Annotated in this window: 55 protein-coding genes (2 of these 55 only partly in view); 39 read left to right on the top strand and 16 right to left on the bottom strand. The window is 70.1% G+C overall.

Annotation, left to right across the window (positions count from 1 at the left end; translation table 11 throughout):
• Nucleotides 1-756, top strand: the 3' end of a protein-coding gene (locus AB0P41_RS27095; protein WP_356714186.1) for an RNA ligase family protein. It extends 915 nt beyond the left edge of the window; only the last 756 of its 1,671 coding nucleotides appear in the window; its start codon lies off the left edge, out of view; it ends in the stop codon at nt 754-756.
• Nucleotides 756-2,924 (top strand): poly(A) polymerase, encoded by a 2,169-nt coding sequence (locus AB0P41_RS27100; protein ID WP_365934613.1) that lies wholly within the window; start codon nt 756-758, stop codon nt 2,922-2,924. The genes AB0P41_RS27095 and AB0P41_RS27100 overlap by 1 nt, the downstream gene beginning before the upstream one ends.
• A 4-nt stretch (nt 2,925-2,928) precedes the next feature.
• Here AB0P41_RS27100 and AB0P41_RS27105 read toward each other — a convergent pair whose 3' ends face one another.
• Together AB0P41_RS27105 and AB0P41_RS27110 are read right to left on the bottom strand one after the other, a co-directional pair.
• A complete protein-coding gene (locus AB0P41_RS27105) occupies nt 2,929-3,138 on the bottom strand; it encodes a DUF397 domain-containing protein (RefSeq protein WP_365934614.1) in 210 nt (69 codons plus the stop codon).
• Nucleotides 3,135-4,013, bottom strand: a complete 879-nt coding sequence (locus AB0P41_RS27110; protein ID WP_365934616.1) for a helix-turn-helix transcriptional regulator — start codon at nt 4,011-4,013, stop codon at nt 3,135-3,137. Before AB0P41_RS27110 ends, AB0P41_RS27105 begins: the two co-directional genes overlap by 4 nt.
• 163 nt (nt 4,014-4,176) lie before the next feature.
• Here AB0P41_RS27110 and AB0P41_RS27115 point away from each other — a divergent pair, with 163 nt between their 5' ends.
• The 4 genes from AB0P41_RS27115 (at nt 4,177) to AB0P41_RS27130 (ending at nt 6,667) form a co-directional block, all read left to right on the top strand.
• Nucleotides 4,177-4,602, top strand: coding sequence for an ATP-binding protein (locus AB0P41_RS27115; protein WP_365934618.1), 426 nt, complete (start codon nt 4,177-4,179; stop codon nt 4,600-4,602).
• Nucleotides 4,603-4,901: 299 nt separating this feature from the next.
• On the top strand, nt 4,902-5,846 hold the full coding sequence (locus AB0P41_RS27120; protein WP_365934620.1) for a helix-turn-helix domain-containing protein: 945 nt from the start codon (nt 4,902-4,904) through the stop codon (nt 5,844-5,846).
• 94 nt (nt 5,847-5,940) lie between these two features.
• The gene (locus AB0P41_RS27125) at nt 5,941-6,144 is read left to right on the top strand and encodes a hypothetical protein (RefSeq protein WP_365934622.1); all 204 of its coding nucleotides are present in this window, start codon (nt 5,941-5,943) and stop codon (nt 6,142-6,144) included.
• Nucleotides 6,145-6,214: 70 nt separating this feature from the next.
• Nucleotides 6,215-6,667 carry a GNAT family N-acetyltransferase gene (locus tag AB0P41_RS27130; RefSeq protein ID WP_365934624.1) on the top strand — a complete coding sequence of 151 codons (453 nt, stop codon included), beginning with the start codon at nt 6,215-6,217 and terminating at the stop codon, nt 6,665-6,667.
• A gap of 12 nt (nt 6,668-6,679) precedes the next feature.
• Here AB0P41_RS27130 and AB0P41_RS27135 read toward each other — a convergent pair whose 3' ends face one another.
• On the bottom strand, nt 6,680-7,873 hold the full coding sequence (locus tag AB0P41_RS27135; protein ID WP_365934626.1) for a hypothetical protein: 1,194 nt from the start codon (nt 7,871-7,873) through the stop codon (nt 6,680-6,682).
• A gap of 430 nt (nt 7,874-8,303) precedes the next feature.
• On the opposite strand from AB0P41_RS27135, the gene AB0P41_RS27140 reads away from it, so the two are divergent.
• Nucleotides 8,304-9,245, top strand: coding sequence for a nitroreductase/quinone reductase family protein (locus AB0P41_RS27140; RefSeq protein ID WP_365934627.1), 942 nt, complete (start codon nt 8,304-8,306; stop codon nt 9,243-9,245).
• A 183-nt stretch (nt 9,246-9,428) separates the two neighbouring features.
• Entirely contained in the window at nt 9,429-11,567 is a 2,139-nt protein-coding gene (locus AB0P41_RS27145) for a PIG-L family deacetylase (protein WP_365934628.1), read from the top strand.
• A gap of 90 nt (nt 11,568-11,657) precedes the next feature.
• Here AB0P41_RS27145 and nshR read toward each other — a convergent pair whose 3' ends face one another.
• From nshR to AB0P41_RS27160, 3 genes are all read right to left on the bottom strand, one after another.
• A complete protein-coding gene (nshR, locus tag AB0P41_RS27150) occupies nt 11,658-12,461 on the bottom strand; it encodes an NshR/TsnR family 23S rRNA methyltransferase (protein WP_356714174.1) in 804 nt (267 codons plus the stop codon).
• A 74-nt stretch (nt 12,462-12,535) separates the two neighbouring features.
• Nucleotides 12,536-13,735 (bottom strand): cytochrome P450, encoded by a 1,200-nt coding sequence (locus tag AB0P41_RS27155; RefSeq protein WP_356714173.1) that lies wholly within the window; start codon nt 13,733-13,735, stop codon nt 12,536-12,538.
• Nucleotides 13,736-13,933: 198 nt separating this feature from the next.
• The gene (locus tag AB0P41_RS27160; RefSeq protein ID WP_356714172.1) at nt 13,934-14,590 is read right to left on the bottom strand and encodes a class I SAM-dependent methyltransferase; all 657 of its coding nucleotides are present in this window, start codon (nt 14,588-14,590) and stop codon (nt 13,934-13,936) included.
• Between the two features lie 506 nt (nt 14,591-15,096).
• Here AB0P41_RS27160 and AB0P41_RS27165 point away from each other — a divergent pair.
• From AB0P41_RS27165 to AB0P41_RS27230, 14 genes are all read left to right on the top strand, one after another.
• On the top strand, nt 15,097-16,341 hold the full coding sequence (locus AB0P41_RS27165) for a YcaO-like family protein (protein ID WP_356714171.1): 1,245 nt from the start codon (nt 15,097-15,099) through the stop codon (nt 16,339-16,341).
• A gap of 35 nt (nt 16,342-16,376) precedes the next feature.
• On the top strand, nt 16,377-16,967 hold the full coding sequence (locus AB0P41_RS27170) for a cyclodehydratase (protein ID WP_365934631.1): 591 nt from the start codon (nt 16,377-16,379) through the stop codon (nt 16,965-16,967).
• 41 nt (nt 16,968-17,008) lie between these two features.
• Nucleotides 17,009-18,622 (top strand): tpaE, encoded by a 1,614-nt coding sequence (locus tag AB0P41_RS27175; RefSeq protein WP_365934632.1) that lies wholly within the window; start codon nt 17,009-17,011, stop codon nt 18,620-18,622.
• A 3-nt stretch (nt 18,623-18,625) separates the two neighbouring features.
• A complete protein-coding gene (locus AB0P41_RS27180; RefSeq protein ID WP_365934633.1) occupies nt 18,626-19,330 on the top strand; it encodes a tpaF in 705 nt (234 codons plus the stop codon).
• Between the two features lie 28 nt (nt 19,331-19,358).
• Nucleotides 19,359-21,092: a hypothetical protein gene (locus tag AB0P41_RS27185; RefSeq protein ID WP_365934635.1), complete on the top strand. Its 1,734-nt coding sequence runs from the start codon at nt 19,359-19,361 to the stop codon at nt 21,090-21,092.
• The gene (locus AB0P41_RS27190) at nt 21,089-23,008 is read left to right on the top strand and encodes a YcaO-like family protein (protein ID WP_365934636.1); all 1,920 of its coding nucleotides are present in this window, start codon (nt 21,089-21,091) and stop codon (nt 23,006-23,008) included. The genes AB0P41_RS27185 and AB0P41_RS27190 overlap by 4 nt, the downstream gene beginning before the upstream one ends.
• 28 nt (nt 23,009-23,036) lie before the next feature.
• On the top strand, nt 23,037-25,697 hold the full coding sequence (locus tag AB0P41_RS27195) for a lantibiotic dehydratase (RefSeq protein WP_365934638.1): 2,661 nt from the start codon (nt 23,037-23,039) through the stop codon (nt 25,695-25,697).
• Entirely contained in the window at nt 25,678-26,655 is a 978-nt protein-coding gene (locus AB0P41_RS27200; protein ID WP_365934639.1) for a thiopeptide-type bacteriocin biosynthesis protein, read from the top strand. Before AB0P41_RS27195 ends, AB0P41_RS27200 begins: the two co-directional genes overlap by 20 nt.
• A 93-nt stretch (nt 26,656-26,748) precedes the next feature.
• Nucleotides 26,749-26,904, top strand: coding sequence for a thiocillin/thiostrepton family thiazolyl peptide (locus AB0P41_RS27205; RefSeq protein WP_078651955.1), 156 nt, complete (start codon nt 26,749-26,751; stop codon nt 26,902-26,904).
• A 101-nt stretch (nt 26,905-27,005) separates the two neighbouring features.
• Nucleotides 27,006-27,158 (top strand): thiocillin/thiostrepton family thiazolyl peptide, encoded by a 153-nt coding sequence (locus tag AB0P41_RS27210; RefSeq protein ID WP_078651956.1) that lies wholly within the window; start codon nt 27,006-27,008, stop codon nt 27,156-27,158.
• A gap of 119 nt (nt 27,159-27,277) precedes the next feature.
• On the top strand, nt 27,278-28,411 hold the full coding sequence (locus tag AB0P41_RS27215) for a hypothetical protein (RefSeq protein ID WP_365934641.1): 1,134 nt from the start codon (nt 27,278-27,280) through the stop codon (nt 28,409-28,411).
• A gap of 18 nt (nt 28,412-28,429) precedes the next feature.
• Nucleotides 28,430-30,385, top strand: coding sequence for a RiPP maturation radical SAM C-methyltransferase (locus AB0P41_RS27220; protein ID WP_356714161.1), 1,956 nt, complete (start codon nt 28,430-28,432; stop codon nt 30,383-30,385).
• Between the two features lie 14 nt (nt 30,386-30,399).
• Nucleotides 30,400-31,077 (top strand): DUF5825 family protein, encoded by a 678-nt coding sequence (locus AB0P41_RS27225; protein WP_365934642.1) that lies wholly within the window; start codon nt 30,400-30,402, stop codon nt 31,075-31,077.
• A gap of 2 nt (nt 31,078-31,079) precedes the next feature.
• Complete coding sequence (locus AB0P41_RS27230; RefSeq protein ID WP_365934643.1) at nt 31,080-31,466, top strand: hypothetical protein; 387 nt, start codon at nt 31,080-31,082, stop codon at nt 31,464-31,466.
• A 215-nt stretch (nt 31,467-31,681) separates the two neighbouring features.
• Here the strand turns inward: AB0P41_RS27230 and tuf are convergent, their stop codons facing one another.
• The 6 genes from tuf to AB0P41_RS27260 form a co-directional block, all read right to left on the bottom strand.
• On the bottom strand, nt 31,682-32,875 hold the full coding sequence (gene tuf, locus AB0P41_RS27235) for an elongation factor Tu (RefSeq protein ID WP_356714158.1): 1,194 nt from the start codon (nt 32,873-32,875) through the stop codon (nt 31,682-31,684).
• Nucleotides 32,876-33,023: 148 nt separating this feature from the next.
• Complete coding sequence (gene fusA / locus AB0P41_RS27240; RefSeq protein WP_356714157.1) at nt 33,024-35,153, bottom strand: elongation factor G; 2,130 nt, start codon at nt 35,151-35,153, stop codon at nt 33,024-33,026.
• Nucleotides 35,154-35,191: 38 nt separating this feature from the next.
• On the bottom strand, nt 35,192-35,662 hold the full coding sequence (gene rpsG / locus AB0P41_RS27245; protein WP_018101248.1) for a 30S ribosomal protein S7: 471 nt from the start codon (nt 35,660-35,662) through the stop codon (nt 35,192-35,194).
• 2 nt (nt 35,663-35,664) lie between these two features.
• Nucleotides 35,665-36,036, bottom strand: a complete 372-nt coding sequence (gene rpsL, locus AB0P41_RS27250; RefSeq protein WP_003948652.1) for a 30S ribosomal protein S12 — start codon at nt 36,034-36,036, stop codon at nt 35,665-35,667.
• A gap of 281 nt (nt 36,037-36,317) precedes the next feature.
• On the bottom strand, nt 36,318-37,001 hold the full coding sequence (locus AB0P41_RS27255) for a hypothetical protein (RefSeq protein ID WP_365934645.1): 684 nt from the start codon (nt 36,999-37,001) through the stop codon (nt 36,318-36,320).
• Nucleotides 37,002-37,221: 220 nt separating this feature from the next.
• The gene (locus tag AB0P41_RS27260; protein WP_356714155.1) at nt 37,222-37,662 is read right to left on the bottom strand and encodes a helix-turn-helix transcriptional regulator; all 441 of its coding nucleotides are present in this window, start codon (nt 37,660-37,662) and stop codon (nt 37,222-37,224) included.
• Between the two features lie 198 nt (nt 37,663-37,860).
• Here AB0P41_RS27260 and AB0P41_RS27265 point away from each other — a divergent pair, with 198 nt between their 5' ends.
• The gene (locus AB0P41_RS27265) at nt 37,861-38,610 is read left to right on the top strand and encodes a hypothetical protein (RefSeq protein ID WP_356714154.1); all 750 of its coding nucleotides are present in this window, start codon (nt 37,861-37,863) and stop codon (nt 38,608-38,610) included.
• Nucleotides 38,607-38,801, top strand: a complete 195-nt coding sequence (locus AB0P41_RS27270; RefSeq protein WP_356714153.1) for a hypothetical protein — start codon at nt 38,607-38,609, stop codon at nt 38,799-38,801. Before AB0P41_RS27265 ends, AB0P41_RS27270 begins: the two co-directional genes overlap by 4 nt.
• A gap of 80 nt (nt 38,802-38,881) precedes the next feature.
• Here the strand turns inward: AB0P41_RS27270 and AB0P41_RS27275 are convergent, their stop codons facing one another.
• Nucleotides 38,882-39,142, bottom strand: coding sequence for a hypothetical protein (locus AB0P41_RS27275; RefSeq protein ID WP_356707695.1), 261 nt, complete (start codon nt 39,140-39,142; stop codon nt 38,882-38,884).
• Nucleotides 39,143-39,439: 297 nt separating this feature from the next.
• Between AB0P41_RS27275 and AB0P41_RS27280 the strand changes: the two genes are divergently transcribed.
• From AB0P41_RS27280 to AB0P41_RS27295, 4 genes are all read left to right on the top strand, one after another.
• A complete protein-coding gene (locus AB0P41_RS27280) occupies nt 39,440-39,850 on the top strand; it encodes a hypothetical protein (protein WP_356707696.1) in 411 nt (136 codons plus the stop codon).
• Between the two features lie 139 nt (nt 39,851-39,989).
• Nucleotides 39,990-40,592: a phage tail protein gene (locus tag AB0P41_RS27285; protein WP_365934648.1), complete on the top strand. Its 603-nt coding sequence runs from the start codon at nt 39,990-39,992 to the stop codon at nt 40,590-40,592.
• A gap of 79 nt (nt 40,593-40,671) precedes the next feature.
• Nucleotides 40,672-40,962: a hypothetical protein gene (locus AB0P41_RS27290; RefSeq protein ID WP_356707698.1), complete on the top strand. Its 291-nt coding sequence runs from the start codon at nt 40,672-40,674 to the stop codon at nt 40,960-40,962.
• Between the two features lie 65 nt (nt 40,963-41,027).
• The gene (locus AB0P41_RS27295) at nt 41,028-41,366 is read left to right on the top strand and encodes a hypothetical protein (protein ID WP_365934650.1); all 339 of its coding nucleotides are present in this window, start codon (nt 41,028-41,030) and stop codon (nt 41,364-41,366) included.
• Between the two features lie 265 nt (nt 41,367-41,631).
• On the opposite strand, the gene AB0P41_RS27300 is transcribed toward AB0P41_RS27295, so the two are convergent.
• Nucleotides 41,632-42,282: a VWA domain-containing protein gene (locus AB0P41_RS27300; RefSeq protein WP_356707700.1), complete on the bottom strand. Its 651-nt coding sequence runs from the start codon at nt 42,280-42,282 to the stop codon at nt 41,632-41,634.
• 40 nt (nt 42,283-42,322) lie between these two features.
• Here AB0P41_RS27300 and AB0P41_RS27305 point away from each other — a divergent pair, with 40 nt between their 5' ends.
• The 11 genes from AB0P41_RS27305 (at nt 42,323) to AB0P41_RS27355 (ending at nt 52,557) form a co-directional block, all read left to right on the top strand.
• Nucleotides 42,323-42,946 carry a hypothetical protein gene (locus AB0P41_RS27305; protein WP_365934653.1) on the top strand — a complete coding sequence of 208 codons (624 nt, stop codon included), beginning with the start codon at nt 42,323-42,325 and terminating at the stop codon, nt 42,944-42,946.
• Nucleotides 42,947-42,994: 48 nt separating this feature from the next.
• Complete coding sequence (locus AB0P41_RS27310; protein ID WP_365934655.1) at nt 42,995-44,194, top strand: phage tail protein; 1,200 nt, start codon at nt 42,995-42,997, stop codon at nt 44,192-44,194.
• Nucleotides 44,191-45,474: a tape-measure protein gene (locus AB0P41_RS27315; protein WP_365934656.1), complete on the top strand. Its 1,284-nt coding sequence runs from the start codon at nt 44,191-44,193 to the stop codon at nt 45,472-45,474. The genes AB0P41_RS27310 and AB0P41_RS27315 overlap by 4 nt, the downstream gene beginning before the upstream one ends.
• A 42-nt stretch (nt 45,475-45,516) precedes the next feature.
• Nucleotides 45,517-46,461, top strand: a complete 945-nt coding sequence (locus tag AB0P41_RS27320) for a phage tail protein (RefSeq protein WP_365934657.1) — start codon at nt 45,517-45,519, stop codon at nt 46,459-46,461.
• A 46-nt stretch (nt 46,462-46,507) separates the two neighbouring features.
• Nucleotides 46,508-47,707 (top strand): hypothetical protein, encoded by a 1,200-nt coding sequence (locus AB0P41_RS27325; protein ID WP_365934659.1) that lies wholly within the window; start codon nt 46,508-46,510, stop codon nt 47,705-47,707.
• Nucleotides 47,708-47,715: 8 nt separating this feature from the next.
• Entirely contained in the window at nt 47,716-48,822 is a 1,107-nt protein-coding gene (locus AB0P41_RS27330) for a hypothetical protein (RefSeq protein ID WP_356707706.1), read from the top strand.
• A 3-nt stretch (nt 48,823-48,825) separates the two neighbouring features.
• A complete protein-coding gene (locus AB0P41_RS27335) occupies nt 48,826-49,542 on the top strand; it encodes a hypothetical protein (protein WP_356707707.1) in 717 nt (238 codons plus the stop codon).
• Nucleotides 49,543-49,596: 54 nt separating this feature from the next.
• Nucleotides 49,597-51,054, top strand: coding sequence for a phage tail protein (locus tag AB0P41_RS27340; protein ID WP_365934661.1), 1,458 nt, complete (start codon nt 49,597-49,599; stop codon nt 51,052-51,054).
• 73 nt (nt 51,055-51,127) lie between these two features.
• Nucleotides 51,128-52,045 carry a peptidoglycan-binding protein gene (locus AB0P41_RS27345; protein ID WP_365934663.1) on the top strand — a complete coding sequence of 306 codons (918 nt, stop codon included), beginning with the start codon at nt 51,128-51,130 and terminating at the stop codon, nt 52,043-52,045.
• A 13-nt stretch (nt 52,046-52,058) separates the two neighbouring features.
• Complete coding sequence (locus AB0P41_RS27350; protein WP_356707710.1) at nt 52,059-52,310, top strand: hypothetical protein; 252 nt, start codon at nt 52,059-52,061, stop codon at nt 52,308-52,310.
• Nucleotides 52,297-52,557 carry a hypothetical protein gene (locus tag AB0P41_RS27355; RefSeq protein WP_356707711.1) on the top strand — a complete coding sequence of 87 codons (261 nt, stop codon included), beginning with the start codon at nt 52,297-52,299 and terminating at the stop codon, nt 52,555-52,557. The genes AB0P41_RS27350 and AB0P41_RS27355 overlap by 14 nt, the downstream gene beginning before the upstream one ends.
• Before the next feature lie 72 nt (nt 52,558-52,629).
• On the opposite strand, the gene AB0P41_RS27360 is transcribed toward AB0P41_RS27355, so the two are convergent.
• Nucleotides 52,630-56,529: a DNA-directed RNA polymerase subunit beta' gene (locus tag AB0P41_RS27360; RefSeq protein ID WP_014154600.1), complete on the bottom strand. Its 3,900-nt coding sequence runs from the start codon at nt 56,527-56,529 to the stop codon at nt 52,630-52,632.
• A gap of 129 nt (nt 56,530-56,658) precedes the next feature.
• Nucleotides 56,659-57,487, bottom strand: partial view of a DNA-directed RNA polymerase subunit beta gene (gene rpoB, locus AB0P41_RS27365; RefSeq protein ID WP_356707712.1) — the 3' end only. The gene runs 2,657 nt beyond the window's last position; only the last 829 of its 3,486 coding nucleotides appear in the window; the start codon falls outside the window, past its right edge; the stop codon is at nt 56,659-56,661.

Genomic DNA, 57,487 nt, shown 5'->3' on the forward strand with positions numbered 1-57,487 from the left:
GACGACGACCGCCACGGCGGCCTGGCGCGGATGTCGCTCGCCGCCGACCTGACGGTGCTGCACGCGCTGGCCGGTGTGCTGGCCGACGGCCCCGAGACCCGCGAGCAGGTGGAGTGGTCGGCCCTGCACGCCCAGGACGTGGCCGAACCGGACGGGCTTCCCGCCGCCTTCGCCGACCTGGAGCCCGACGCCGCCGGCCGCTGTCTGGCGCAGGCCCGCGAGGCGTACGCCCTGGGCCGCGTCACCACCGCGCAGGAGGCGGTCGCCGCGACCTGGCGGTGGCGGTCCGGGGACTTCCCGCGCCTGGTCCACCTGGTCGGGCCTTCGGGCAGCGGGAAGAGCACCTTCGGCCGCGGGCTGCCGGGCACCGCCACGTACATCTCGCTCGACGACCTGCGCGAGTCCCGCGGCTCGCGCGCCGACCAGGGCGCCAACGCGGACGTCCTGCGCGAGGGGCTGCGCCGCCTGGACGCCGCGCTCGTCCCGGGCGCCACCGTCGTCTGGGACGCCACCTCGCTCAACCCGCACCAGCGCTCCCTCGTGCACGCGGTCGCCCACCGCAGGGACGCCCTGCTCACCCACGCCGTGGCATGGGTCGACCCGGCCGAGCTCTCCGCGCGCAACGGCCGGCGCGGCCATCCGGTGCCGCCGGACGTGCTGGCCTCCCAGGTGCGCCGCTTCGTACCCCCTTACCCCGGCCAGGCCCACCGCACCTGGTACATCGGGACGAGCGGAACCGTGGAGGACCGGACCTGATGCGTACGAGCGAGGAGATCTACCACCGGATCCGCTGGGACGCCCGCTTCGACATGGCGCGCTTCTCCGTGGGCGTCGCCCAGCGCGGCCGTGACCCGAAGCGGGTGCCGCTGGAGCGGTTCACGCCCGGCGGCGACATCCCCTGGCACCGGGTGCTGTTCTTCGAGGCGGACGGCGAGGTGGTGTGGGACCGCTCCACGGGCCTCGACCGGATCGACGCGTCGGAGGCGGGCCGCGTCCGGGCCTCGCGCCGCCTGCCGTCCCCGTACTTCACCTCACGTGTCCCGCACGCGTTCTCCCCGGCGACGGGCACCTGGGAGCCGGTCTCCCCCGGACCGCCGGACCCGTCCGCCTCCCTGACCGTGCTCACCTGGAACACGCTGTGGGACCGGTACGACAGCGACCGCATCGACACGGCCCGGCGCCGCCCCCTCCTGCTCGACGCCCTGGGCGCGGCGAACGCGGACGTGATCGCGCTCCAGGAGGTGGAGCCCGCGCTGCTGCGGCTGCTGCTGGACTGCGCGTGGGTACGGGACGGATACGTCGTCGCCACCGGACGGGACCACCGCGACGTCGCGGACAACGGTCTGCTGCTGCTCAGCCGGCTGCCCGTGAGTGAGGCGGGGCTGCACGTCCTCGGGCCGCACAAGGCGGTGACCGCGGCCGTCGTCGAGACGACCGACGGCCCCGTCACCGTGGCCGTGACCCACCTCAGCAGCGACCACTCCCCCGAGGGCGCCACCCGCCGCGACACCGAACTGGCCGACTTGGCAACGGGGTTGGCGGCCATCGAGGGCGAACTCCTCCTCGTCGGTGACTTCAACGACGGCGGCGACCGACCGCAGACCCGCCTAACGATGACGGACGCCTGGAGCCAGGTGCACGGCCCCGCCGACCTGACTCCCACCTTCGACCCGTCGGTGAACCCCCTTGCCGCCGTCTCCTCCCTGTCCGGCCGCGTCTCCCGGCTGGACAGGGTCCTGCTGCGTACGGAACGGCTGCGCGCCCGGTCGGCGGCCCTGACCGGCGAGACACCCGGCCCGGAGGGGCTGTACATCTCCGACCACTACGGAGTACGGGTGGAGCTGGGCCCACCCCTTCCGGTGGCCGAAGAGAGTGAAGGGGTCACGGAGCGGGTCGCCGCCGCCCTCCCCGGCGCCCGGGTCCACGTCGTCGGCTCCCGGCGCATGGGCTGTGCACTGCCCGGGGCGGACCTGGACCTGGTGGCGGCACTGCCCGGCGCCCCCGATCCGGCGGATGTACGGCGCCGCCTGGCCGCCGCGCTCCCCGAGGCCCGGGACCTGCGCGAGGTGTCCGGCGCCCGGGTGCCCGGCCTGCGCTGGCACCTGGACGGCCTCCGGGTCGACCTGGTCACCGTGGCGACCGGCGAGCTCTCCCCCGCCGAGGCGGTCGACCGCCGCGCGGAGCTGGGCGAGGCGGCGGCGATCGCGCTCAGCGCGGTGAGCGACGCCGACGCGGTGCTCGGGGCGGCCGAACCGCACCGGGACGCCTTCGCCTCCCTCGCCCGGGACGTCAAGGCATGGGCGGCGGCGAGGGGCCTGGACTCCGCACCCTGCGGCGGCCTGCCGGGCCTCACCTGGGCCGTACTCGCGGCCCGTACCGCACACGAGGCGGGCGACCTGCCGCCGCTCGCGCTGCTCCGGCACTTCTTCGCGACCTGGGCGGTGTGGGACTGGGACGAGGCGGTTGGCGGGGTGGCGGCAACCGCGTCCCCGGTCACCGTGCTGACCCCGACCGCCCCCGTAAGTTCCTGCACCACGCAGGTCTCCGCCGCAGGCCGCGATCTCCTGGCCGCCGAGCTGTACCGCGCCTGGGAGATCGCGGAGTCCGTCGACGACCCGCGCCCCCTGCTGTGCGCGCCGCCGAGCCTCCCCGAACTGCACCCGTCCTGGGCCCTCGCCTCCGTACCCACGGACGGTCCGGACGAAGGACGCCTGCGCGGCCGCCTCCTCGCCCTGTCCGGCGCCCTCGCCGAGGCGGGAGCTGCCGACTGCCGCATCTGGCCGCGCCCTCTCACGGCCGGTGGCCGCACGGGCTACGCGATCGGGCTCGGCACGACCCCGCCACCGGCCCACCGGCTGGCGGAGATCGGGGCGGGGGTGCTGCGGGGGATCCGGGACGCGTCACTGACCCCGGTACGTATATAAGGAGTCAGCGGCCGACGGCGTACGGGACGAAGTGCGCCCACGCCTCGGGTGCGAAGGCGAGGCGGTCCCCCTGCACGTCCTTGGAGTCACGCACGTGCACCGAGTCAGGCGCAGCCGCAACCTCTACACACTCGTTGCTGTTGCTGCTGTCGCTGTAGCTGCTCTTGAACCACTTCAGCCGGGAAGCGTCTCCAGCAGAGGTCTCGCTGATCATGTCTCTCCCAGCACTTGCTCGATGAAGGCCAGCGACTCCCTGGGCGTGAGAGCCTGAGCCCGGATGATGCCACAGCGCAGCTCAACGATCCGGAGATGCTTCGGGTCGGAGACCGGGCGACTGCCGAAGTCGCCCTCGGAGCGTCCCACCGCCGAGCCGTCCCTGAACTTCAGCACCTGCATCTCCCCGCCCATTCCGGCGTGGTCGTCGCGTGCGGTCGGCATCACCTGAATCTCGACGTTCCGCAACTGCCCCACCTCCAAGAGCCGTTCAAGCTGGCGCCGCAGCACCATTCTGCCCCCGAGGTGCCGCCGCAGTGTCACCTCTTCCTGGACAAAGCTGAGCTCCGGTCCGGGCGAGCGGTCACAGATGGACTGCCGGGCCACACGGGCAGCCACCAGCCTCTCCACCTCATCCGACGAGAAGGCGGGCCGACGCATCCCGAACAGGGCCCGTGCATACTCCTCCGTCTGCAACAGGCCATGGAGGTTGTGACTCCCGTAAGCCGAGAGCTCCACCGCCTGCGCCTCCATCTTCGCCAGCTCCCGGATCTTCTTCGGGTACCGGACCGCCGCCAGATCCTGCTTCATCGCAGCGACCTTGCCGCCCGCGCCGCACACCTCGTCCACCCTGTCCAGGAACTCCGGCCGAGGGATCCGCCGCCCGCCCTCCACCTTGCGGACCAGGTCCTCCCCGTACCCGATCGCCGCACCGAGCTCGCCGGCCCGCATCCCGGCCGCCTCCCGCCACGCCTTGACCTGGCGTCCCACGGCGGCGACCACCGCAACGCCCGACTCGTCATCGGGATCGACGTCCCAGCCGGGCTCGTCCGCCCCGCCGCCACCCTGCTCCGTACCGGCCCCGTCCACACTCATCCGTGCCCCACTTCCGACGCGCGTGCCGTTCTTCCTCAACCGCCCCTGTTCCCCGCACGTCACTCCGGACAGCCGGGACAGCGCTGGACAAGCCCGGGACAATCACCGTACGCAAGGGCTCAGTCACTGGGCACGGTACGCAGACCCGGCCACGCTGAGTGACGTGAACCAACAAACCGCCACCCCGCAACGGCCCACTGTCGAACGCACGTTCACCGTGCTTCTCTCCCCCACCCGCCGAGGGGCCCGGCTGGCCCGCCTCCTCGCCGTGGCCCATCTCGACCTCTGGGGGCTTCCCTCCGACTCGGCCGCGCACATCGTCGCGGAGCTCGCCACCAATGCCACGAGCCACGGGCGGGTGACCGGCCGGGACTTCCAACTGCGCCTCGCCGTGCACGCGGACAGCCGGCTGCGGATCGAGGTCATCGACACCCGGGGTGACCGCCTGCCCGTCGCGACGGCGCCCGACCACCACACGGAGGGCGGGCGCGGCCTGCTCATCGTCGAGGCACTCGCCGACCGCTGGGGCGTCATCGCGGGTCCGGTCCCGCGCAAAACGGTCTGGGCGGAGCTCGACCTCGCACCGTGACCGACTCCACCGGGTCGCGGGCACCCACGACCCGGTCGGCCGCGCCCCGGTGACCCGCGACGCGGCCACCCACGACGTCTAAAGGCTTTTAAAGAACTCGGGAAAGAAACCCGACCAAACCCCACCCCGCCCCCGTCCTGACCTGCATCACTCGCACGGGTGACATATCGCAACAGGGCTGGATTTGGGGCAGGTTGGCTGGCATATGCTCGCCGCGACAACCACAGACACGAGACGGCCCCAACCGGGACTGCGAATCCCGGCCGGGGCCTGACCACGAGGAAGAAGCAACCTTCCCGATGGATACCCCGCAGGTTATCGCGCCCCCTTGCGCCCAGCCCGGCTCCCCCGGCACCCGGCCCGACGTCACGCCGACTTCCGGCGTCCTCCACGTCACCGTCCGCCACATCTCCGGCTTCACGGTCATCGGCAACCACCTCGCCCAGCACCGCGGCCTCTCCCTCACCGCGATCGGGCTCGCCGCCCATATCCAGTCGCTGCCCGCCGGGGCCAAGGTCAGCATCAAGGCCCTGAGCGCCCGCTTCCCGGAGAGCGAAGCCCGCATCGCCGCCGCCCTCCGCGAGCTGGAAGCCACCGGCTACCTCCACCGCAGCCGCGTACGCCTCCCCGACGGCCGCATGGTCACGCGCACGGTCTCGTACAACCAGCCCGGCGCCACCGTCCCCGCGTCACGCCGCATCGAGCGACCAGCCACCACCCTCGCCGCCCCGCCACCGCCCCCGGCGCCCGTCGAGACACCACCTCCGCCGCCTGCCGCCCCCGTCTACGTACCGGCCCCCACGGCCCCGAGGAAGCAGCCCCCGCCGCTCCCCCACCCCCACGCTCCCACCGAGGAACTCCACCGAGCCGCCACAGCACTCCTCGCTGACCTCCGGCGTAGCTCGCCCCAACTCACCCTCCCCGAGGCGGACATCGAGGCACTCGCCCCCGGTGTCGCGACCTGGCTCGAACGCGACGCCCACCCCGACACCATCCGCCACGCCCTCACGAGCGACCTCCCGACGCCCGTGAAACACCCGGCGAAGTTCGTCCGAAGCCGCATCACCACGCTCCTGCCGCCCCCACTCCCCGGCACCGCAGACCTCACCCCGCCCCGCCGCAAGGTGATCGTGATCCCGCTCCAGAACTGCGACACCTGCGACCGCGCCTTCCGCGCCACCCACCCCGGCCACTGCCGGGACTGCCGAACCGAACAGCCGGACGTCATGCACAGAGCCGCATGACACACACTCGCCCTCAGCCGGCCTGGGTAACCGCCCGGCCGCACAGCAATGGAGGAACCTGGTGGTCGTGGATACCTCTTTCTACAAGTCTTTCATGTCCGAAGAAATCCGAGACGAAGGCCGAGCCCAAGGCCGAGCCGAAGGCCTCCTGCTGATCCTCGAAGCACGCGGCATCGCCCTCACCGACGACCTCCGGCAGAAGGTCACCACCTGCACCGACCCCGAGCTCCTCCACCGGTGGCTGCACCGCGCCGCCACTGCCACCACCACCGAAGAAGTCTTCGCCGAGGAACACTGACCGGTCAGGCCCGGACGGCAGCGGGGAGCCCTGCTCCCCCGCCGTCCGAAGTCTCTGGGAGACTCCCGCCATGTCCGTACGTACCACTCAGGCATGGTCCCTGCGCCCGGCCACACCCGATGACGTCGAGGCCATAGCCGAGATCCGGGCCCTGGTGATGCGCCCCGACCTGGAACGTCTCGGCCGCTACGACGCGCACCGGGTCCGGCAGCGGCTGCGTGACGCGTACGCCCCCGGGCACACCTCCGTCGTGGAGGTCGGCGGGGCCGTCGCGGGGTGTGTCGCCCTGCGGCCCTCCGAGGACGGCTGGTGCCTGGAGCACTTCTACCTCGCCCCGGAGCTCCAGGGCAGGGGCATCGGCACCGCTGTCCTGGCCGACGTCCTGGCCCGTACGGACGCCGAGGGCACGGCGGTCCGCCTGAACGTCCTCCGGGGCAGCGCGGCCCGCAGGCTCTACGAGCGCCACGGATTCGTCCTGGAGCACGAGGACGCGGTGGACGTGTTCATGGTGCGGGCCCCGTAGGACCCGGCGAAGTCACGTACGCGTGACCGTCCCGCAGGACCCGTTCGGCTGCCACTCGCTGCGGTCGTACGGGTCCACGTCGTCCCCGCGCGGAGGGCTCGCGCTGTCGCTCGGGAAAGTCGGGTGCAGGAAGCCGTCGTTCACCTCGCAGGAGGTGTTGCCGAAGTTCTGCTCGGAACTGACGACGGAGAGCTTGCCGCGCGTCGCCACGAACCGCTCCGGATCGTGCAGCGCCGTCGTCAGTTTCCGCCGCACGATCGTGCGCGCCACCTCGTCGCCGCCCGGCTTCACCAGCGGATACACGAACGTGTAGTCGGCGTGCACCTCGACGGAGCCGGCGGGACCCGCCTCGAAGGTCATCCGCCCACGGGTCTTCACGACGTCACCCACGAGACGTGCCTCGGCCGGGTCGAACCGGCTGAACAGCATCAGCGGGTCCTGGTCCTCGCCGGGCTCCGTCAGCGACCGCTCCAGGCGTTCCCGCTCGCCCTTCTGCAGCGGGTCGAGCAAATTGAGCGCCTCGTCGGGCTTCTCCCCCCGCAGGGTGGCGGGATCCAGGTTGGCGGCGACGAGCAACTGCCGCGTCGCGCGCAGGGCTTGCTCGACCTCGCTCCGGCTCATCCCTCCGGCCGCCTTCGCCTCCGGGATCTCGATGCCCTTCGCCCCGTCCGCCCACCGGACGGCGGGCGAGCCCCGGAACGGCTGTGCCCGGGTCGGCCGGTCACCCACGGGCCCGTCGGCGGGCGCGGCGGTCGGCGGCGCGGTCTCGGCGGGCAGCGAGCCGGCGCTCGCCGGGTCGCCCCCGCCGGGCAGGTGGTCGGTCAGCAGGCTCGGCCGCATCGCGACCACGAGGGCCGCCACGACCACGGCCATGCCCAGGACCCCGAGGAGGCGGCGCCGCTTCCGCGCGCGCCCGTCGCGCTCCTGCCAGGCCGGGCCCGTACGCCAGCCCTCCGGCTGCCACGGCTCGGCCGGCTTGCTCTTCCCGCCCCAGGACCGTCCGCCGCCCCGCGCACGGGCGGTGTCCTCGTCCAGTGCGCGCAGCCGCTCGGTGACCATACGCGCACGGGCCGAAGGCTCCTTCGGCGCTCCGGCGGCCCCGGTCTCCGACTGCCGGACGAATTCGGCCCACTGCTCGTCGGTGGGGGATTCCGAGTCCCCGGCCCGATCCGGGCTGTCTTCCGACGGCTTACCGTTCCCGCTCACTGCGCTGCTCACTCCCCCGCGATGCTGTCCTCGCCAGTTCATTACCTGACGCCCCGGCAGGCAAGGGGATGCGGCGTTCTGTGACGCTCATGTGATCGTCATGCGACGGCAGCCCCGGACCACCGTCCTGGTTGACAGACGAACGGCGGATACATGTAATGAGCGCGGTGTCGCGTGGCGCCGGCCACAGAGCAGTGGGCCGGCCGGCGATCGGGCGAACACCCTTCTCTCAGGGGATCCGCCATGAGTTCGTACTCCGCGCCCTGTACATGACGTAGCGCCGCCGCACGTCGTCTCCCTTCCGCGCTTCCGGCATCGCCCCGTGACGCCCCCGGAGACCGTGCCGCCCTCCGTCCCGCGCACGTCATCCCTGGCCCGTACCCGCAGTCACCGCGGTGCGCGCCCGTACACACCGGAGACACACAGCCGTATGCCCACATCATTCAATGAATCGGTCATCGAGGAGTTCCGCGCCAACGAAGGAAAGGTGGGCGGCCCGTTCGAAGGCGGGAACCTGCTCCTGCTGACGACCACCGGCGCCAGGTCCGGGACCGAGCGGACCACCCCCCTCGGTTACGTCCGCCATGGCGGCACCCTTCTCGTCGTCGGGTCCGATCTCGGCGGCCCGCGCCACCCCGCCTGGTACCACAACCTGCTGGCCCACCCCGTGGTGCGCGTGGAGGTCGGCACGCGCACCTTCGAGGCCCTGGCGGTGCCCGCCGAGGGGCTCAGGCGTGAGCAGCTGTTCGCGCACGCCGTGCGGGAGGTCCCCGGGTACGGCGACTACCAGGCCCGGACCACCCGGGTCCTGCCGGTCGTGGTGCTGGAGCGGGCCGAGCCCGACGGGTGGGACGCTCCGCGCGAGATCGTCACCCTCGCCGACAAGCTGATGGAGGTCCACACCTGGCTGCGCGGCCAGCTGCGTCAGGTGAAGGCGGAGGCCGACGCCCACTTCGTCGCACGCGCGGCTCACCAGGGGCCCGGTGAGCCGCCCGCGCCCGGTCTCGGACTGCAGATCCGGCAGCGCTGCCTGGCGTTCTGCCAGGCCCTGGAGTTCCACCACACCAGCGAGGACGACCACTTGTTCCCAGGGATCGCCCGCCATCACCCCCATCTGACCGGCACCTTCGACCGGCTGCGCGACGAACACCGCACCGTCGCGCGCATCCAGGGCGAGCTGGTGACCCTGCTGGCCGGTATCGCCATCGCCGATCCGCAGCGCTTCCGCACCGAGCTGGACGCGATGTCCACGGAGCTGAACGCGCACCTCGACCACGAGGAGGAGTCGGTCCTGCCCCTGCTGGCCGAGGTCCCCTGGCCGCCGGCGCCTCCCGAGCGCCAGGCGGAGGACGAGGGGAAGACCACCGGCTGACACGTCCACGGGGCCGGTTGCCCGTCCCGTACGCCGATGCGGCACGCGGTCCAGGCAACCGGTCCGGCCCCGTCTTCGTCTGTCCGTGCGGGACGGCGCGACCCGTCGTCCCCCGTCGGACGACGGGACGCAGCACGAGGCAGTCGGCCACCCGCTGCGGGGGAAGCGGATGGAGCACACGGCATGACGGATCGATCCCACGCGCGCCCGCACGCCCCGGGGCCGGCGGCCACCGGCGCGCCCGGTCCGGGCTCCGCGCCGGCTGGTCCGCGGCGCCGCGCGGTCGTCACCGCCCTCGCCGCCGGCACCGGCACCGCGGTCCTCGGCGCCTGCACCGTCCCGGCGCCCCGGCGCGCGGACCCCGCGCCCGATCCGGCGCCCGGCCGGCCCATCAGCACCGCGCGGCGTTCGCTGCTCATGCAGATACTCGCCCACCCGGACGACGACCTGTACTTCATGAACCCGGACACCCGGCACGCCCTGGACGCCGGGACGCCCCTGGTCTGCGTGTACCTCACGGCGGGCGAGGCCGACGGCGTCAACAAGATCCCCGGCCGGGCACGCCCGGCGCCGGACAAGGCCGCGTACTCCTCGGCGCGCCACCAGGGTCTTCGGCAGGCGTACGCGACGCTGCTCGGGCTGGACGCGTTCGCGCCCTGGGAGATCTCCGTCGCCGAGCTCGACGGCGGGCACAGGGCCGAGGTGAACGTGCTGGCCGCCGACGGCCGCCGGGTCGAGCTGATCTTCCTCAACACGGCCATGCACACCGGCCGGCACCGGCTCGGGCTGCCCAGTCTCTGGGAGGACCGCCGGCTGGTGCTGCGTACGGTCGTCGCCGAAGGTTCACCGCTGCGGCGCGCCGGCTCGTACACGTACGACGGGCTGATCGACGTCCTCGCCGGGCTGCTGGAGCGCTACGAGCCCACTGTCGTCCACACCCTGGACCCGGATCCCGACATCCAGCACAGCACCGAGGCGGTCCGGCGGGCGGACAGTGAGCAGCGCGGGTACTCCGACCACGCCGACCACACCGCGGCGGCCTGCTTCGCCTGGGCGGCGATGATCCGCCGGGTGGCACGGGCCACCGAGGACGGCGGTCTGATACCGGGGTTCGTGACGGCCGCCTACCGCGGTTACTACAACCGGCACTGGCCGAAGAACCTGCCGCCGCGGGTGCTGGCGGCGAAGGCCGCCCCCCTCGTCCCGTACGGGGGGTCGCCCGACTGGGACTGCGGCAATCCGTCCGGCTGCGGTGACTACAACGTCGGCGGCGACCGCCCGCTCACCAACCGCAAGGGCTGGGTCCGCTCCACCCACCACCGCTACCCGGGTACACGCACGGCCCTCGCCGCCGAGCCGGACGGCCGGCTCGCGGCCTACGCCGTGCTGGGGCTGCGAGTGGTGCGGTGGCAGGAGACAGATCCGGGCAGCGGCGTCTGGGGTCTCCCGCAGGACCTCGGCGGCGGGCCGCTCGCCCCCGTCCTGGGCTCGGCCACCACGGGGGACGGGCGCCTGCTGCTGTTCGGGCTCCGCTTCGCCGCGCTCGCCGGGCACGGCGCCGACAACGAGCGCGAGATCGTGGTGCTTGAGCAGAGCGCCCCGGGCCGGGGTTTCCGCCCCTGGCGCGGCCTCGGCACTCCTTCTCCCGGACGTGACGAGGGGCGTCGCATCGGCGTACCGGTGGCCGTCGCCGCCCCGGACGGGCGGGTCCATCTCTTCGTACGCAACGCGGAGAAGGGTCTCAGTACCCGGGTGCGGGACGGGTCGGGCCGGTGGAGCGCGTGGCGGGACATGGGTGGCGGAGAGGTGCAGGACTGCCTGAGCACAGCCGTGGACAGGGGCGGGCGGGTCCACGTCTTCGGCGCCGGCCACCACGCGGTGCACCACTGGTCCCAGGACTCACCGGGCGCGGGGCTCTCCGCGCGCCCGCAGCTCACGGCGGCTCCCGTCCCGGCGCACGCGCCCGCCGCTCTGCCGGCGTCCGACGGGTCGGTCACGCTCCACTACCGGGCGGCGGCAGCAGGCGGTCTGACGACCGTTCAGGCAGGGACGGCCATGCGAGTGGAAGCCGGGACAGCCGTGCCCGCAGGACGGTTCGGCGGGTACGGGCCGGTGCACGCCTCCCCGTCGCCGCGGGGGCCCGTGCTGCTCGGCCGCACCACCGAGGGCCTCGTCCAACTACGCGTGGGCGACGGGCTCTTCGTAAGGAACGGCGGCCCGGTCGCCCTGGACGGTACGTCGCTCCATGTGGGCCAGGACGGCCGGCCCTCGGTCGCCGGTCTGGGTCCGGACGCGGCGCCCTGGATATGGCGGCCCCGGTAGAGCCGGCGGTGACCCGTCTGCGTACGCCAAGGGCCCCGGCTCCCCTTCCGCGAGGGGGCCGGGGCCCTTGGCACTGTTCTGCGGCCGGGACTACCGGGCGAGATTGCGGCGGGCTCGCGCGTGCAGGGCGATTCCCGCCGAGACCGAGACGTTGAGCGACTCCGCCGCGGGGTTCATGGGAATGGAGACCGACGTGGCGGCCATGGTCGAGAACTCGCCCGACGGGCCGGCCCTCTCACTGCCGAACATCAGGACGAGGCGCTCGTCCATGCCGTCCAGATCACCGACCGAGAGCTTCCCGTCGGCCTCGAAGACCACGGGGCGCATGCCGTTGTCCTGGAGGTGCCGGAGCGCCTCGTCCCGGGACGCGAGGACGATGGGCAGGGAGAACACATAGCCCCGGCTCGCCCTGATCAGACGGCGGTCCGCGATGGTACCGAGATCGCTGTCCACGAGAACGATGCCCGAAGCGCCGAGGGCGAACGAGGTTCGCACGATGGCTCCGATATTGCCGACGATCTTCACTCCGTCGAGGAGGATGAGGTCACCGGTCGTTTCGGACAGGTCCGCGAGGCGGGACGGCTTCGGGACCCGGGCCAGGCCGAAGACCTTCGGCTTCTTCTCCGTCTTGAAGACCTGGTTGGCCACGGGGGCCGCGAGCAGCCGGACCGGGATCTCGCGCTGTGCGCACAGGTCGAGCAGCTCGTCCGGCAGGGTCACGGTGTCGAGGCCGTAGATCTCGATGAACCCGACGCCGGCCCGGATGCTCTGCAGCAGGGGCTCGATGTCCTCGATCAGCACCGTCTTGACGACGGCCCGCGAGTGCTTCGTGACATCGATGATGCGCTGCACAGCGGGATCGGAGCGTTCCGTGATGAGGTCAGGACTGGGCATCAAGCGAACTTAGCACGCACAGCGGCACCCTCTTTTCGGTGCGGGACGGGCCGCCCGCACCGGTCATCTCGGTGTCAGAACACCAGCGGCAGCTCCTTGGGGCCGGTCATGCTGAGGCTCGGCAGGAACCGGGGCGGCCGGTCCGGGTCGCTGCGCAGGTTCGGGAAGCGGTCCAGCAGGATGTTCAGCGCCACCCTGCCCTCCAGCCGTGCGAGCGGCGCGCCGATGCAGAAGTGCGCCCCCCGGCCGAATGCCATGTGCGGGTTCGGGTCGCGCAGCGGGTCGAAGGTGTCGGGGTCGGTGAACACCTTCGGATCGCGGTTCGCCACGCCGAGGAAGGTCACCACCAGGGAATCAGCCGGAATGCGCTCGCCACCGAGTTCCACATCGGCCGTCGTGGCGCGCGCCGTCCCCGCGAACGGGCTGTAGTACCGCAGCGACTCCTCGATCGCGGCGGGCACCAGGCCGCGGTCCGCGCGCACCCTGGCGAGCCACTCCGGGTGGCTGTCCAGGCACAGGACCGAGTTGCCCAGCAGCATCGTGGTGGTGATGTGCCCGGCGATCAGCAGCACGTTGGAGAAGTTGACGACTTCGTTGTCGGTGAGGCGTTCACCGTCCACCTCGGCCTGCACCAGCTTGGTGATGAGGTCGTCGCGGGGGTTCTCCCTGCGGTCGAGGACGTGTTCGCGCAGATAGGCGGAGAGCTTCCCGACCTGCTGCATGGCCTCCTGGAGCCGCCGGCTCTGCTCTTCGGTCCGTTCGACGAAGGAGAACTCCTGGGTGCTCTCCATCAGCGCGGTTCCCCAGTCCCGGAACTTGTCCCGGTCGGAGGCCGGCACTCCGAGCAGCTCGGCGATGACGATGACCGGAAGCGGATATGCCAGGTCGTTGACCAATTCCATGCGGCCGCCGTCGGCCACGGCGTCGAGCAGTTCGTGGGTCAGGGCGGCGATACGTGGTTCCATATCGGCCACCACCTTCGGGGTGAAGGCGTGGCTGATCAGCCCCCGGAGCTTCTTGTGCCCCATCGCGTCCATCTGGATGAGGTTGCCCTCGCTGAACTCGTCAGCGCCCTCCCGCATTTCCGGGGGCACGAGGCGCTGGGTGTTCGAGGAGAACGTCACGGGATCGGCCAGCACGTGCTGCACCTCCCGATAGCCGAAAATGCACCAGAGTCCGGCTTGCGGGTCAAAGCGCACCGGGGCTTCCGGCGCCTGGCCGCGCAGCCAGAACTGTGCCTCGTGAATGCCCCAGGTGTCTGCCACGGATGTCATGTCTGGTCATCCTTCGCTAGAACGTAAGTACGGAACCGCATTCGAAAACACGGACACGTGCAAAGTCGGTCTTCCCGCCCGGTCCCGGCCATGCGTTATCGACGCACGGCACGTCGTATTCGATGTGCAGCACGGCATTGCGTTTTGACGGCCCGAAAAGCGGGCACTGCCCGGCAGGCGGAAGCAGTGCTGCCGGCGTTATGCCAGGGGCTTGCGCGCGGCGACCCGCTCGACGACGCCCAGCTTGCGCCGGTCCCGGTGCTCGATGAGGAATCCGGCCTGCTTGACCAGGGGGAACGGCCTGCGGGTCTGGTGGTCCCCGCACTGGCGCAGCATGGCCTTCTCCAGCGTGCGCTGCCACCAGCGGACCAGCCGGATGTGGCTGCCCACATGGTCGAGGAGCACCAGCCGCCCGCCGGGCCGCAGTACGCGGTACATCTCGCCGATCACCACGCGGTAGTCGGGCACGCTGCACAGCCCGAGTGTGCAGACGACCGTGTCGAACGTGTCGTCCTCGAAGGGCATGGCGTGGGCGTCGCCCTCCCGCAGCGTGACCTCCCGGCCCAGTTCAGCGGCCCGGCTCCGGGCCAGTTCCAGCATCTCCGGGCTCAGATCGATGCCGGTCACCGAGATCCCGTCCGGGTAGAACTCCATGTTCCGGCCACTGCCGATGGCGACTTCGAGGACATCGCCCTTGGCCTGGCCGCACACCCACGCCCGCCCGTCGTCCAGCAGCATGCGTTCCAGCCGGACCATGTCACTGTCGTAGCGGGGCGCGTATTCCTTCCACAGGCGGCGAAGCCGCTCGTTCTCCCTGGCCACGTCGATCACGTCGTACTCCCCCTGCCAATTCACCCCACGCCCGATCTGGCCGAAAGTTGTCCATCGTGGCCAGTTCCCATGCATCGACATGCGACGTGAAGTGCACGCGGATCAGTCGGATTCGCTTCGTGCCAGCAGACTCTGCCAGAAAGAACCGTGATCGGCCAGGTTCCGTCCTGCCGTCTCCGAGATGCTCTCGCGACGGCCTCTCGGCATGCCCGGTCGTTGCGGCAGACCCCTGACAAACGATCAAACCAATGGTCACAGCCGCTTTTCCCAGCCACTCGCCCGTCACCCCCCACCGCTGAGCACACCTCGCCTGAGCTGCGCCCATCACCCCGAGTCACCGAATTGCTCGGCCAAGGGCCACCCTTGACAGCCAAGATTCCTTCGGTGACGCTTTACGACGGCGGCCGACGACGGGCCCGGGGATTCCCACTACTTGGGGAGAATCTGTGGACACCGAGAAGACTGAATTACAACGGATAGCGTCTCTGGTATCCCCATACGGCCTGGTATCCCGTACCACGGCTTTGCCCGTGGCCGACGGCGACCCCGACTTCGCCGTCCGTGTTTCCCGCATCGGCGACCTTTCGAAAGTCCTGCAGGGAATGCGGAGCTGGAGCGGCAGCGGCGACACCGGGAATCTCGACGGCGCCGGCAGCGCGCTGACCGGCGAGCGGGCCCGGCTCATCTCGATCGCCGAGGCCCTGGAGCGGTACTCGATCTGCTCCTGGCACGACAGCGACCTGCTCACCGCCGCCGAGGACGAACTCGACGAGGACTTCGTGTCGCCGACGCGGTGGCCCGTGTGCTCCGCGCACGAGTTCGCCCAGGACGACTGCGGCCTGGTCCCGTACGACCCGGCCGTCCCGATCAGATGGGTACGGGCCTGGTCTCTCACCCGGCGCCGCTCCACCCTCGTACCGGCCATCGCGGTGTACCTGCACATGACACCGCAGTCACCGTCGGAACGCTTCACCCGCGGCATCACCACGGGAGCGGCCGTCCACTCCGACATCCGCAGCGCGGTGCTCGGCGGGCTGCTGGAGGTCGTGGAGCGGGACGCACTGACCCTCGCCTGGCTCCAGCGCCTGCGGCTGCCGCAGATCGTGGTCGACCCCGAGCTGCTGGAGCCGTCCGCACGCGCCTGCCACACGGCCGGAACCCGGCGTCACCTCGACGTACGGCTCTTCGACGCGACGACGGACTTCGGCATCCCCGTGGTGTACGCCGTACAGCTGTCGCCTCACGAGGACCAGCTCGCACAGATCGTCGGCGCGACGTGCGACATCGATCCGCAGCGCGCCGTGGGCAAGCTCTACCGCGAGCTGGCCTCCGTACGGGTGGCGCTGCGCGCCGGCCTGGCCACCGGTCCGGCGCGGCGGCCCGAGGACGGGACCGTCAGCGTCGTCGGCTCGGCGGCGTACAACGCGTCGGCGGAGCGACGGCACGTCTTCCGGCACCTGCTGGAGGGCGAGCGTGACCTCCGGCGGCTCGACGAACTGCCCGATCTGTCCGCCGGGACCGACCCGCTGGCGACCGCCGTGTCCCAGCTGGCCGCGCGCGGCGCCGAAACGCTCGTCGTCGACATCACCACGGACGAGGCACGGCAAGTGGGGATGCACGCCGTCAAGGTGCTGGTGCCCGAAGCCATGCCGCTGTCGTTCATCCACAGCGAGCGCTACCTCGGCACTCCCCGGCTCTACACCGCGCCGACGGCGATGGGACACGAGAGCCGCGTCGAGCAGTCACTGAATCCGGAACCGCAGCCGGCCGCATAGCCGGCGTACAGGAGGAGCAGGTGTCCCAACCGTTCGTGGATTGTCTGTACCTGGTACGGGACACCTTCGGCGAGCAGTACGCGCAGACCTACCGGCCCACGTCCTGGAGCCGGGTGAGCGGCAGTGAACTCCCCGACGAGGAGCGGCTGTCGGGCGCCGCGATGATCGTGGCCGTGCACTCCGGGAAGGACGAGGAACTGCGTGACGGACTCGACCGGTTCGGGTTCGAGCGGGGCATCCCGACCGTGGGCGTCGAGCTGCTCCCGACCAGGATCGTGTGCGGCCCTGCCGTGATCCCCGGCGCCACGGCCTGCTACTCCTGCCATCTGCGCCGCGCCGAACAGCACCAGGACACCGCGCGGACCGGTGACCTGGGCGCGGCGACCCGGGGCCTGCCCGAGGGTTTCGGCCGGATGCATCTGGCCATCGCGCACGGCCTGCTGAACCTCGCCACGGACGAACTGCGCACGGGGCCGGCCGGACTCGGCGCGACGGTCAGGACGTTCGACCTGGTCGGGGGGACGGTCTCGACCGCGGTGACGGTGGCCGTGGACCGCTGTCCGAGGTGCAGCGCCAGATGGGGCGGCCGGCGTGAGGGCGCCGACGCACTGACGCGCCTCGTCTGAACCGTTCGTCACGTCATCGCCACGGGGGAAGGAACATATCGATGGGTGTGGAGCTGAAGGCGGAGGCCCTGGGGCGGGCCGCCGGCCGGGACAAGCAGATCGCGGTCCCGCAACTGCCCGTACTGCGCAAGGGCGTTCGGCTGCGCCGGGCCGGAGAGTCCCTGATGCTCGACGGGGCCGACAAGCGGCAGGCCTTCACCGGCAGGTTCGCGCGCGAGGACCTCGGCCGGCTGGTCGCCGTCTGCGACGGCGCCACCACGCTGCCCGGCATCGCCACCGCGGTGAATCTGCCCGAGGGGATCGTCCTCAAGTCCCTCGCCCTGCTCTGGGCGTCCGGCGCCCTGGAGGAGGGCACCGGAACCGGCCCGGCCGCGGAGATCACGCCCGAGCTGGCCTGCCTCCTGTCGCGGCTCGGCAACTCCACCGGGGTGAACCCGTCCTGGACCGACGCCGCGGCACGACTGGGCCGTACCACCGTGCACCTGGCGGGCGACGGCGCCCTGGCGAAGACCACGGCGGACTGTCTGGACGGCGTGTGCGAGGTGGTCGGCGACCTCGACGACCTGCCGGCCGACGACAACTCCCTCGTCGTCTTCTTCGAGACCCGCGACTCCCGCCCCGGTCTCCCCGCACTGCGGCACCGATGTTGGGTGGAACGACGGCCCCTGCTGCGCGTACGCGCCGACAGCACATCGATGACCCTGGGCCCGTACGTGGACCCCGCGTTCACCCCGTGCCTGGAGTGCGGCGTCGCGGACGAAGGGGACGCGCCGCCGGACGTTCCGCCCGACCAGGCGCACGACCTCGTCGCGGGCACGGTCGCCCACCACGTGCTCGCCCTCGCCTCCCGTTCGGTCCGGACCTACCTGCCGCTCGACGCCGGCATCGTCGATCTGACCACCCTGGCGACCCGCTACCGCCCCAGCACCACCCGCCCCGGGTGCCCCACCTGCTCGTTCAGCAAGGGCCCCACGGCGACCACACCGCCCGCCGCCGCGGTCTACGAGGCGTCGATCGCCCTTCCGGTCCGCGAGTTCCTCGACACCAACGGGCACCTGGCCCACTTCCATTCGAAGAACATGAACCTCCAGTGGCAGTTCCGCGACTGGCCCAGCTGTCCGCGGGTGCCGCTGCCCGCGGCGGACGTGTCACGGCTGGCGGGGACGCGGTCGCAGGCGGCGGACCCGGCGGAGTGCGGGCCGGCCGACCTCGCCCTGATGCTCGCGGTGGCCTTCGGTATCCGCCAGCGGTCCGACGGCTGGGTGCAGCGGTGGACGGCGGCCGGCGGCAACATCGGTTCGGCCACGGCCTATGTGGTGAGCCGCGACGAGTCCGTACTGCCCGTGGGCGGGTACGCGTACCGCGAGGGGGACCACGACCTCGCCCGGCTGACCGGCGAGGCGCTGCCGGGCGAGAAGCCGCTCCTGCTGGTCGTCACCGCCAACCTGCCGAAGATGGGCTCCAAGTACGGCACGTTCGGGCTCCGTATCTCCTTCTGCGACGGCGGCGTCGCCCTGTCCGCCGCCCGGAAGGTCGCCGACCGGCTGAATCTGCCCCGCTCACTCGTCACGGACTGGGACGACCGGGCCCTGAGCGAATACCTGGGCCTCTCCCCCGCCGAAGAACCGATCACGGCCGTCATGGAGGTGGGCTGAACCGTGCGCACCGACCCCTCCATGATGGAGCCACTGCTGGAGACCTTCGCCGACCGGACCCGGTCCGGCGACGGCCTGGCGGCGGAGCGCTCGCTGCTGCCGTTCGCGGACGCCGTGCCCGTCGATCTCGATGCCGAGGCGCAGGCGACGGACTCCGGCCACACCTTGGACCTGCACGAAACCCTCCAGGCGCGCCGGTCGACCCTTCAGTACGGCAAGGCACCCGTGCGTACGGACCTGATCCTGCGGTGGGTGCGCGAGGCACTGGTGCGCGACGCCGAGGACTGGGGGCTCGACGACGCCTGCGGCCCGCTGGAGGCGTTCGTCTTCGCGCTGCGCAGCGAGGGCCGCCCGGCCGGGGTCTACCGCGTCACCGCGCGGGAGGCATCGTTCGTCGCCCCGGCCTCGGCCGTCGGCGACCCGCAACGCCTAGGCATCCAGCGGGAGTTCGCCGACGGGGCCGGCATCGTCACCATCTGCGCCGATCTCGACACCGCGGACTCGTGGACGGGGGCGCACGGCTTCCGCCTGTGCGCGGTGCGCGCCTCGATGGCCCTCTACGACTTCCACCTGCGCTGCCAGTCCGACCGGCTCGCCGGCACCGTCTTCGGCGGCTTCATCGGCGCGGCCGTCCGGAACCTGATCCAGAGCGACGGCGTGACGAGACACCCGCTGCTGTCCGCGACCTACGCCCACCCCGCGTCCTGACCGCAGAGTCCCGAAAGTGAGTGAATCGATGTCCTCTGGGGGTCCCACATCGGCGGGGCGTGTCCCTCTCACCCGGCCCGATGTCTCGACGCTGCGGACGAAGCAGGGCGCGTGGGTCGGCGTCGGCACGTCCTCGTTCACCGTGAAGGGAGCATCCGCCTTCCAGGTCGTCTCGACGCTGTTGAGCGGATCGGACGGCAGCCGCACCGAACGTGAGTTGCTGGAGGAGTTCCCGGACGGGTCACGCCCCGCGGCCTCGCGCGTCCTGCACGCGCTGGTGGCGCGCCGGTGCGTGACCGTGCTCGACGCACCGCTGTCGCAGCAGGCCGGCGACAGGGGGCCGGCGTCACAGTGGCTGATCCCGTACCTCTCGCAGCTGACGGACGAACCGGTGCGCGCGCTGGACCGCCTCCTGGCCACCTCCCTGCACCTCCACGGCCGCCCCGCGTGGCTCGAACGGCTGCGCCGCCTGCTGGAGGCGGCGCCGCTGTCCGGCCTGGAGACCGCGTTCCACCCGGCCACGGCGCGGGAGACGCGGGAGGCGGCACCCTGGTGGGAGAACGCCGGACTGGTCGTCGTCGACGCGGACGGTCTCCCGTACGAACACACCCTGCGGCTGCAGGACTCGCTGCTCGAACGCGGTGTGCCGCACGGCATCGTGGGCGAGGTGCACGGACGCCGTTGGCTCCTGTGGTCCGACGCGAGCACGACCGGCTGCTGGGAGTGCCTGTGCCGGTACGGCCGTACGCCCGCGCCCTCAGCCGAGGCCACCGGCCCCGCGTCCCCCGCGGTGGACGACGCCGCCGCGGCGGCGCTGATCCACGCGGTCTACCTGCGTGGTGCCGGGCTCGGCGGGCATCACGAAGCAGCGGCGGCCGTGTCGATGCCCCTGGCCACGGACGCGCCGACGGTGCAGACGCATCCGGCGTGGCCGGCGGCGGGGTGCCGCTGCCACCGCGCGGTGGCGCCGCCGGCCGCCGGTGGCGACGGGGACGACCCGGGCGAGGTGCTGGTCCGCAGGAACATCGTCAGCCCCGAGGACGACAGCCGGCTGGACGACGTGCACGAGCGGATCATCAGCACCCTGCGCGGCTGGACCGACGAATTCCTCGGCCCCTTCAGGTACCTGGACGGTGGCGACCTCTCGCAGGTCCCCTTCGGGCGGGCCACGTCCACGTCCCTCGTCGGGCTCGCCGACGCGTGCCGGGTCCACGAGCTGACCACCGCCACCCTGTCGCCCCGCGAGGCGATCTACCAGGCGGCGCTGAACACGCTGGAGGGGTACGCCCGCCCCGGGGCAGGCGCCGGGTGGTCGACGAACGAGGCGCTCTACCGCGCTCTGCTGAAGCGTTCGCTGGCACAGCCGGCGGACGCGGTCACGTGGGCGCCCCTGACCGACGACGACCTCGGGCACGGCGAGTGCGCCGGATTCGGCCGGTACATCCTGCGAGCCGTCGGCCGCGACCGTGGCGGGGAGGTGTGGGAGTGGTCCGGCACCCGGCTGCCGGACGGCGTCCACCGGGTCACCGGCCGTGCCGACGGCCGCCCGGAGGTGCGGGGCGCGGGCGCCTGCTACGCGGAAGCGGTCTCCATGGCCCTGCTCGGCCTGGTCAACGACGACGACGCCGTGGTCCCGCTCAACCCGCACTTCCGCACCTGGCCGGAGGTGTGGCAGCACATCGACCGGCCCGCGTACGCCGAGGTGACGGCGCACACGGTTCCTTTCGCGCAAGGCAAGGCCCGACTGGTGGAGGTCCTATGAGTGCCCGACCGCAGACCGCCCCGCCGGCCACCGGGCGGCCCGCGCCACCGGCGGCCGGGTGGAGCGGCCCCCAGGCGGCCGACCTCGTCTCCGCCCTGTCCGCCGTCCCCGGCACCCCGCAGCCGGCGGAGGTGCTCCTCGGGCCGCTGACGAACCCCGCCCGGGTACACACGGCCGCAGACGGGTCGGGGCGCGGTCTTGCCGTACTGCTGTGGTGCGGCAGCGTCCACGTCCTGGTCCACGACCTGGCGCACAAGGGCGACGGCGGATGCCCGCAGTGCCTGGCGTGGTTCCTCAGCAGGAGCGTGGACTCCGCCGTGCTGCCGTACGAGGAGATGTCCGGGGCCGGGGCCCCGGCCGCCGCGCACGGCGACGTGTTCTGGCAGCAGCTCGGCCCGGCACTGCGCGCGAGTGTCACCCGGCTCGCGGCACTGCTCCTGCGGGCGCCCTCCCCCGGCGGCGCGCTCGCCACGATCGACCGGGCGAGCGGCGCGGTGCGGCAAGGACACGTACCCCCGAGGACGGGCTGCCCGGTGCGCACCCCCACGGCGACGACCACGATCGCCTTCGGTGCCGTGCCCGAGCTGCTGGAGAAGTCCGAAGGGGCGCTGCGGGCCCGGCGTCCGCTGCCGACGACCCTCACGGCCGACTACCTGGGACCGCACTCGATGTTCCGGGAACCGCTCTTCGACCTGGACGGCCCGCTGCCGCAGGCGCAGGTGGGCCTGCCGCTGGGCAACGGCATGCTGGAGCCCGGGATCGGGCGCAGCCTGAGCTTCGACAGGAGCCGGACGACCGCGGTGCTCGAAGGTCTGGAGCGGCACGCCGGGTTCTGTCACCAGCGGGTCGAGGGCACCGTGGAGGCCACGCTCGCGGAGCTGGGGGAGCAGGGCATCGACCCGCGCACCCTGGGCCAGCACTCCGCCGAGCAGTACGCGCGTGAGGGCTTCCTCTGGGCCCCCCTGGGCCCGGACGAGACGGTGGAGTGGGTTCCTCTCACGCCGCTCGGCGACGGGCCCGCCCGGTACCTGCCCGAGGTCGCGCTGTCATGGGTGCGCCGCATCGGCGCCCGCCAGCCGTTCTTCTACGACACGTCGAACGGTTTCGCGCTGGGCCAGAGCCACGAGGAAGCGACGCTGCACGGGCTGTTCGAGATCGTGGAACGGGACGCGTTCCTGCTCACCTGGTACCGCAAGCTGCTGCTGCCCGAACTCGTGCTGGGGCCGGGCGACAGCCACCTCAGGGAACTGATGGACCGCGTCGAGGTGGTGACGGGGTTCCGGGTGCGTCTCTTCTGGGCGACGCAGGACATCGACATCCCGGTGGTGCTGGCGCTCGCCCAGCGCGACGCGGAGACGGGCCCCTGCACCCTCGTGTCGACCGCGACCAGCCTGTACCCGCGGGCGGCGGCCGAGTCGGCGATCTTCGAAGTGTCCGCACGAGTGGCGTCCCTGCGGCACGTGTTCGACAAGGACCCGGTGCACAGGGAACGGCTCGCGGAGGACTTCGACGCGCTGGTCGAGATGGACGATCACAGCCTGCTGGGTGCGCTGCCCTCGTCCCGCGAGTGGTACGCGTTCCTGGACACGCCCGACAGGCCCGAACTGTCCCTGTCGGAACTGGCGGCCTCCGCCCCGGCGTTCGGCACCCTCGACAAGGATCTCGACCATGTGCGGGCGCGGATCGAGGCCACCGGCACGTACGCGTACGCGGCCGACGTCACCACGCCCGAGCTGCGCTGGCGCGGACTGGTCTGCACCCGCAGTTTCGTGCCCGGCTGCGTGCCCATGACGTTCGGGCACGGCACCCGTCGGCTCGAAGGGCTGCCACGGCTCCACGACGGGTCGCTGCCCCATGCCTCCCTGCTGCCCGACGACATGACTCCGGCGGGTGTTCCGCCCCACCCCTTTGCCTAGCCCGCTGGTGAGACGAGGAGTACCTTTCGTGCGATCGGATGAGTCCGTACTGAACCCCACCGCGCGGGTCAGTCCCTATGTCGTGTTCCGGCGAAGCCGGCTGCCCGTGGCCGCGCTGGAGGACCTGCGGTTCGACGGGCCCTGGGCCCGCATCGAGGAGAGCCGCCTGCTCGCGGAGGACTGTGCGCGGCGTGCGGGCGAGCTGGCCGACCGGCTGTCCGTGCTCGTGCCGCAGGTGGCCCCGGCCGCGCGTGCCGAGCTGGTGCGGCTGCGCCGTGACGTCTTCAACCAGCGCGCGGAGCCGGCGGCCCGGCGGGTCGGGCTCGTGGAGCCGCACCTCGACGCGGACACGCTCGCCGCGGTACAGGAGTGGCTCGACCTCGTAGGGCGGGCACGACGGAGCGAGGAAGAGGCGCAGGCCCTGTTCGAGGACAGGATGCGCGTCGCGCGGGCCGGTTTCGCCCGCATCCTCGACCACGACTCGATGGCCCGGAGCATCCAGCTCTCCGGCGACCAGCTGTACGACAGTCTGCGCCGGTACACCTCCGGCGAAATGGGCCAGGTCAAGCCGAGCCGGGCCCGGGTCTTCGAATCGTCGCTGGTCAACTTCGCCTACCGTGCCGCGCTGAAGCCGTCGCCGTTCGGCCGGTTCACCGAGGTGGGAGCCTTCCCGCCCGACCTGCCACAGGTCGTGGGCGCCGTGCCGGAGTCCCGTACGCACTCGACCACCACGCTGAACCGGGTGCTGGTGAACTGGCTGGCCGCCGGACTGCGGCGGGTCGACGGCGGCATCGATCTGTGCAAGGTGCTGCTGAACTCGTCACTGCGGGTGGACGAGAACAGGATCGAGTTCATCGGGCTCATCCCCGATTCCTCCGAGCACGGCCTCTCCGAGGCGGTCGTACGGCTCAAGCGCGACAAGGTCGTCGACTGCCTGCTGCACGTCCTGTCCTCGGGCACGGCGACGGTGCCGGAGGTCCTCGCGGCGCTGACCACGCTGACCGGCAGCGACGCGACCAGCCGGAAGGCCCTGCGGGCCATGATGCGGATCGAGCTGCTCTACGTCAGTCCGGGCTTCGACGAGCAGGCGCCGGACTACTCCGAGCGGTTCGCCGAGGTGCTGCGCGCCAGGACGACCCCGCCGGTGGCCGTCCTGAGCGGTCATCTCGACACCCTCAGGGAGCTGGAGACTCAGCTGTCCGACGCCCCCGCGCAGAAGCGGGGACTGCTGCTGAACGCCGCCGGGCAGGCCCTCACCGAGGTCGCCGAGGTCTGCGAGATGGACCCGCCGCCCGCGGACATCTCCCGGGCGCCTGCGTACGAGGACCTGTGGACGCCGGACCGGCCGGCCACCTGGAGCCAGACAGCCGTGACGGAGAGCGTCCCGGCGCTGGAGAGCCTGTGGCGGCTGTCGTCGCTGCTCGACTACGGACACACGAAGCGGCTGGGGGTGTACCACTTCGCGTCCACCGTGTTCGGCGAGCGCGAGACGGTGCCCTTCATCACCTTCTGCGAGCAGCTGGTGAAGCTGTCGGAGACCGAGCAGGACGCCGTGTTCTGGGGCCACGCCTCCCCTGCGGCGGGGAACTTCGTGGCGCAGCGCACCCGCGCCCTGATCGACCTGGGCAAGCAGTGCGTTCCCGAGGACGGCGTGGTCCGGCTGTCGCCGGAGGCGGTCACCGCCGCGTGTTCGGGCGTGGAGGACTGCGTCGACCCGGACTCGATCACCTTCCGCGTGCAGTTCGCCGGGGGCGGCCCGTCACCCGAGGTCGTAGTGAACGGCGTCCTGACCGGATTCGGGGTGTACTTCTCGCGCTTCGCGTCGTTCGTCGAGGGCTCCCCCGCCGAGGGTTGGACCCTGCGGAACGCCGTACGGGAGCACCTGCGCAAGGCGTTCCCGGGGCAGGTGGACCTCAACATGGTCGCCGGGCTCAACTTCAACCTGCACCCGCCCCTCACCGACCGGGTGCTGAACTACCCCGGCACCTGGCCCACCGCGCCGGAGCTGAAGGCCTACAGCCTCGACACGCTCGCGATCCGGATCGACCACGAGAACCGCGGTCTGCTCCTGTGGGACCCCGAGCGCGACGAGCGCGTCCACCTGGCGCCGATGAACTTCCTGCTCCCCGTCGTGGTTCCGGTCCTCTACAACCTGATGGAGGTGCTGAGCCCGACGATCCGGTACAACTACGCGCCGATGGACGACATCGGCCGGGCGATGGGGCACCGCGGGTACCCGGACTCGTCGCCGCGGCTGATGGTCGGCGACGTGGTCGCCAGCCGGCGCACCTGGACGGTGCCCGCCCGCGACATCCCCGAACTGACCGAGCTGAGCAAGGACTCGTACCCGGCGCTGCTGCGCTTCGACGAGTGGCGCCGGGCGAGGGGGCTGCCGCGGCACGTGTTCGTACTGACGCAGCGTCTGGACGAGTACAACCTGCTGTCCGGGCTGGTCGAGGAGATCCCGCGCGACTGGGCGGACTTCAGTCACCTGCACCGGGCGAGTGTCCACAAGCCCATGTACGTCGACTTCCGCAACCCGTACCTGGTGCGCAGCTTCGCCAAGTCCGCGTTGACGCGGGACGACGTCTACGTGTCCATCCGGGAGTGCATTCCGGCCCCCGACGAGTACGGCGGTCCCGGACCGGCGGCAGCAGAGGAGTTTTTCGTTGAGCTCTACAGGGACTGAACGCACCCACGCCGGCGCGTGGTCACCGCTCCACCTCTACCTGCCGATGTCGTTGCAGCCCGGCTTCCTGCGGGACGTGATCCGCCCGGTCGTCCACGAGGCCGGGGTGCGGGACCGCTTCTGGTACCTGCGGTACTGGCAGGGCGGCCCGCACATCAGGTTCCGGCTCCACGACGTGCCGGAGCAGGTGGTGGAGTCGGTACGCGGCAGGCTGACGGCGGCGATGCCGGCTCTCGACGCGGAGCAGCGCGCCGAGTACGCGCAGCAGTCCTCGCACCAGCCCGGCCTGGCCGCACTCGAAGGGGCGGAACCCGAAGAGGTAAGGGCGGCGGGCACCGTCGAATCGGCCGTCTACTCACCCGAGTCCGCGAAGTACGGCGGCGTCACGGGACTGCGCATCGCCGAGGAGCTCTTCCGCTCTACGTCGGACGCGGCCCTCGACATCCTCGCCGGCCTGTCGGATCGCCAGCTCGCGTCCTCGCCGACGGGACATGCCCTGCGCGTCATGGCCATGTCCCTCAAGGGGTCCGGGCTGGACATGGCGCAGAGCCAGGACTTCCTCGGTCGGTACGAAGACGACTGGCGCAGTTGGGTACCGCCCGGGTACGACGAGAACTGGCCAAAAATCTACGACAGGACCCGTTCGAAAGTGGCGGAGCTGTGCCGGGCGGTCTGGATCGACGGCTCCACCGACGTTTTTCACGACATCTACGCCCAGGCTTTGAGATCCACCAGGAAAGCGCAGACAAGATCAACGGACGGGGACGTCGCGGAGCTCGTCCTGGAAGGGACTCCGTATGCCCACTGCTTGGCCAACTACATACACACCACGAACAATCGCCTCGGGATCCTGCCGGTCGCGGAGGCATTTCTGGCGTATGTCATCCGCCGCGCACTATCCGAACTGAAGATCGATATCCCCGTCGGAACCGAGCGGAGTGCGGGACTCCACTCGTGACGTTTTTCGGCCTGATTGCTTTTCCCTCTACAAATCCCGTTGTCCCTCGGTACGATGTTCAGGTATCAGAAACCGCATAAGGAGGTGTTCCAAGTGGACGCAGTGGAATCGCTCGACCTGAACGCGCTGGAGATCTCGGACCTCATCGAGGACTCGAACTACAGCGACGAAACGCTGTCGCAGGCAATGGCAGCTTCGACCACGACCACGGGTTGTACGACCAGCTCGTGCTCGTCGTCGTCGTCCTGACCGGACAACGAAATGCGTCACGGTCGGCGGGTTTCATTCTCTGAATGCATACCCGCCGGCCGCGGCACCCGGGAACTGGAAACACAAGGGAAGTGTCTCCGATGAATTCTTCAGAAGAGCTCGACCTGAACGCTCTGGAAATCTCGGATCTCATCGACGAGCTGGGCCGCGACAACGAAACCCTGTCGCAGGTCATGGCGGCATCGTGCGTGGGTACCGCCTGCGCATGTAGCTCGACGTCTTCGTCGTCCTGACCCGGACCACGAGACCACTGCCGGCGGGGGGCTCGCGCAGTACGCCCCCCGTCGGCAGTGACACACCCCGGCGGCTCCTGCCCCCGCGGACAGGTGCGTCGTGACCCATGGAGGTACGCATGCATGTCTTCGTGACGATCCCCCTCGACAGAGGTGACGCGGCTCTGTCACGGAACATCCGCGGTCTCCTCACCGACCTCTTCGGGCCGCAGCAACCACCCTGGCCCGGCGACCACTACTTCGTGCGCACCTGGGACCGGACGGACGGCGTCGACTGTCTGCAGGTCAGCCTCCAGTCCGACACGGCCGGCGCCGACGTGGCACGTGACCGTGTCCGAGGCGCCACGGACGCCCGCGGCTTGCGGCCGACCGTGACGGAAATCCCCTTCGAGGCGATCCCTTCACCGCTGTGGAACTCCGGTATCGGCGGAAGCGGGTTCGACGCCGCCGCCAAGGCCCTGTACCGCGCCGTGACGCCCGTTCTCATCCGGAGCGTCTCCTCGATGGGTGACGACACCGCCAGGGCGTACACGCTGGCCCTGGACCTGATGGTGGCGAACGCGGCAGCCACCGTGCGGGAGTCCGAACAGCGGCAGGTGTCCTCCCGCGGCTTCGGCGAACTGCTCAGCCTGCGGATGCTGAGCTACCGCTCGCACTACGAGGGCGCGAAGAACGCGATGGCCAAGGACCCCGACGCCTTCGAGCGCCGCTGCGCCGCGTACTACGACAGGCTCGGCCCGCACGCCAGGGAATTCATCCGCGGCTGCGCCGCGTCACCGGAGGCCGTGCCCGGCGGCGAACCGGCACGGTCCTGGGCGGAAATCGTGGGTGCTCGCTTCGCCCCGCTGCGCGAGGAGTGCCGAGCGGGCCGCATCACCCATTCCGGCCCCACTCTCGACGATTTCAACGAGAACCACGACGATCGGATGTCGCCCAGCAGCTTCCACGCACAGAAGCTGTCCGCGGAGATGTCGGACCTGCTGCATCGGAGCCCCGACTTCCTGGCGTACCGAATTCAGGCGAGCCTGCTGTACAGCTGCCTCCACACGATGGGATTCGGTCTGGCCGAGCGGTACCTGTTCTGCTATGTCCTCGCACGCGCCAACGAGGAAGTCGCAGGAAGAACAACCGAAGAGCTGGCGCAAGGACTAGACGCCGTCGCCCAGGAGATGGCAGCCCGCCAGGATGCCACCACCAGCCGCCTTCATCAGGCGCACCATGAATCCGTTGAAGCATTCGTCAAGCAGAATTAGAAATTGCGGGGGCGAACCATGCGCATTACTCTCGTCAATGTTCCGTGGAGCCCGATCGGGTTTCCTTCGGTGGCTCTCGGACTACTCAAGAGCCTCACTCTCAAGGAATTTCCCGATGCCGAGGTAGATGTTATCTACGGGAATCTCGACTTCGTGGACTGGGTCACCTCCCGTCTTCCCGAGTTCAATTACGAGGACTACCGGTACTACGACCTCGAAAGCTGCTACATCGGAACCGGCGACTGGGTGTTCTCCTCGGCCCTCTATCACGACCCGAAGTGGAAGGTCCCGGAGTTCCTGGAGCAATTCGGCCCCCGGTCGGAGGCCGACCGCGGACAGGAGCTGGCGCACGGCACCAGCGAGGAACGCCGGATGCAGACCACGCTCTGGCTGCACGAGCACGTCGAGGAGTTCACCGACGAGCTGGCCCGCCGGATCGTCGCCGGCAAGCCCGAAGTCGTCGGCTTCACGACCACGTTCCAGACGCTCACCGCGTCGATGGCGGTGGCCCGGCGCGTCAAGGAACTCGCACCGGAGACGCTGACCGTGTTCGGCGGCGCCAACTGCGAGGGCTCGATGGGCGAGGCGCTTCACCGCAACTTCGACTTCGTCGACTACGTGGTCCGCGGCGAGGGAGAGCTGGCCTGGCCCGGCCTGCTGCGCGCGCTGAACGGGGACGAGGCGTCCTTCAAGGCCGTGCCCGGGCTGTGCTGGCGGGACGGGAGCGACACCTCGGTGCACAACCCCGTGAGCAAGAAGCCGCTGCCGCCGGCCGCGATGGTGATGCCCCACTACGACGAGTACGTCGCCCAGTTCGGGAAGTCGCACGCCCGGTTCTGGCTGGAACCCCGGCTTGTCCTGGAGAGCTCCCGCGGCTGTTGGTGGGGCGAGAAGCACCACTGCACCTTCTGCGGTCTCAACGGCGCCAGCATGATGTTCCGCAGCAAGCGGCCCGAGCAGTTCTTCAACGACCTCGTGACGCTCACCGAACGGCACAAGATCCTCGACGTGATGATCGTCGACAACATCCTGGACATGTCCTACCTGGACTCGCTCCTCCCCCGGCTCGCCGAGGCGGACCTCGACCTGCGCCTGATGTACGAGATGAAGGCGAACATGAAGTACGAGCAGCTGGAGATCATCGCGAAAGGGGGGGTGGTCTGCGTCCAGCCCGGCATCGAGAGCCTCAACAGCAAGGTGCTGAAGCTCATGGACAAGGGCGTCTCCGGCTGCCTGAACGTACGCGTGCTCCGGGATGCCGAGTCGCTGGGCCTGACCGTCGCGTGGGCGTACCTCTACGGCTTCCCCGGCGAGACCGACGAGGACTACTCGAAGATCATCGAGCAGTTCCCGGTGCTGCACCACCTGGAGCCCGCCGGCGGCGACGACCGGCTCGCCGTCCAGCGCTTCGCCCCGTACTTCGAGAACCCCTCGCTCGGCTTCGACGAGCGGTGGGCGGCTCCGCAGTACGGGCTCACCTACGACCTGCCCGAGAAGGAACTCTTCGACATCGCCTACATCTTCAAGGCGACGCACAAGGGCATCGGGAACGAGATGGCGTGGACGCTGCGCTCCAGCATGAACGAGTGGCGGGACGCGCACTGGCGCAGCCAGCTGTCGTTCTTCGAGACCGACGAGGGCATCACGCTGACCAACACCCGGCCGGGCTTCGACTGGGACGTGGTCCAGCTCACCACCGAGGTCGAGATCGCGCTCTTCCAGATGCTCGACCAGCCGAGGAAGCTCGAATACCTCCAGCGCGAGTGCACGAAGCGGTTCGGGACGTCCGACATCAGCTCCGTGATCGACCGGTGGATGGAACTGGGGCTGCTCTTCACGGACGACGGCCGACTGATCCACGTCGTCACCAGGGACCGCAACCAGCGGTTCATGCAGATCCGGGTGGGCCAGTCACTGGCGGCGCGACCGGAGACCGACCGTCCCGCAGTGTCCGCCCAGTCCGCAGCAGTGTGAGAGGCGAAGCTGCCATGACGACGATGAACGAGATCACGACCCTCCCCGGCGACGGGGCCGAGGTCCGGTTCAGCATGTGGCGCCACGGAGACGCGGCGGTACGCATCCTGCCGGGGATGCACCTCGGCGACGCCGTGCTCGGTGCGGACATTGCGGACGAGGCCCGCCGCATCTACCGGTCGGGCGTGCGGTTCGTGTCGATCGAGCCCACCGTCGACCTCGGGGGACGCGTGGGGACCGAGCATGTCATCCCGATGCTCTCCTTCATCCGCGATCTCACCAGTTACGGCGTGGAAGTGGACTGGCGGGCGCAGCTCACGACGCCCGACGGCCCCGAGTGGTGGGTGTACAGCCACCTCTTCCCCCCGTCGGCCGTGGAGGGGCCACGAGGCTCCGAGGCGCTGGCCATCTGGCGGGCCAGATACCACATCGGCCGGTGCTTCTACCGCCGCGGCCCCGGATTCCTGCAGATCCGCGACCGCCGCCACGCCGGTCTGCGCCGGCTCACCGTCTCCGACGAGGCCTACGTCTCCGCGGTCGAGGCGCTGGATGCCGGCGCCGGGAGCGACTCCGTGCCGGCCACGGCGATGCAGGTGTTCGAGAAGCACCACCTGGTCGTCCGGATCGGCGACGGCGTCTGGTGGGCGCCCTACCGCCTGCGGCGCTGGGCATCGCCCTCCTGGGAGGTGTGAGCGTGTACGTCAGCATCGTCCTGTGGAACCTGAAGAACTCCGAGGCCACGGTGGAGGACCTCCGCGAGTACCTGCGTGACTACGCGGTGGACGCGTTCTCCACGCTCAAGGGGATGCGGATGAAGACCTGGTTCGCGGACGCCGAGAGGGGTTACTGGGGGGCCGTGTACCTCTGGGACGGCGTCAACATGCAGGACCCGCTCTCGGTCAGCAAGGCGATCGAGATCATCGGCTACCCGCCGACGTCCACCAGCGTCTTCGCGGTCGAGGCCATCGCGGAGGGCGTCAGCGTGATCGAGTCGTTCGCCGGTGTCGGCCGCGCCTTCGAAGAGGCACCTGCCGGGGCCCCGGACGTGCCCGCCGCCGATCCTGCCGGGGAACCGGCGTGAACACCGCGGCACGTCGTACGGCCGGGGCACCGTAACGCCTCACGCACCGAAGGCCCGTAGGACCCGGTCTCAGCCGAAACCGGTTCGTACGGGCCTTCCGTGTGTCCGCAGGCACGGCAGAGGGCCCGTACGACGTGATGTCGTACGGGCCCCTGCTTCGTGCGATGCGCTCAGTTCAGCGCGACCGGGACGACCCGATCCTCAAGCAGCCGGAACTACTTGGTGATCTTGGTGACCTGGCCGGCGCCCACCGTACGACCACCCTCACGGATGGCGAACTTCAGGCCCTCTTCCATGGCGACCGGCTGGATCAGCGCGACGTCCATGAGGGTGTTGTCACCCGGCATGACCATCTCGGTGCCCTCGGGAAGGGTCACAACGCCCGTCACGTCCGTGGTACGGAAGTAGAACTGCGGGCGGTAGTTGTTGAAGAAGGGGGTGTGACGGCCACCCTCGTCCTTCGACAGGATGTAGGCCTGGGCCTGGAACTCGGTGTGCGGCGTGACCGAACCCGGCTTGATGATGACCTGGCCGCGCTCGACGTCCTCGCGCTTGATGCCACGAAGCAGCAGACCGACGTTCTCACCGGCCTGGCCCTCGTCGAGCAGCTTGCGGAACATCTCGATGCCGGTGACCGTGGTGGTGGTCTTCTCCTGCTTGATGCCCACGATGTCAACGGTCTCGTTGACCTTGAGGACACCACGCTCGATGCGGCCGGTGACGACCGTACCGCGACCGGTGATCGTGAAGACGTCCTCGATGGGCATGAGGAACGGCTTCTCGACGTCACGCTCGGGCTGCGGGATGGACTCGTCGACGGCCTTCATCAGGTCGAGAACGGTCTTGCCCCACTCGGCGTCGCCCTCGAGGGCCTTGAGCGCCGAGACCTTGATGACCGGAAGGTCGTCGCCCGGGAACTCGTACTCGGAGAGGAGCTCACGGACCTCGAGCTCGACGAGCTCCAGGATCTCCTCGTCGTCCACCATGTCGGCCTTGTTCAGCGCGACGACGATGTACGGCACGCCTACCTGGCGGGCGAGGAGCACGTGCTCCTTCGTCTGCGGCATCGGGCCGTCGGTGGCCGCGACCACGAGGATGGCGCCGTCCATCTGCGCCGCACCCGTGATCATGTTCTTGATGTAGTCGGCGTGACCCGGGCAGTCGACGTGCGCGTAGTGACGCGACTCCGTCTGGTACTCGACGTGCGCGATCGAGATCGTGATACCGCGCTGACGCTCCTCAGGAGCCTTGTCGATCTGGTCGAAGGCCGAGGCCTCGTTCAGGTCCGGGTACGCGTCGTGCAGCACCTTGGTAATGGCGGCCGTGAGGGTCGTCTTACCGTGGTCGATGTGACCGATGGTGCCGATGTTGACGTGCGGCTTAGTCCGCTCGAACTTTGCCTTCGCCACTGGGGTCCTCCTGAGTGGTTCTGTACGCCTTGCTTCATCGGCGCCAGGTGATCTTTGCTGGAATGCCGGTGCCGGGGGGCATGCGCCGCACTGCGACACATGCCCTACCGGGCTCCGGTGACAAGCCTAAAGCGTGAGCTCGGAAGAGTTACTCGCCCTTGGCCTTCGCGATGATCTCCTCGGCGACGTTCCGCGGAACCTCGGCGTAGGAGTCGAACTGCATCGAGTAGCTTGCGCGACCCGAGGTCTTGCTGCGGAGGTCTCCGACGTAGCCGAACATCTCCGAGAGGGGCACGAGGCCCTTCACGACGCGAGCGCCGTGGCGCTCCTCCATGGCCTGGATCTGGCCACGGCGGGAGTTGATGTCGCCGACCACTTCACCCATGTAGTCCTCGGGTGTGGTGACCTCGACGGCCATCATCGGCTCGAGGAGCACGGGGGACGCCTTGCGGGCACCCTCCTTGAACGCCTGCGAACCGGCGATCTTGAAGGCGAGCTCCGAGGAGTCGACCTCGTGGTAACCACCGTCGAGAAGGGTGACGCGGACGCCCACCATCTCGTAACCGGCCAGGATGCCGAACTGCATGGCTTCCTGGGCACCCGCGTCCACCGAGGGAATGTACTCACGGGGGATGCGGCCACCGGTGACCTTGTTGACGAACTCGTACGACGCGTCGCCGCCCTCGATGGGCTCGATGGCGATCTGCACCTTCGCGAACTGGCCGGTACCACCAGTCTGCTTCTTGTGCGTGAAGTCGATGCGCTCGACGGCCTTGCGGATCGTCTCGCGGTACGCGACCTGCGGCTTGCCGACGTTCGCCTCGACGCGGAACTCGCGCTTCATGCGGTCGACGAGCACCTCGAGGTGAAGCTCGCCCATACCACCGATGATGGTCTGGCCGGTCTCCTCGTCGGAGTGCACCTGGAAGGAGGGGTCCTCCTCCGAGAGGCGCTGGATGGCGACACCCAGCTTCTCCTGGTCACCCTTGGACTTGGGCTCGATGGCGACCTGGATGACCGGCGCCGGGAAGTCCATGGACTCCAGGATCACCGGGTTCTTGTCGTCACACAGCGTCTCACCGGTGGTGGTCTGCTTCAGGCCCATGACGGCGACGATGTCACCGGCGCCCACCGAGGGGATCTCCTCACGCTTGTTCGCGTGCATGCGGTAGATCTTCCCGATGCGCTCCTTCTTGCCCTTGACCGAGTTCAGCACCGCGGTGCCGGCCTCGAGGCGACCGGAGTAGATCCGGACGAAGGTGAGCTTGCCGAGGTGCGGGTCGCTCGCGATCTTGAACGCCAGGCCGGAGAACGGCTCGTCGTCCGAGGGCTTCCGCTGGATGACCTTCTCCGGGTCCTTCACGTCGTGGCCTTCGATGGCCTCGACGTCCAGGGGGGAAGGCAGGTAGCGGACGACCGCGTCGAGCAGGGGCTGGACGCCCTTGTTCTTGAACGCGGTGCCACAGAAGACGGGGGTCACGGTGACGGAGTCGGCCGAGCCCTTCGACGCGAGGGTGATCCGACGGATCGCCTCGTGCAGCTGCTCCTCGGTGGGCTCTTCGCCCTCGAGGTACAGCTCCATCATCTGGTCGTCGTTCTCCGAGACGGCCTCGAGGAGCTTGCCGCGCCATTCCTCGGCGGCCTCCTTGAGGTTGTCCGGGATCTCGACGGTGTCGTACATCTCGCCCTTGACGGCCTCTTCGGGGTACACGAAGGCCTTCATCGACACGAGGTCGACGACGCCGCGGAAGTCTGCCTCCGCGCCGATGGGGAGCTGCATGACGATCGGGACCGCGCCGAGGCGCTGGACGATCATGTCGACGCAACGCAGGAAGTCGGCGCCCGTACGGTCGAGCTTGTTGACGAAGCAGATACGCGGCACGCCGTAGCGGTCCGCCTGACGCCAGACGGTCTCGGACTGGGGCTCGACGCCGGCCACACCGTCGAACACGGTGACGGCGCCGTCGAGGACGCGGAGCGAACGCTCCACCTCGACGGTGAAGTCGACGTGACCCGGGGTGTCGATGATGTTGATGGTGTGGTCAACATCATTGAGCGGCCAGTGACAGGTCGTCGCGGCGGACGTGATCGTGATGCCGCGCTCCTGCTCCTGCTCCATCCAGTCCATCGTGGCTGCGCCGTCGTGGACTTCACCGATCTTGTACGAAACGCCGGTGTAGAAGAGGATCCGCTCAGTGGTGGTCGTCTTGCCCGCGTCGATGTGGGCCATGATCCCGATGTTGCGGACCTTGGCCAGGTCAAGCGAAGTGGTGGCCATAAGGCTCAATCTTCTCTCGGTCTCGATGGGGTGAGCGACTACCAGCGGTAGTGCGCGAAGGCCTTGTTGGACTCGGCCATCTTGTGGGTGTCCTCGCGCTTCTTGACGGCAGCGCCAAGACCGTTGGAGGCGTCGAGCAGCTCGTTCATGAGGCGCTCGGTCATGGTCTTCTCGCGACGGGCGCGGGAGTAACCCACGACCCAGCGCAGAGCGAGGGTGGCGGCACGACCGGGCTTGACCTCGATCGGCACCTGGTAGGTGGCGCCACCGACACGGCGGGACTTGACCTCGAGCGAGGGCTTGACGTTCTCAAGCGCGCGCTTCAGCGTGATGACCGGGTCAGCGCCGGTCTTCTCGCGGAGGCCTTCCATGGCGCCGTACACGATCCGCTCGGCGGTGGAACGCTTGCCGTCGAGGAGGATCTTGTTGATCAGCGAGGTGACAAGAGGAGAGCTGTAGACCGGGTCGATGATGACCGGGCGCTTCGGGGCGGGGCCCTTACGAGGCATTCTTACTTCTCCTTCTTGGCGCCGTAGCGGCTGCGGGCCTGCTTGCGGTTCTTGACACCCTGGGTGTCGAGCGAGCCGCGGATGATCTTGTAACGAACACCCGGCAGGTCCTTCACACGGCCACCACGCACGAGCACGATGGAGTGCTCCTGCAGGTTGTGTCCCTCACCCGGAATGTAGGCCGTGACCTCGATGCCGGAGGTCAGACGCACACGCGCGACCTTACGGAGCGCCGAGTTCGGCTTCTTCGGGGTGGTCGTGAAGACACGCGTGCAGACGCCACGACGCTGGGGCGAACCCTCGAGCGCGGGCGTCTTGTTCTTCTCGACCTTGTCCTGCCGGCCCTTCCGGACCAGCTGCTGGATCGTAGGCACTACTTCTCCGGTTTCTGTGTGCCGTTCGGTGAAACTAACCTGGAACAGTCACCGACCCACGCGGTCGGGTGTGTCGAACACTGCACGCCCCTGCTGGAAGGCAGACGGAACACAGATTGCGGTGGCCACTTACGGACTCGCCATGCGGTTGAGGACACGCACCCGAGCCCAGGCACACCCCAGGCACAAGGCTTGAGCGTACCTACCTCACGGAGCTGGGTCAAAACAAATGCCCCGAGGCCGGCCGCTTCCTCCCGGGGCCCGGCGCGGTCCGCCCCGCGTCACAGGGACTCGCCGTCCGGAGCGACGGGCGCCGTGCCTCCCGCCGGCCGGCGGGACGGGGGACGCAGCCGCGGGATCGTGGGCACGCGGGACGTACGGCTCTTGGGGACCAGGGCGGGGGCGGGTGCCTGGGGGCGGTCCGCTCGTTCCCCGCCGGTCACGGGACCGGGCAGGGCGGCCCGCTCGTCCACGCCGCCGCCCTCCCGGTTCCGGTCGTCCGGGCGGCGGGCGGCCGCGTCGCGGCCCTGCTGGCGCAGAGGAATCACGGCCGCCTGCCCGGGCACGCCTCTCACCAGCCGTAAAGCCCGCCCGCCGGCGGCCCTCGCCTCCTGGAGCGCGGTTTCGTAGTGCGCGGCGGCGTCGCGCCAGCCGCTGGAGTAAGCGCGCAGTTCCCGCCGCTCCATCTCCTCCCGCAGCAGCACCATGACCTCGTCCGGTGCGTGGCTCTCCAGCTGCCGGCCGAGTTCCGCGAGGAGTCCGGAGAGCGTGTCCGGCGGCGTGTCGGCGGCGGTGTCCGGCGCGGCGTCGATGCGGGTGTCCGGTGCGTCGGCGGTGCCGTCCGACGGTGGCGCGGCGTCCGCGGTGGCGTCGGCAGCGGCCTCCGCCATGGGGGACTCTCCGGCCGCGTCGGCCTCGTCGGTGACTTCCACCGGGATCCGGGATCGCCCGTCACGTCCCACCACGCGCGCCCCCCATCCCGTCCAGCCCGAATCGCACACGGGCGGAGACATGTGTCATCACCGTGCGCATGCCTGCTGGAGCGGGGGGACAGGCCGCCCCAGCTTACGGGCCGGTTCCGGCGGCGGCTTCTACGGGGACGCCTCATGATCCACAGGAGGGACCGGGGGGCGTGGAGTGGTGGCGCCGGGCGACGGAAGCCCGGCCGGGGGCGCGCGGGACAGGTCAGTCGGAGGCGAGCGGTGCCCGTGCCCCGGAGGCCCTGACGGCTTCCGCGGGCAGGAACTGGCCGGCGATCCTGATGAACATCTCCCGCTGGTCCGCCGCAACCCCGAGACCGTCCGCGGCCTCCTCCAGCGTGAGCCGCCGCGCGCCCGCCGGGGCCTGGGCGACCGACGGCAGCGGCAGGTCCTCCTCGGTGAGGCGGCCGGACTGGATGAGCATGTCCCGCACCGGGACCTGGAGCACCTGGGCCAGCCGGCGCGTGGTCTCCAGGTCGGGCATGCTCTGGCGCTGGAGCAGCCGCGTGATGGCCGCCCGGTGGACTCCGGCCTCGTCGGCGAGGCGGGATTTTCCGCCACCGCGCGGGCTGTCGATGTCGAAGCCGCGCCGGCGGATCAGCTCTTCGATCCAGGTCGCGAAGCGGTCGAGTTCGCCTGTGGTCATGAGCGGTCGCCTCCCTCCGAAGCGAACCTCAGCGTATCGCGCTTGCGCGCACGGAATTACCCCTTCCCTCCGTCTCCTTTGTGAAGTTTCTGTTGACATAAACGCAGGCTCTTTCGGCCAATCACGCTTGCGGGCGGGCACGCAACATGCGACCGTGCGACCACGCAACAACTTGTGTCCGGGGAGAAGGGACCACCCATGACCACACGCGCCGACGACGAGAAGACCGAGAAGACCGCCCGTGACGCCATGCTCTGGATCGAACTGCTGCTGAAGCAGTTCCCGGAGCTGCTCGGCGAACTGGCGCCGAGCCGCCGCTCCCCCTCCGCGCCGACGGCGGACAGCGCACGGCCGTCCGCCCCACGCGGCCCGTCCCGCGCCGAACGCGAGGAGGCCCTGCGCGCCGAACAGCTGCACGGCCTCACGCCGTCCGGCCCCACCACCGCCCCGCTGCGGCTGCACGTCTCCGACGCCATCCGCGACATCACCGACGGCGTGGTGGAGCTGGACGAGGCCGTGCACGACCGGCTCCGCCTGCCGCGCCCCCGCCGCGCCCAGGTGGCCGAGCGGCTGCTCCGCGTCGCCTCACTGCTCGGCCGGGCCGCCGGGGACCCCCTGCTCACGGCCCACGTCCGCGACGAGGTCCGCCGGATGGCGAGGCGCTGCACGCGCGTCCTGGGTGCGGCGGAGCCGGTCGTTCGGGTCAACGGCCGCTGCCCCTGGTGCGACTCGGTCTCCCTGCGCGCCTTCCCCGCCAGGCGGGCGGTGCTCTGCGTCAACCCGGCCTGCCGCTGCGCGGACCGGGAGTGCGACTGCCGTACGGACCCGGCCCACCGGCACGCGTGGAGCGAAGGCGACTGGGCGCGGCTGGCGGCGGAGTCCGGCGGGGACCTCACCGAGCTGAACGGCTCGACGGCGGACACCGCCGAGCGGGAGGTACGCCGATGACAGCCGCGACCCTGATCACGGGAGCACTGGCCGCCGACGAAGCGGGGGTGACCCCGGCGACGATCCGCAAGTGGGTCCAGCTGGGCCGCCTCTCCCCCGCGGGGAAGCAGGGCCGGGCGCAGCTGTTCCGGCTGGAGGACGTCTTCGCGGCGGAGCGTGCCGCCCGGCGGAAGCCGCGTACGGCCGGCTGAGAAAGCACCGGCGACAGGGGGAGGGGCAGGCCCGTGCGGGCCTGCCCCTCCCCCTGTCGCCGTGTCCGGACCTCGCGCGGCTACATGCGGAACACCTGGGCGCCCTCGTCCTTGCCCCCGGTGGTCAGCGCCACCGCCTCACCCCAGCCACTGCGGAACCCCCGCGTCTCCGCCTCCACGGCGATCCTCGCTCCGACCTTGCTCACGACGGCGGTGAGCGTCCGGGCGACGTCAGCGGTGTACGTACCCGACTCCCCCGACTCCGCGGCCACTTCGACCACGGCGGCCATGACATCGGCCAGCCTCTCCTGGGCACTGATCACCATCGCGCTCCCGTCCACACCTGTTCCACTTCCTTGTTCCGCACGCCCAGTAACGGCGCTCCGTGCTTCAGAACCGCCACCTCTCGAATGCATGTTCGATAGCCGCAGACTAACGCACCTGGCCTGTCATATGCGGGAGTTGCACGCCGCCTTGCGTTGCTGATCCGCACTAGGTGGTTGCGCGCACGCACGTTATGCGTCACAGTTGGTGCAGCGGCGGAGCTGCGCCCACCTTCCCTCCAGGGCGCGGCTCCGCCGTTCCCGTACCCGTACGCCCATCGGCCGGACGGCCGCGAACAGGAGTGATGCCCCGCCATGAGTTCACCCCCGAGCACCTTCCCCGACGTGGAGGCCATCGTCGTGGAGCTCCTCTCCGACCGCCCGGATCTCGCGGAAGCGGTCGTGGACGAGACTCCCCCGGCGGGCTTCGACGGCACCCAGCCGGCGGTGATCGTCAGCCGGCGCGGCGGCGCCTGGATCGACGACCTGCACCTCGACCAGCCGCTCATCGAACTGGAGGCCTACGGGCCGGACAAGGTGACGGCGCACCGCCTCGCGAACGCCGCACGCGCCGAGCTGCTCTCGGCGGTCGGGCGGACGTACGGCACGAACGTCGTGATCACCGACGTGGTCGAGGCCGACGGCCCGCGCTGGCTGCCGGAGTACCTGTACCCGGCCGCCAACCGCTACCTCACCGTGCTCCGGGTCTCCCTGCGCATCGGCTGACCCGGCGCCCCCGGACGCCCCGCGGCGTCCCACCCGGCGCGATTCCGCGCCCCACAGACGAGGCCCCGCCGCCGGCGGGGCCTTCGCCGTACCCACGGCAGGCACCACCACCCAGGAAATCCATCCCAAGGAGTCATCCATGGCAGGCAACAACTCGTCCGAGATCCGCGTCGCCGGTACCGGCCGCATCCTCGTCGCGAATCTCAACGCCCCTCTCCCGGAAGCGTTCTCCGACAATCCGTCGGCCGACTGGGGCCCGGAGTGGACCGATCTCGGCTACACCTCCACGGACGGGGTGACCTTCTCCAAGAAGGACAAGCTGGACCCGGTCGAGACGTGGCAGTCGATCAGCCCGGCCCGGTTCGTCTACGCGGACCGCGACCTGACGCTGAAGTTCTCGATGCTGCAGTTCAACGAGGACACGCTGCCCTTCTTCCTGGGCGGCTCCGGGAGTGACATCCGCCGGGGCTCGGCCGGTTCGGACATCGTCCAGTTCGACGTGCCGGACGGCCCGACCTTCGACGAGCGCGCCCTCGGCCTGGAGTTCACCGACGGCACGGCGGTCACCTACCGCTTCGTCATCCCGCGCGGCCAGGTGACGGCCACCGACGACATCAAGCTGGCCCGCAAGGCCGCCGCGATGCTCGGCGTCACCTTCACCGCGCTCTCCCCGGGCGACGGCCAGGCACTCGCGACCTTCGTCATGAAGGACGCCGCGTACGCGGTGCCGACCGAGGCCTGATCCCCCGCCGGGCGGGGCCGGTCCGCCCGGCCCCGTCCGGCACCCCGCTCACACCACCACACAAGGAGACTCCCCAGCCATGGCTTCATTCGACGTCAACGCGGCCCGCGCCCAGCGCATGGAGGCGCTCGGCCGCTCCTGGTCCTTCGACCTGGACGACGACACCTTCGAACTGCCGACGGAACTCGGCCGCACCACCGCCAGGTCACTCCGCTCCCTCGACGACAACGACGTCGACGGCCTGCTGAAACTCCTGCTGGGCGAGGAGCAGTTCGCGCGCTTCGAGCAGCACGACGTCACCATGCAGGACATCGCCGCGATCCTGGAGGCGTACGGCAAGGAGACCGGGCTCGGCCTGGGGGAAGGCTGAGCCTCGACGCGTTCGCCGAAGAACACGCCGAGGCGCTCGAAGCCGACCTGCTGCGGCACTACGGCGTGGACCTGCTGGACTGGTACCGCGGCCGGCTGACCTCGCGCCGGCTCGCGGTGCTGGTCAAGCACATGCCACGCGACAGCGCCGTAGCGCAGGAGCTCCACGGTGACGGTGCCGAATGGACGGTGACGGACTACCTCCTGGCCGCCGCCGTGGACCATCTCGCCGCCGCCAACTGGATGTTCGCCTCCGTCAACACGGACGAGGACTCCGATCCGCCGGAGCCGCCGGTGCCCGTGCCGAGGCCGGGGGACGACGACGGGCCCGCGGAACCGCCCGTGGAGGACTCCCCGCCGCCCGGAGGGCCCTCACGCGCGGAGCTCATGCGCTTCTTCGTCTGAGGTTCCCGCGGCGGGGTGCGCCCGGGAGGCTGGGCCTCGACGCGATCACCGAGGGACACGCCGAGGCTCTCGAAGCCGGCCTGCCGCGGCACCACGGTGTGGGCCGCTCGGCCGGCACCGGGGCCGTGGCCCATCCCGCCGGCGCCAACCGGAGGTTCGCCCCCGCCGGCACCGACGAGGAGTCCAACGCGCCGGAAGCCCGGGTACCGAAGCCCGGCGCGGCCTCGGTCCTGCCGGAAGCCCTCAGAGATCCGCGCGACAGCGGTCAGACACCCTGGGCCGCGCGCCAGCGTGAGAACGCCCTGCTGACCCTCCGTACGCTCCAGGTCGTGTTGAAGTGGAAGGACACATGGGGAAGGAACTCCCCCTTGTGCACTTTCTCTTCACGCCACAGTGAATCAACGACCGATTCATCCCCGAAGAACTGCCAGAAGATGTTCTCGGTCCGGGACGCGTGGATAGCTTTCAGGATTTCTCTGGCCTGGCTCCTGCCATCCAGCCAGAAAAGCACCAAGGTGGTCACGTCCTTCGCGGCACCCGCGTGCTGGACGACGAGCTCCACGGCCGGCAGGGGCTTGGACCTGATCAACGACTCGTCGGACAGGTCGAAGAATTCTTCCACACGACTACGAGGAACGGCGTCCACCAGAAGGCCTCGCCGCATGTTCGGTCTGGTCGCCCATTCCTGGACCCAACTCGCACGGGACGAGGGGTCCAGTTCCGTCCGGACGACGTTGACCTTGTCGCGCCTTTCCCCATAGAGAAGGATCTCCACGCCCGCACCGGGAACAAATCTGTCGGCGACCGCGAGGGAACGCTCGGCATACCAGGCGATCGAATATTTTTTTCGGGGCTCGAAATACCGCTCCCGCGATATCGGCGCGACAAGTACGACACGCACGTCTTCGGTGCTCATGGAAAATATCCTAGCACTCCGAGAAAATTGCGAGGAGAGCATGGCCAGAGACATAGCCGAGCTGGACAAAGATCTTGAGCAAGCAGAAACCGATATCGGCACCCACAGCGCCGACATCACGAAGCTCAAAGACTCCTACAGATCCCTCCGCACCACGCAGAGCGGCCTGTCGAACACCTTCGCCGGGATCAGCAACACCGTTGCCGGGATCACCGGAGGGCTGACCGGGGTCGCCGCCAGCCTCACGGCTCTCACCATCGGCGTATCGGCCATCAAGCTCGACGAGAAGGGCCTGACGGTTCTCGGAGCGACTCGGGAGTGGAAATTCTCCCAAGGGTTCATCTCAAGGATTCAGAAGAGAATTGAATCCGAGCACCAGAAGGCGGCCCGAAAAACGAAGGAAGAGAACGAGAAACTCCTGGAGGATCACAAGGAGTACATAGAGAAGATCAAGGACATCGACCAGGATGTCCAGAAGATAAAGAACGCGATCAGGCGAGCCGGAAGCGCAGCCCAGCAGGAGCAGGACCGGCTGAACGCCAGCCCTTCCAACAGGACGGACCGAGGAATCGACCACAGGTCTCGCCCACTGGTCCGGGGTGTCGCCAGCGACGTCAAGGTTCTACGCAGTGCTGTCACCGAACTCACGGCAGCGTTCGCCTGACGAACAGCAGCATGATCCTGAAAAGCTGCGGATCAAGGGAAATTCCGAATGAATCTGACGCAAGCCGTCGGTAAGTCATCCACCGCCCTCACCCGGTTCCGTTCGCAGGCGGCCAACGCCGGGAAGTCGGTGACATCTCTGGCCACCGGTGTCCGAGCCGGCGACACCGGTCTCAAGAAACTCAAGACCTCCGCCCAGGGATCCGCCCGCGAGCTCACCAGCATCCAGCGCGCCGCCGACAAGGCCGAGCGCTCCATGTCCAAGGCCGGCAAGACCGGCCAGAAGAGCGGCACCCAGGTCGGGAAGTTCAAGTCCGGGGCCGACAAGGCGTCCAAGGGCATGAAGGGGCTCAACAAGTCGATGAAGGGCAACCTCGTCGGCCAGTTGCTGTCCCTGCTCGCCCCGCTGGTCCAGAAGGTGGTCGAGATGGCCGCCCGGTCGAAGACCATGCAGAAGGTCCTCAAGGTCGCCTTCGCCGCCATCAAGAAGGTCATCAGCTCCGTCATGAAGGCCGTCGGGCCGATCATGAAGAAGGCCGGCGCACTGATCAAGACGGTCTGGGACGGCATCAAGAAGGCGATCACCGTCGTCATCAAGGCCGTCGCCAAGGTCGTCACGACCTACTTCAACGCCTGGAAGAAGATCATCACGACGGTGATGAACGCCGTCAAGAAGGTGATCTCCAGCGTCTGGAACGGCATCAAGAAGATCATCACGCCTGTCATCAACTGGATCCGCGACGTCATCCCCAAGGCCTTCAGCAGGGTCAAGGAGAAGCTGTCCAGCATCTGGGGCGGACTGCAGGGCATCGCCAAGCGGGCCTTCGACAAGATCACGGGAGCGGTGAAGGGCCCGATCAACTCCGTGATCCGGCTCATCAACTCCGCGATCGGCAGCCTCAACCGCATCAAGGTCTCGATCCCGGGCTGGGTCCCCGGCGTCGGTGGCAAGACCTTCGGCATCAGCCTGCCGAAGATCCCGCAGCTGGCGGCAGGCGGCATCGTCGCCCCGCGCAACGGCGGGGTGCACGCGATCGTCGCCGAGGCCGGTGAGGCCGAGGCCGTGCTGCCGCTGTCCAAGCTGGACCGGCTGCTGCGCCACACCGCCCGCCGGGCCAGGGCCGACTCGGTCAACGCCACGGCCGGAGCGGTCTCCGGTTTCCAGATCGAGAACTACTACGAGGCGTCCACGGCCGACCTCCAGGAGACGGCCACCGCTCTGCTCTTCCTGTCCAAGGCGCGCGGATGAGCGCCGCGGCGATCGGTGCGGGCGCGGATCCGTTCGCGGGAGTCGCCGGCGCGCTGAGTTCCTTCCGCGGCAGTCTTACCGGCGCCGCGCGGTCCGTACGGTCCGCGGCCCGGAGCATCAGCGGGGCCGGGTCAGCCGCCGCCCGGATCAAGGGCTCCGCCACCTCGGCCGGCACCCAGCTCCGGCAGATCAAAACCGGTGCGGACAGGGCCGGGAAGTCCCTCACCAAGGCGGGCCGGACCGCCGGCCGTACGGCGACCCAACTCCGTACCGGCTCCACCAAGGCCCGCAGCACGGTCGCACCCCTCAACTCCATCGCCACCGAGGGCGCCGCGTTCAGCGGAGTCGTCGGTGTGCTGGGCAAGGGCTCCGGCACGGTGTCCAAGCTCATGGGCCTCTTCGGCGGCGCCCTCACCGTCGCCTCCGGCGCGATGACCGCCGTCAACGTCGCCATGCGCGCCAACCCGCTCGGGTTCGTCCTCGGGCTGGTCGCCCCGCTCGTCGGCTACCTCATCGAGTACGCGCTCAACTCGCAGACCGGCCAGAAGATCATGAAGCAGGTCTTCGACCAGGTCCTCAAGGTGTTCCAGACCATCGGGAAGTTCCTCGGTCCCGTCCTCAAGGCGTACGCCACCGTGATCTCGGCCTACTTCAAGGCCGCCTTCGCGGTCGTCACCACGGTCCTGGCCGTGGTCGGCGCCCTCCTGTCCAAGGACTTCGACGGCACCCGGAACACCGTCACCTCCGCGACCAACGCCGTGTCCGGCCTCATCCGCCGGGCCTGGAGCGGCTTCCGTACGGTCATCCAGCCCGTCCTGGACTGGATCACGAAGAAGATCCCCGGCATGTTCACCCGGGTCAAGGACGCCATGTCCAAGACCCTGGACGGCATCGGCCGCTTCCTCAGCACCGGCATGCAGGGCGTCATGGCGGCCGTCACCGGGCCGGTCAAGGCGCTGATCTCCTTCGCCAACTGGGTCATCGACGGCCTCAACAAGCTCAGCTTCAGCTTCTTCGGCAAGAAGTTCGGCGTCGACCTGCCCAAGATCCCGCAACTCGCCGAAGGCGGGGTCGTCGGGCCCGCCGGGCCCGGCACCGCCCCGACCGTCCTCCCGCTGTCCGCGCTCACCCGGCTGCGCCCCGCCGAGGCCGCGCCGCGCACGAGTGGCCCCACCGGCTCGACGGACCGCTCACGGCTGCGCGCGTACCACGCCACCGAGGGCAACGGCCCGCTCGCCGTCGCCACCGACCTGCTGTTCCTGCACGGGGCGGCGGCATGAGCACCCACCCGCCCCACGACTGAAGCGAGGTGACGGCCCCTCATGGCCGAGACCACAACCACATATCCCCAGGAGACCGCACCCGGCTCACTGATCACCCGCGACGGGCAGATCCAGTGGGCCGGACTGCTGATGGGCCCCGGCACGCCGTACGAGATCGACCGCACCGGGATCACCGGCTGGGACGACCTGCCGGTGCTCGACACGGGCGACATCGCCCGCCCCGACCAGCACGGCGCCTGGCCCGGCGCCCGCTGGGCGCAGCCCCGGCTCGTCGGCGCGTCCGTCTGGCTGCTGCCCCGGACGGCCGGGCAGGCCCTCGGCGTCGCCTCCGCCTTCCGCGCCGCCACCGGCGCCGACGGCGGCGAGCAGTGGCTGGCCGTGCGGCTGCACGGCGAGACGCTGGCCGTCCGGGCCCGGGTCAGCCGCCGGGTCGTGCCGCAGGACCGCTCGTTCGTGGTGCACGGCACGTCCAAGGCCAGCTTGCAGTGGACCGCCACCGATCCGCGCCGGTTCGGTGCCGTCCTGCGGGAGACACGGGCCACGCTGCCCGTCATGGAACCGGGCCTGGACTGGCCGGCCGTGCCCGGGGCCGCCGGGATGGGCCTGGAGTGGCCCCTGGAGTGGGGGACGACCGGTGCCGCGGGCACCTGCACCGCCGTCAACGACGGCGCGGCGGCGGCCCACCCGGTGATCGAGTTCCGCGGCCCGCTCCGCCGCCCGACGCTGACCCGGCTCAGCGACGGCCGGCAGCTCCAGTACGACATCGTGCTGGGCCCCCAGGACGTGCTGTCGGTGGACACCGAGTCCGGCACGGTGCTGCTCAACGGCACCGCTTCCCGGCTCTACACCGCCTCCCCCGCCTCGGTGCCCGAGCAGCTGTTCAACCTGGCGCCGGGCACCACCGAACTCGCCTTCCGCTCCGACGACGCCACCCCCGACCCCCGGGCCTCCGCCACCCTGCGCTGGCGCGACGCCCACTGGTGACCCCGCGCGTCACCACCGACACCCCATCACTTCCCAGGAGGACAACATGCCCGTACGCAGTGCCTGGCTCGTCAACCGCACCGAGACCGAGACCGGTCAGTCCCGGGCCGACACCCGGCTCTCGCCCGTCGGCACCATGGCCCCCAGCGGGGCGCTGACCACCACCAGTGGTGTGATCCCGGGCTCCACCGACGGCGAGTACCTGATGTCGGCCCTCTACGTCTTCGGCGAGAACGCCGGGATGAAGGCCACCGTCTCGCCGGGCCGCGCGGTGATCCAGGGCCGCGAGTCGGCCGGCGCCTACCCGGTCGTCCTCACCGACTACACCGAGGTGACCTTCGGCGACGGAGACGCCTCCAACCCGCGTATCGACCTGGTGGTCCTGCGCGTGTACGACGCCCAGGCCGACGGCGGGAACCGTACGGAGGCCGTCCTGGAGGTCGTCGTGGGCAAGGCCGGGGCCACCCCCGAGCCGCCGGAGGTCCCGGAGGCCTCGCTGCCGCTCGCCCATGTCACCGTGCCCGCCGGCGCCTCGGTGGGCACCGGTGGCATCCCCTGGGCGGACGCGGTGTACGACCTGCGGGTGTCGACGGTCGCCGTCGGCGGCATCCTCGCCGACTCCTGGAACCGCGACACGCCCGGCGGGTACCCGGGCCAGTACCGCGACACCTCCAGCACCCTCCAGCGCTGGGACGGCACCCGCTGGACGAGCTACCCCCGCGAGACCGGCGGCATCGCCCCGCAGGGGGCACTCGCGGCAGGCGAGTACACCGGCCAGTACCGCGACGAGGCCGGAAGGCTCCAGCGCTGGGACGGCACCGTCTGGCGGCCGGCCGTCCCCTCGTCGGCGTACGCGATCCAGACCGACGGCGGCTACTGCTCCACCACCACCTGGGTCGAGGCGGTGGCCGACACGAACGGCCCGACCGTCACCACCACGTTCACCGTGCCGGTGACGGGCGCCGTCCTGGTCACCGTCGGGTTCATGGGCAACACCGCCGCCGACGGGCAGTGGTCCCGGATGAGCGCCACCATCCGCAAGGACGGGGCCCTGGTCGTCGACGCGCACGAAGCCCGCTCCGCGGTCGTCTCGTCGAAATTGCTGACGTCGGTGACGGCCACGTTCCGCGTCACGGGACTCCAGGCCGGCGCGGTGTACACGGCGGTCTCCGCCTACCAATCGTCCGCGACCAACAACAAGGGCTGGTACGACAACCGTTTCATCCGCGTCGACCCGCTCGTGTGAGGCAGCCGATGACCGCATCCGTCACCACGCCCGTCTACCGGGCACTCTTCTGCGACCTGCGCACGGACCGTCTGCTGGACGTGCTGCCGCTCACGGAGACCAAGTTCGACGACTACATAGGCAAGCCCGGGTCGCTCACCGCCAACGTCCCCCTGCCCGGGGCCGCGCTGGCCGCCCGGGCGCGGGCCGCCCTCCAGCCCGGCCGCACCGCGGTCTGGCTGGAGCGGGACGGCGACATCTGGTGGGGCGGGATCCTGTGGACCTGCACGCCGGTCTCCGACGAACAGGGCCGGGTCATGGTGCAGTTCCAGGCCGGCACGTTCGACTCGTACCTGGACCACCGCATCCTCGCCGACGGCCTGGCGGGCACCGGCACGGACCAGTTCGACATCGCCCGCACCCTGATCGACCACGCGCAGGAGCAGCCCGGCGGTGACATCGGCATCATCACCGGACACGACAGGTCCGGGGTGGTGCGGGACTACGCCTACGCCTACTCCGCACTCGCCCGCGTCCGCGAACTCATCGACAACCTCGGGCAGTTGAGCGACGGATTCGAGTGGCGCATCTACTGCTACCGGGACGCCGAAGGCCGCCGGGTCAAGCGTCTCCAGCTCGGCCACCCGCAGATCCGCACCGGCCACACGGACATCGTCCTGAACCATCCCGGCCAGGTGCTCACCTACAGCCTGCCGACGGACTCCACCGTGCAGGCGAACGTCTGGGTGGCGCGGGGCGACTCCGACAACACCGACCAGTCCCAGGAGTCCCAGCCGCTCACCGTCAGCGAGGAGTCCCCCGGCGACCTGGAGGCCGGCTGGCCCCGTCTGGAGCTGACCTCCGACCACAGCGGCGTCACCGACGAGGCGACGCTGCGCTCGCTGGCCCGCGCCGAACTGGCCCGGCAGAACCGGCCCGAGGTCATCCCGGAACTGACCGTGCTGCTGGACGGACGGATCACCCCGGCCCTCCTCGGCGCCCGCATCCGGCTCCGGATCCACGACCTGTGGCACCACGAGGGCCTCGACGCCGCCTACCGGATCGTCGGGATCGCCGTCACCCCGCCGCAGCGCACCAAGGCCGAGACCGCCGTCCTCTACCTGGAAGGAGCCTGACCCGTGGCGATCATCCCCACCGATCTGCTCGACCGCATCCGCGCTCTGGAACGCCAGGTCAGGGACCTCATGGGCAGCGCCAACACCACACCCGCGCTGAACCGGATCATGGGCGGCGAGGTCGTCATCGGCGACAGGGGCCGGCTCCGCGTCCGCACCTCCGGCGACGAGGACCTGCTCTACCTGGGCCGTGTCCAGCCCGACCGCGGAACGGACGACCCGCAGCAGGGCTTCGTCGTACGACGTGACGACGGCTCCCTCGCCCTGACCATCTGGACGGCGGCCCCGGACACCCTGCCCGTCCAGCCGGTGCAGGTCTTCGACCGCCGGGGCAACGTGGTCGTCGCCGACGACGCCGCCCACGGAGGTCTGGCCCGCCCGTACATCCCGTACCCGCTGCCCGCCCCGGCCGACGAGGCGCGCTGGGAGTCCACCGGGTCGACCGCCTGGACGACGCTCTACCGGGGCCCGGGCATCGTCCAGCACGCGCGGCTGCACTGCGCGGTCGCCGCCGAGGGCAGTACGGGCGCCGAGGTGCGGCTGCTCGTCGACGGCGTCCAGCTCGCGGGGGTGGGCGCCCCCGGCGACGGCCTGGTGTTCACCGAGCGGCTTCCCGCCGCCTTCGGCACCACGGTCACCTTCGAGATCCAGGCCAGGGTCGCGGCCACCGGCGACACCCTGCGCTGCCGCCCGCTGGCGCTGTACGGCGTCCAGTCCTGACGCCGGGGCCAGGCCGGACGGCCAACCCCGACAACCACCGAGGAGGGCACCCGAGTGCTGCCTGAGAACATCCCCACCGTCACCGTCACCGCCCGCTACATGACCCCCGACGGCCGCCCGATGAGCGGCACCGTCGAATTCCGTCCCCCGGCGCTCCTGACCCACGCCGAGGAGGACCTCTTCCTGGGCGGACCGACCCGGGCCACGCTCGACGCGGAGGGCCGCATCAGCGTCGTCCTGCCCGCCACCGACGCCCCGGGCTGGAATCCCACCGTCTGGACGTACACCGTCACCGAGAAGCTCGCCGGGCTCGCACGCGGCGGACGTACTTACCAGATCGTGCTCACCGCCGCCCTGCCCACCGTGGACCTCGCCGACATCGCCCCGGCCGATCCGGGCGCCCCGCAGTACGTCGCCGTACCGGGGCCGCCGGGACCCGCCGGCGGCCCCGGCCCGCAGGGGCCGGCCGGACCGGCCGGCGCGGTGCACTCCGTCAACGGGCACACCGAGCCCGACATCGTGCTCGGCGCGGCGGACGTCTCCGCCCTCGCCTCCGCGTCGGCGGGAGCGCCGGGCGGCGTCGCCACCCTCGGCATCGACGGCCTCGTCCCGGCCGCCCAGCTCCCGGCGGGCGGCGGCGCCGTCGCCTCCGTCAACGGGCAGACCGGCGACGTCCTGCTCACGGCGAACGACCTGGGCGCGCTGACCCAGGCGGCCGGCGACGCCCGCTACCTCGCACTCGACGGCGCCCCCGTCACCTCGGTCAACGGCCTCACCGGCGAGGTCACCCTCACCGCGTCCGACGTGGCGGCGGTGCCGGTGGGCGAAGGGGTCCTGCTCGCAGGGGCCCAGGAGATCGACGGGCCCAAGACGTTCGTCACCCCGCCCTCCACCACGGCCGCACCGACCACCGACGACCACCTGGCCCGGCGCGGCTACGTGGACGCCGTCTCGGCGGCGGGCACCTGGACCCCGTCGTCGATGGGCTTCAGCGGCTGGGCGTTCGACCCGGCGGCGGCCGCCGCACCCACCCCCCAGTACTGCATCAACGGCTGGGTGTACCTGATCGGCATCCCGCTGCACGCGCCCGCCACCGTGAACAACCTGGTGTTCTACGTTCCGGGCTACGTCGGCGGCACGCTCAGCACCTCTTCCTTCGCCGGGCTCTACACCGGTGCCGGCGTCCGGGTCGGCCTGACCGCCAACCTCACCACCCTGATCCCCAAGACCGAGGGTACGACCGTGGTCTGCCCGCTGGCCGCCCCGTACAACGCCAAGGCGGGCAACTACTGGATCGGGCTCGTCGTCAACGGGCCCAGCCCCAACACCAACGGCCCCGCCTTCTCGCGGGGCGCCCACGTGGGCGAGGCCCCGGGCGGCAGCGCCCGGATGCCGGGGAAGTTCATCCGCCACGGCCGGCTCAGCACCACCGGCCAGACCTCGCTCCCCACCTCCTTCGCCCTCGACAAGGTGGTCGCGGACTCCAACGCGATCTGGGCAGCACTCTCCTGACACACCTGTGCGGGGCCCCGCGCCACCCGGTGCGGGGCCCCGCCGCACGGGCTGTCCCGAAAGGAACACATCCATGGCCACTCCCCTGACCGCCGGCCAACTGCTCGCCGCCCTGCACGCCGAAGGCGTCACCGTCGTCGAGTACGCGGACTGGCGCACCCACAACCGCAACCACAAGGGCGCCTGGGGCCCGCTGAACGGCGTCATGATCCACCACACCGTCAGCAGCGGCACCGACGCGTCCGTGGCGCTCTGCTACAACGGCCACTCGACGCTGCCCGGCCCGCTCTGCCACGGCGTCATCGACAAGGCGGGCACCGTCCACCTCGTCGGCAACGGCCGCGCCAACCACGCGGGCGGCGGCGACCCTGCCGTACTCCAGCGGGTGATCGCGGAGGACTACGGCGACCGCCCGCCCGCCCCCCACGAACACGACGGCAGCGCCGGATCCGTCGACGGCAACGCCCGCTTCTACGGTTTCGAGTGCGTCAACCTCGGCGACGGCGAGGACCCCTGGCCGGACGCCCAGCTCGACGCGATCGAACGCGTCTCGGCCGCCATCTGCCGGGCCCACGGCTGGTCCGCCCGCAGCGTCATCGGCCACCTCGAGTGGTCCGACTGGAAGGTCGACCCGCGCGGCTTCACCATGCCGTCCATGCGGAACCGCATCGCCGCCCGGCTCAGCGGACCGGCGAGCGGCGGTTCCACGGGCAGGCCCTCCGGCGGGACGGCCGCCTCCCGCTACCAGCCGTTCCCCGGAGCCTCGTTCTTCACCGGCCGCACCAGCTCCGCCGTGATCACCGCCATGGGCCGCCGGCTCGTCGCCGAGGGCTGCTCGTCCTACGCCGTCGGGCCGGGCCCCCGCTGGACCGACGCGGACCGCCGCTCGTACGCCGCCTGGCAGCGCAAGCTCGGCTTCCGGGGCAGCGATGCCGACGGGGTTCCGGGCCGCACCTCCTGGAACGCCCTCAAGGTCCCGCACACGAAGTGAGGAGTCCACAGCCATGTCCGATGCCACCCGCCGCACCGCCCGCACCGTGGTCCAGACCGGCCTCGCCCTTGCCGTGCTCCTGCCCGCGCTTGTCGACGCGTCCGGCCTTCCGGCGGCCCTGCCCTGGGTCGCCGGGTCCCTGGCCGTCGCGGGGGCGCTGACCCGGGTGATGGCCGTACCCGGCGTGCAGGCGCTTCTCCCCGCGTGGCTCCGCACCGAACCGCCGGGGAACGAGACCGTGGGAGCCGCCCGTGACCGAGACTGACCCGAACAACCCGGTCGCCGTCGCCCTGGAACTGGAGCGCCTGCGCGGCTCGCTGGAGGCCGGCTTCGCCCGCGCCGACGGCCAGCTCGCGCTGCTGGTGCAGCGCAGCGACCAGACCGACAAACAACTGGCGGACCACGAGGCCCGCCTGGACACACTGGAACGTTCCCGCTGGCCGCTGGCGAGCATCGGCGCGCTCACCGCGACCGCCGCACTCGCCGTCGCCCTGTGGGAATCCATGCGCTGAACCGCCGTACGTCGGCACACAGAAGGGCGCCCACCCCGTACGCGACGGGATGGGCGCCCTTCTCACTCACTGTTACTGGTTGTACGGACCGTAGTCGTAGTCCTCCAGCGGAACGGCCTGGCCGGAGCCCGTGCCGAACGGCGAGTAGTCGATGTCGTCGTAGCCGACGGCCGAGTACATCGCGGCCTTGGCTTCCTCGGTCGGCTCGACCCGGATGTTGCGGTAGCGGGAGAGACCCGTACCGGCCGGGATGAGCTTACCGATGATGACGTTCTCCTTGAGGCCGATCAGGGAGTCCGACTTGGCGTTGATCGCCGCGTCGGTCAGGACCCTGGTCGTCTCCTGGAAGGACGCCGCCGACAGCCACGACTCGGTGGCGAGCGAGGCCTTGGTGATACCCATCAGCTGCGGACGGCCGGAGGCGGGGTGACCGCCCTCGGTGACCACACGACGGTTCTCGGTCTCGAACTTCGAGCGCTCGACGAGCTCGCCCGGCAGCAGCTCCGCGTCGCCGGACTCGATGATCGTCACACGGCGCAGCATCTGCCGGATGATGATCTCGATGTGCTTGTCGTGGATCGACACACCCTGCGAGTTGTAGACCTTCTGGACCTCGCCGACCAGGTGAACCTGGACCGCGCGCTGACCGAGGATCCGCAGCACGTCGTGCGGGTTGGTGGCACCGACGGTGAGCTTCTGGCCCACCTCGACCGCGTCGCCCTCGCCGACCAGGAGACGGGCACGCTTGGAGATCGGGAACGCCGTCTCCTCGCTGCCGTCGTCCGGGGTGACGACGAGCTTCTTGGTCTTCTCGGTCTCCTCGATGCGGACCCGGCCCTTGGCCTCCGAGATCGGGGCGACACCCTTGGGCGTACGCGCCTCGAAGAGCTCGACGACACGCGGCAGACCCTGCGTGATGTCGTCACCGGCCACACCACCGGTGTGGAAGGTACGCATCGTCAGCTGGGTACCGGGCTCACCGATGGACTGGGCGGCGATGATGCCGACCGCCTCACCGATGTCGACCAGCTTGCCGGTGGCGAGCGAGCGTCCGTAGCAGAAGGCACAGGTGCCGACCGCGGACTCACAGGTCAGGACCGAGCGGGTCTTGACCTCCTCGACGCCGGCGCCCACGAGGGCGTCGATCAGGACGTCACCGAGGTCGACGTTGGCAGGCGCGATGACCTTGCCGTCGACGACGACGTCCTCGGCGAGCATGCGGGCGTAGACCGAGGTCTCGACGTCCTCCGTCTTGCGGAGGACACCGTCGGCACCCTTGACGGCGATCTTCAGCTTGAGGCCGCGGTCGGTGCCGCAGTCCTCCTCGCGAATGATCACGTCCTGCGAGACGTCCACCAGACGACGGGTCAGGTAACCCGAGTCGGCGGTACGCAGGGCGGTGTCCGCCAGACCCTTACGGGCACCGTGCGTGGAGATGAAGTACTCCAGAACGGTGAGGCCCTCACGGAAGGACGCCTTGATGGGACGGGGAATCGTCTCGTTCTTGGCGTTCGACACCAGACCACGCATACCCGCGATCTGACGCATCTGCATCATGTTTCCTCGGGCACCCGAGTCGACCATCATGAAGATGGGGTTCGTCTTCGGGAAGTTCGCGTTCATCGCCTCGGCAACCTCGTTGGTCGCCTTGGTCCAGATCGCGATGAGCTCCTGCGTGCGCTCGTCCTTGGTGATCAGACCGCGCTCGTACTGCTTCTGGACCTTCTCGTCCTGCTCCTCGTAGCCCTTGACGATGGCCTTCTTGGCCTCGGGCACGACGACGTCGGAGATGGCCACGGTCACACCGGAGCGGGTCGCCCAGTGGAAACCGGCCGCCTTCAGGTTGTCGAGCGTCGCCGCCACGATGACCTTGGGGTAGCGCTCGGCCAGGTCGTTGACGATCTCGGAGAGCTGCTTCTTGCCCACCGAGTAGTCGACGAACGGGTAGTCCTCGGGCAGCAGCTCGTTGAAGAGCGCGCGGCCCAGGCTCGTACGCAGCCGGAAGGTGTCACCCGGCTGGTACTCGGGCTCGCCCTCCTCGGCGACCGGCGGCACCCAGCCACGCGGGGGCATGGTGCCCACCGGGAAGCGGATGTCGACCTTCGCCTGGAGCGACAGCTCGCGGGCGTCGAAGGCCATGGTGGCCTCGGCCGTGGAGCCGAACGCGCGGTCCGTGCCCTTGACGTTGCGGCCCTCTTCGTCCGTGGTGAGGAAGAAGAGACCCAGCACCATGTCCTGGGTCGGCATGGTGACGGGACGACCGTCGGCCGGCTTCAGGATGTTGTTCGAGGACAGCATCAGGATGCGGGCCTCGGCCTGCGCCTCCGCGGAGAGCGGAAGGTGCACGGCCATCTGGTCACCGTCGAAGTCCGCGTTGAACGCGGTGCAGACGAGCGGGTGGATCTGGATGGCCTTGCCCTCGACCAGCTGCGGCTCGAAGGCCTGGATGCCGAGGCGGTGCAGGGTGGGCGCACGGTTCAGCAGCACCGGGTGCTCGGCGATGACCTCTTCGAGGACGTCGTACACGACGGTGCGGCCACGCTCGACCATGCGCTTGGCCGACTTGATGTTCTGCGCGTGGTTCAGGTCCACCAGGCGCTTCATCACGAACGGCTTGAAGAGCTCCAGCGCCATCGCCTTCGGCAGACCGCACTGGTGCAGCTTGAGCTGCGGACCGACGACGATCACGGAACGCGCGGAGTAGTCCACGCGCTTGCCGAGGAGGTTCTGACGGAAACGGCCCTGCTTGCCCTTCAGCATGTCGCTGAGGGACTTCAGGGGACGGTTACCGGGACCGGTGACCGGGCGACCGCGGCGGCCGTTGTCGAACAGCGCGTCGACGGCCTCCTGCAGCATCCGCTTCTCGTTGTTCACGATGATCTCGGGGGCACCGAGGTCAAGGAGACGCTTGAGGCGGTTGTTGCGGTTGATCACACGGCGGTACAGGTCGTTCAGGTCGGAGGTCGCGAAGCGGCCACCGTCCAGCTGCACCATCGGACGCAGGTCCGGCGGGATGACCGGCACGCAGTCGAGCACCATGCCCTTGGGCTTGTTGCTGGTCTGCAGGAACGCGGAGACGACCTTGAGGCGCTTGAGCGCACGGGTCTTCTTCTGGCCCTTGCCGGTACGGATGATCTCGCGGAGGCGCTCGGCCTCCTCGTCGAGGTCGAAGGACTCCAGGCGCTTCTGCAGGGCGGCGGCGCCCATGCAGCCGTCGAAGTACGTGCCGAAGCGGTCACGCAGCTCGCGGTAGAGCAGCTCGTCGCCCTCGAGGTCCTGGACCTTGAGGTTCTTGAAGCGGCTCCACACCTCGTCGAGACGGTCGATCTCGCGCTGCGCACGGTCACGCAGCTGCTTCATCTCACGCTCGGCACCTTCGCGCACCTTGCGGCGTACGTCGGCCTTGGCGCCCTCGGCCTCGAGCTCGGCCAGGTCGGTCTCGAGCTTCTTGGCACGGTTCTCGAGGTCCGAGTCACGGCGGTTCTCGACCTGCTGACGCTCGACGGAGACATGCGCCTCCAGCGACGGGAGGTCACGCGTGCGGCGCTCCTCGTCGACGAACGTGATCATGTACGCGGCGAAGTAGATGACCTTCTCGAGGTCCTTCGGCGCGAGGTCCAGCAGGTATCCGAGGCGCGACGGGACGCCCTTGAAGTACCAGATGTGGGTGACGGGAGCGGCAAGCTCGATGTGACCCATGCGCTCACGGCGCACCTTTGCGCGCGTGACCTCTACGCCACAGCGCTCACAGATGATGCCCTTGAAGCGGACACGCTTGTACTTGCCGCAGTAGCACTCCCAGTCCCGGGTCGGACCGAAGATCTTCTCGCAGAAGAGTCCGTCCTTCTCGGGCTTGAGCGTGCGGTAGTTGATGGTCTCCGGCTTCTTCACTTCGCCGTGGGACCAGGTCCGGATGTCGTCCGCGGTGGCAAGGCCGATCCGCAGCTCGTCGAAGAAGTTGACGTCGAGCACTTGTCGTCAATCCCTCTTTCGGGGGTTCGAGCCCCCTCGCTTCACGCGAGAAATCGGGGCACTTCAGCAATGGTCTGAACGGGTCCGGGGAGAGCCGGCCGGATCACGAGGATCCGGCCGGACAACCCGTCAGACCTCTTCGACGCTGCTCGGCTCGCGCCGGGACAGGTCGATACCGAGCTCCTCCGCCGCGCGGAAGACGTCCTCGTCCGTGTCGCGCATCTCGATGGACATGCCGTCCGAGGACAGCACCTCCACGTTGAGGCAGAGCGACTGCATCTCCTTGATGAGCACCTTGAAGGACTCGGGGATGCCGGGCTCGGGGATGTTCTCGCCCTTGACGATCGCCTCGTAGACCTTCACGCGGCCGGTCACGTCGTCGGACTTGATCGTCAGCAGTTCCTGGAGGGCGTATGCGGCGCCGTAAGCCTCAAGGGCCCACACCTCCATCTCACCGAATCGCTGCCCACCGAACTGCGCCTTACCACCCAGCGGCTGCTGCGTGATCATGGAGTACGGGCCGGTCGAACGCGCGTGGAGCTTGTCGTCGACCAGGTGGTGCAGCTTGAGGATGTACATGAACCCGACCGAGACCGGGTCCGGGAACGGCTCGCCGGAGCGACCGTCGAACAGCTGGGCCTTGCCGGAGGGCTGCACCAGGCGGTCGCCGTCGCGGTTCGGGATCGTGGCTCCGAAGAGACCGGAGATCTCGTCCTCGCGCGCACCGTCGAAGACGGGCGTGGCGACGTTGGTGCCGGGGGCGACCTGGTCGGCGCCGATGGCCTGCAGGCGCTGTGCCCACTCGTCACCGAGGCCGGAGACGTCCCAGCCGCGGCTGGCGAGCCAGCCGAGGTGGATCTCCAGGACCTGTCCCGGGTTCATTCGGGACGGGACACCCAGCGGGTTGAGGATGATGTCGACCGGGGTGCCGTCCTCCAGGAACGGCATGTCCTCGATC

This window comes from Streptomyces sp. NPDC079167, from assembly GCF_040686735.1.
In the GTDB taxonomy this organism is placed as follows: Bacteria; Actinomycetota; Actinomycetes; order Streptomycetales; family Streptomycetaceae; genus Streptomyces.

Excerpts from the sequence above, each read along its gene's own strand:
- AB0P41_RS27100 (WP_365934613.1), top strand. The coding sequence starts at position 756 with ATGCGTACGAGCGAGGAGATCTACCACCGGATCCGCTGGGACGCCCGC.
- AB0P41_RS27105 (WP_365934614.1), bottom strand. The coding sequence starts at position 3,138 with ATGATCAGCGAGACCTCTGCTGGAGACGCTTCCCGGCTGAAGTGGTTC.
- AB0P41_RS27110 (WP_365934616.1), bottom strand. The coding sequence starts at position 4,013 with ATGAGTGTGGACGGGGCCGGTACGGAGCAGGGTGGCGGCGGGGCGGAC.
- AB0P41_RS27120 (WP_365934620.1), top strand. The coding sequence starts at position 4,902 with ATGGATACCCCGCAGGTTATCGCGCCCCCTTGCGCCCAGCCCGGCTCC.
- AB0P41_RS27125 (WP_365934622.1), top strand. The coding sequence starts at position 5,941 with ATGTCCGAAGAAATCCGAGACGAAGGCCGAGCCCAAGGCCGAGCCGAA.
- AB0P41_RS27130 (WP_365934624.1), top strand. The coding sequence starts at position 6,215 with ATGTCCGTACGTACCACTCAGGCATGGTCCCTGCGCCCGGCCACACCC.
- AB0P41_RS27140 (WP_365934627.1), top strand. The coding sequence starts at position 8,304 with ATGCCCACATCATTCAATGAATCGGTCATCGAGGAGTTCCGCGCCAAC.
- AB0P41_RS27145 (WP_365934628.1), top strand. The coding sequence starts at position 9,429 with ATGACGGATCGATCCCACGCGCGCCCGCACGCCCCGGGGCCGGCGGCC.
- nshR (WP_356714174.1), bottom strand. The coding sequence starts at position 12,461 with ATGCCCAGTCCTGACCTCATCACGGAACGCTCCGATCCCGCTGTGCAG.
- AB0P41_RS27155 (WP_356714173.1), bottom strand. The coding sequence starts at position 13,735 with ATGACATCCGTGGCAGACACCTGGGGCATTCACGAGGCACAGTTCTGG.
- AB0P41_RS27175 (WP_365934632.1), top strand. The coding sequence starts at position 17,009 with ATGGGTGTGGAGCTGAAGGCGGAGGCCCTGGGGCGGGCCGCCGGCCGG.
- AB0P41_RS27185 (WP_365934635.1), top strand. The coding sequence starts at position 19,359 with ATGTCCTCTGGGGGTCCCACATCGGCGGGGCGTGTCCCTCTCACCCGG.
- AB0P41_RS27190 (WP_365934636.1), top strand. The coding sequence starts at position 21,089 with ATGAGTGCCCGACCGCAGACCGCCCCGCCGGCCACCGGGCGGCCCGCG.
- AB0P41_RS27210 (WP_078651956.1), top strand. The coding sequence starts at position 27,006 with ATGAATTCTTCAGAAGAGCTCGACCTGAACGCTCTGGAAATCTCGGAT.
- AB0P41_RS27215 (WP_365934641.1), top strand. The coding sequence starts at position 27,278 with ATGCATGTCTTCGTGACGATCCCCCTCGACAGAGGTGACGCGGCTCTG.
- AB0P41_RS27220 (WP_356714161.1), top strand. The coding sequence starts at position 28,430 with ATGCGCATTACTCTCGTCAATGTTCCGTGGAGCCCGATCGGGTTTCCT.
- AB0P41_RS27225 (WP_365934642.1), top strand. The coding sequence starts at position 30,400 with ATGACGACGATGAACGAGATCACGACCCTCCCCGGCGACGGGGCCGAG.
- fusA (WP_356714157.1), bottom strand. The coding sequence starts at position 35,153 with ATGGCCACCACTTCGCTTGACCTGGCCAAGGTCCGCAACATCGGGATC.
- rpsG (WP_018101248.1), bottom strand. The coding sequence starts at position 35,662 with ATGCCTCGTAAGGGCCCCGCCCCGAAGCGCCCGGTCATCATCGACCCG.
- AB0P41_RS27260 (WP_356714155.1), bottom strand. The coding sequence starts at position 37,662 with ATGACCACAGGCGAACTCGACCGCTTCGCGACCTGGATCGAAGAGCTG.
- AB0P41_RS27265 (WP_356714154.1), top strand. The coding sequence starts at position 37,861 with ATGACCACACGCGCCGACGACGAGAAGACCGAGAAGACCGCCCGTGAC.
- AB0P41_RS27270 (WP_356714153.1), top strand. The coding sequence starts at position 38,607 with ATGACAGCCGCGACCCTGATCACGGGAGCACTGGCCGCCGACGAAGCG.
- AB0P41_RS27280 (WP_356707696.1), top strand. The coding sequence starts at position 39,440 with ATGAGTTCACCCCCGAGCACCTTCCCCGACGTGGAGGCCATCGTCGTG.
- AB0P41_RS27285 (WP_365934648.1), top strand. The coding sequence starts at position 39,990 with ATGGCAGGCAACAACTCGTCCGAGATCCGCGTCGCCGGTACCGGCCGC.
- AB0P41_RS27290 (WP_356707698.1), top strand. The coding sequence starts at position 40,672 with ATGGCTTCATTCGACGTCAACGCGGCCCGCGCCCAGCGCATGGAGGCG.
- AB0P41_RS27300 (WP_356707700.1), bottom strand. The coding sequence starts at position 42,282 with ATGAGCACCGAAGACGTGCGTGTCGTACTTGTCGCGCCGATATCGCGG.
- AB0P41_RS27305 (WP_365934653.1), top strand. The coding sequence starts at position 42,323 with ATGGCCAGAGACATAGCCGAGCTGGACAAAGATCTTGAGCAAGCAGAA.
- AB0P41_RS27310 (WP_365934655.1), top strand. The coding sequence starts at position 42,995 with ATGAATCTGACGCAAGCCGTCGGTAAGTCATCCACCGCCCTCACCCGG.
- AB0P41_RS27315 (WP_365934656.1), top strand. The coding sequence starts at position 44,191 with ATGAGCGCCGCGGCGATCGGTGCGGGCGCGGATCCGTTCGCGGGAGTC.
- AB0P41_RS27320 (WP_365934657.1), top strand. The coding sequence starts at position 45,517 with ATGGCCGAGACCACAACCACATATCCCCAGGAGACCGCACCCGGCTCA.
- AB0P41_RS27325 (WP_365934659.1), top strand. The coding sequence starts at position 46,508 with ATGCCCGTACGCAGTGCCTGGCTCGTCAACCGCACCGAGACCGAGACC.
- AB0P41_RS27330 (WP_356707706.1), top strand. The coding sequence starts at position 47,716 with ATGACCGCATCCGTCACCACGCCCGTCTACCGGGCACTCTTCTGCGAC.
- AB0P41_RS27345 (WP_365934663.1), top strand. The coding sequence starts at position 51,128 with ATGGCCACTCCCCTGACCGCCGGCCAACTGCTCGCCGCCCTGCACGCC.
- AB0P41_RS27350 (WP_356707710.1), top strand. The coding sequence starts at position 52,059 with ATGTCCGATGCCACCCGCCGCACCGCCCGCACCGTGGTCCAGACCGGC.